Below are 57,671 nucleotides of genomic sequence, written 5' to 3'. Positions count from 1 at the left end.
TCGCGAACGACGAACTGGTGCCGGCCGAGCGGGGAGTTCAGCGCGATGCCCGCCGCCCGCAACTCGGTGACCGCGTCCGCGAGAGCCGTGGCGAAGGCGGGCGCCGCCGTGTTGAGGGTGTTCGGTGTGTGCACCGGGTCGGCGGCCGAGAACGGCACCTCCCAGAGCTGGGCCGCCGGGATCTTGCGCCACAGCCGGTCGAAGAGCAGCGCGCCCCGGCTGTCGGTGTTCACCGTACGGTCCCACGCGGCGAGCGACCCACAGGCCTCGCTGACATCAACGGCCTTGCCGTCACTGCCCGTTGCCGTACCTCCCGGCAGTGCCGCGCACGCCTTCGCCGCGTCGGCCGCGGCGAGGTCGCCCGCGGGCACCCGGTTGGCGAACTGCTGCTCCTGCAGATCCCGCACGGTCAGCCGACCGCGCTGTGCCATCGCCGACACGTCCTCGATCGCACCCCGGGTCCGCAGCGACCGCTGTGTGCCGATGGTGCCGAAGACCCGCTCGTACCCGGTCAGCGGCCGGTCGGCGTTGGCCAGCCAGGCGCTGTCGTTGGAGTTCTCCGCGTACGCGGCGTCCGTCAGGGTCGGCATCTTCGCCGGACCGAAGACGCCCGGCTGCACGGCGTCGGGATCGGAGCCGAGCGCGCAGTCGCCACGCGAGCTGTCGAGGATCGCCAGCCCGGCGGAGGGATAGGTGACCTTGCCCAGGGGCGTGGAGCAGCGCTGGGCCAGCTCGTCGGTGATGCGGGGGAGCACCTGGGACTGGGTGAACAGGGTGTGGCCGCCCGAGTCGGCGGCGACCGTGTTCACCCACGGCAGGCCCTGTGTGCGCTTCAGCGAGCCGAGGACCTCCGCCGTGGAGCGGGCCCTGCTGAAGCCGAGGGCGGTGTCGGAGGCGCGCAGGTTGGCGGAGTTGGGATCGTTGAGGGCGTACGCCGTCGTGCTGGACCAGGGCAGGGGCAGCGAGGCGCCGAACGAGGTGACCACGGGCCCGTACCGGGTCCACCACTGCGTCCGTGTCACCGGGGCGCCGTCCTTCACCTGGACGGTCACCGAGCGCTTGGTCATCCTCTCCGGCTTGCCGTCCACGAGGTAGGCCGTGGGGTCGGCCGGATCCAGCGTCAGCTGATGGAGGTTGAGGGGGACACCGGTCGCGACGGTGTGGCTCCAGGCCACCTTCGCGTTGTGGCCGATGGAGACCGTCGCGGAGCCGAGCAAGGAGCCGCCGGAGACGTTGAGTTCACCGGGGATCGTCTGCTGCGACTGCCAGAAGCGACGGCCGCCCTGCCAGGGGTAGTGGGGGTTGCCCAGCAGCAACCCGCGGCCGTCGGCGGTGGTCGTGCCGCTGAAGGCGACGGCGTTGGAGCCCATGTCGGCGGTGTCGGCGGCCAGCAGTTCCCGGGCCGCACGGGCGGTGTCCTGGGCGTCGGGCGCCGCCGTGGAGGTCGTCGTGGGCGGCTGGGCGGCGGTGATGCCGTCCACGCCGCGCCCCTGCCCGCCGAGGACGGCGAGCGCGAAGCCGCGCGCGGCCACGTCGAGGGCCGTCACCGGGCGGACCCAGGCGGCGCCCTTGCAGGCGGGGTCGGTGACGCGGTTCTGCTCGAGCCAGGCGTTGTAGCCGGCCGCGAAGCCCCGCATCAGGTCCTTCGCCCGGCGGCTCGGTCCCCGCGGCGCCGGTTCGGCGAGCAGCTTCTCTACCGTGCGCGCCTCCCGGACGCCCTGGAAGTAGAGGTCGCTGGAGAGGTTCCTGGCGGCCGAGGAGAGTGAGAAGTCGGGTGCCGCGTCGGGCCCGAAGAACCGGGAGCGTTCCCCTCGGACGGTCACGAAGCCGTCGGCGAGCGTGCACACCTGGTCGGAGGCCTGCGCCCAGCCGGTGCCGAAGCCGAGGTCCGTGTAGTTCTTCGCCAGGATGTGCGGGATGCCGTACTCGGTGTAGCGGATCGTGGCGGACAGGCCGCCGTGCGAGGGGTGGTGCTGACGGTTCTGGCCTTCGGCCGCGGCTGCCGGCAGCGCGGACGTGGCGGTGAGCAGGGCGACTGCCGCGACGAGTATTCGTCTGAGGCGGGTGCGCATCGTGCCTCCCAACGTCATTGAGGGAAGGAGCGGTTGAGCGTACCAACGGGTATGTGTCCTGGACCCGTGCTTGACCTCCCGCTGTGAGGGACCGAGGATCATGTGTCATGACGCCTGGACACGGCAGCACGGTTGACGGGGTGCTGCGGCGCAGCGCCCGGCGCACCCCGGCACGGGTCGCGGTCGAGTACGGCGACCGCTCATGGACGTACGAGGAACTCGACGAGGCCGTCTCGCGAGCGGCGAGCGTCCTGCTGGCCGAAGGCCTGACGCCGGGCGACCGGGTCGGCGCCTACGGCCGCAACTCCGACGCCTACCTCATCGCCTTCCTCGCCTGCGCCCGCGCGGGCCTGGTGCACGTCCCGGTGAACCAGAACCTGACCGGCGAGGACCTGGCGTACATCGTCGGCCAGTCGGGCAGCGCACTCGTCCTCGCGGATCCGGACCTGGCAGACCGCCTCCCGGATGCCGTACGCACCTTGCCTCTGCGTGACGCGGACGACGCGCTGCCGGCCCGGCTGGAGTCGGCCCCCGTGTACGACGGGCCCGAACCGCGCAGCGAGGACCTGGTCCAGCTGCTCTACACCTCGGGCACGACGGCGCTCCCGAAGGGCGCGATGATGACGCACCGCGCCCTGGTGCACGAGTACCTGAGCGCCATCACCGCGCTGGACCTGAGCGCGGGCGACCGTCCCGTGCACGCACTCCCGCTCTACCACTCGGCGCAGATGCATGTGTTCCTGCTGCCGTACCTGGCGGCCGGGGCGACCAACATCATCCTCGACGCGCCCGACGGCGACCGGATCCTCGACCTGATCGAGGCGGACCGCGCGGACAGCCTCTTCGCGCCGCCGACGGTGTGGATCGGCCTGTCGAACCGCCCCGACTTCACCACCCGCAATCTCGACGGACTGCGCAAGGCGTACTACGGCGCGTCGATCATGCCGGTGCCCGTGCTGGAGAGACTGCGCGAACGGCTCCCGAAGCTCGCCTTCTACAACTGCTTCGGGCAGAGCGAGATCGGCCCGCTGGCCACGGTCCTGGCCCCCGACGAGCACAAGGGCCGGATGGACTCCTGCGGCCGCCCGGTGCTCTTCGTCGACGCCCGCGTGGTCGACGAGGACGGCAAGGAGGTCCCCGACGGCACATCGGGCGAGATCGTCTACCGCTCGCCGCAGTTGTGCGAGGGCTACTGGGACAAGCCCGAGGAGACCGCCGACGCCTTCCGCGACGGCTGGTTCTACTCCGGCGACCTCGCGGTCCGCGACGCCCACGGCTACTTCACGATTGTCGACCGCGTGAAGGACGTCATCAACTCCGGCGGCGTACTGGTCGCTTCACGCCAGGTCGAGGACGCGCTCTACACCCACGACGCCGTCGCCGAGGTGGCGGTGATCGGCCTGCCGGACGAGCGCTGGATCGAGGCCGTGACGGCCGTCGTCGTCCCCCGCGAAGGGGAAGAGGTGGAGGAGGCCGAACTCATCGCTCACGCACGCGAGAAACTCGCCCACTTCAAGGCGCCGAAGCGGGTGCTGTTCGTGGACGAGCTGCCGCGGAACGCGAGCGGGAAGATCCTCAAGCGGGAGCTCAGGGACCGGTTCGCCTAGCGGGGGCGCAGGTCCACGATCCGTCGGATCTTGCCCACCGACCGTTCCAGCGACTCGGGTTCGACGATCTCGACGGCGACGGAGACGCCGATGCCGTCCTTGACGGCGGCGGTGATCGCCGAGGCGGCCGCCTCCCTCGCCTCGGGGGTGGCGCCGGGGCGGGCCTCGGCACGTACGGTGAGGGCGTCGAGGCGGCCTTCGCGGGTGAGGCGGAGCTGGAAGTGCGGTGCCACGCCGGGCGTCCGCAGGACGATCTCCTCGATCTGGGTGGGGAAGAGGTTCACGCCGCGCAGGATCACCATGTCGTCGCTGCGGCCGGTGACCTTCTCCATACGGCGGAACACGCGTGCCGTGCCCGGCAGCAGCCGCGTCAGGTCCCGGGTCCGGTACCGGATGACGGGCATCGCCTCCTTGGTGAGCGAGGTGAAGACCAGCTCGCCCTTCTCGCCGTCCGGCAGCACCTCGCCGGTGAACGGGTCGACGACCTCCGGGAAGAAGTGGTCCTCCCAGATGTGCAGCCCGTCCTTGGTCTCCACGCACTCCTGCGCCACACCCGGACCGATCACCTCGGACAGCCCGTATATGTCGACCGCGTCGATAGCGAACCGCTCCTCGATCTCCCGGCGCATCTGCTCCGTCCAGGGCTCGGCACCGAAGACGCCGACCCGGAGCGAGGTGCCGCGCGGGTCGACGCCCTGGCGCTCGAACTCGTCCAGGATCGTCAGCATGTACGACGGGGTCACCATGATGATGCCGGGCTTGAGGTCCTGGATCAGCTGGACTTGACGGGCCGTCATGCCGCCGGACGCGGGGATGACCGTACAGCCGAGCCGTTCGGCGCCGTAGTGGGCGCCGAGGCCGCCGGTGAACAGGCCGTAGCCGTAGGCGACATGGACGATGTCGCCCGGCCGGCCGCCCGCCGCCCGGAGGGAGCGGGCCACCATGTCGGACCACAGGGAGAGGTCGCCGTCCGTGTAGCCGACGACCGTCGGGCGTCCGGTGGTGCCGCTCGACGCGTGGATACGGCGGATGCGGTCCTGCGGCACGGCGAACATCCCGTACGGGTAGTTCTCGCGCAGGTCCGCCTTGGTGGTGAAGGGGAAGCGGGCGAGATCGCCGAGGGACCGGCAGTCCTCCGGACCGACCCCCGCCTTGTCGAAGGACTCCCGATAGAACGCCACATGGTCGTACGCGTGCCGCAGCGACTTCCGCAGCCGCTCCAGCTGCAGCGCCCTCAGCCCCTCCTCGTCGAGCCGTTCCCCCGCGTCCCACAGCTCCGTCGCGTCCGCCACCGGAACGTCTCCTTCACCAACCACAGCAATACGGGCGACCGATCATTCGGTCGAGTTGCTGAGGATCAGTAATCCAGGCCACTGGCGATCAAGCAAGGGGTCGGTCCGCACTTTCTCGACGCGTCGTTCCGCATCGACCTGGCTCCGGGAGGGAACTCCGTTGCGACGGGGGCGCAGGACGGTGAGGATCAGCGCCATGCCGACCTTCACCTCGTACGACGGGACCGAACTCGCCTACCACCTGAAGGGTGAGGGGCCGCCGCTCGTCGTCCTGCCCGGCGGACCCATGCGCGCCTCCGTCTACCTCGGGGACCTGGGCGGCCTCAGCATCCACCGTCGACTCGTCCTGCTCGATCTGCGGGGCACGGGGGCTTCCGCGGCTCCCGCTGATCCGGCGACGTACCGCTGCGACCGGCTCGTGGACGACGTGGAGGCGCTGCGGGTTCACCTGGGGCTGGCGGAGATGGATCTGCTCGCGCACTCGGCCGGTGGCAGTCTCGCCATGCTGTACGCCGCCCGGTATCCGACGCGGGTGCGGCGGCTGGCGCTGGTCACGGCCATTCCGTGGGCGCTGGGCATGCCGGTGACGGACGAGGACCGGCTGGCGGCGGCTGTGTTGCGGAAGGACGAGCCGTGGTTCGAGGAGGCGTTCCCCGCGTTCGCGGCCTCGCTCGACGGGACCGGCGGTTACGACCCCGTGTTCGCGCCCTTCTTCTACGGCCGCTGGGACGAGGCCGCCGCGGCGCACGACGCGCGCGGGGACGAGGAGTTCAACGACGAGGCGGGCGACGTGTACGGATCGACGGGCGCCTATGACCCGCCCGCGACCCGGGAGGCGCTCGGGCGGCTGGATCGTCCGGTGCTCGTGCTCGCGGGGGAGGTCGACAACGCCCCCCGGCCCGAGCTCGCCCGCCGCGCCGCGGACGTGTTCCCGCACGCCGAGCTCGTGGTGCAGCCCGGTGCCGGGCACTATCCGTGGCTGGACGACCCGGAGTGGTTCGTACGACGGATCATCACGTTCCTCGGGGCGCCGCTGCCCTCGGCAGGGTAGGGACGTTACTTCGCGTACGCCGTCATGAACCGGTCGCGGAACTTGTCCATGCCCCACTCGGGCGCGTTCCCGGCGGGCTTGAGCCCGTCCGTCCAGCCCCAGTCGGCGATCCGGTCGAGGACCTTCGGGTCGCGGGCCACGATGGTGATGGGCACGTCCTTGTTGGTGTCGCCCCCGGTGACGGTCGGGACGGGCTGGTGGTCGCCGAGGAAGACGAGGACCGTGTCGTCGTCGCCGTAGCGCTCGACCCACTCGGTCAGGCTCTGCAACGAGTACTCGACCGCCTTGCGGTACTCCGTGCGCACCGACTTGGAGCTCTTCCAGACCTCCCCGGGGTCCGTGCCCTCCTTCTTGATCTGCTCGAACACCGAGCCGTCACCGAGCTGGTCCCAGTCGACCATGCGGGCGATGGGGGACCAGGGGTTGTGGCTGGAGGCCAGGATGATCTCCGCCATGATCGGGTCGCGGTTCTCCTTGCCGTGCTCCAGGCGCTCGAAGGCCTCCAGGCTGAACTGGTCGGGCACCGGCGTCCAGCTGAAGTAGGGGCCGTTGTAGCCGAGGTGCGTGGAGTCGTAGATGTGGTCGAGGCCGAAGTACTTGCCCTCGGGCCAGGCCTTGCGGACCCCCGGCACGATGCCGACCGTGCGCCAGGCGCCGGTCTTCTGGAAGTAGCTGGTCAGGGTCGCGCGGTCGCCACCGGTCAGGCTCCGGTAGCGCTGCTGGTTCTTGACCCACAGGCCGGACAGGAACGTCGAGTGGGCGAGCCAGCTGCCGGCGCCCGTCACGGGCGACCGGAGCCAGGCGCTGCGCGAGGCGAAGCCGGCGGCCTTGAGCCTGCTGTTGCCCTCCTGGAGGGCCGCGTCGATCTGCGGGGCCATCGCCGGGTCGTCGATGGCCACCCGGCCGTAGCTCTCGATGAAGGTGAACAGGACGTCCTTGCCGCGCAGCCCGTTCAGCAGCTGGTCGGGCGGGGTCTTGGCGAAGGCGTCGACGGCGGCCTGCTTCTCGAACTCCTGGGCGTCGAAGATCCCGTCGCGCACCTGCTGCACCCGGTTGGCGACGAACTGCGTGTTGCCCTTGGTGGCGAAGGGGACCCCGCCGAACTGCACGCCCAGCGTGAAGCAGACGATCCACACGATGCCGAGGACGAGCGTGCTGCGCAGAGCCACGGGACGGTGCCGGACCAGGAGGTTCGTCAGCCGTACCACCGCGAGCGTGCACACCGCGAGGACGGCGACGGCCAGCACGATGGCCCCGGTCACCGCGAGCACCTGCCCGGAGCGGCCGAACGACTCCCTGACGAAATCGGTCGCGTCGTCCAGCAGGATCCAGTCGAAGACCAGGTCGAAGGGGCGGGCCAGGACCTGGCGGAAGCCCATGTCGAGGAACTTGACGATGGTGAACAGCCCGATGAGCACGCCCGAGACGACGGCCGTGATGCGCCGTCCCCGCCTCGGCAGCGCGAGGAGCAGGCCCGCGAGGAGGATCGCCTCCACGGGCAGGCGCAGGAACGCCTGGAGGTTCATCCGGTCGAGGCGGTTGGGCATGAGCAGCGCGCCGAGTACCAGGGCGGCGGCGAGGACGGTCGCGCCGATGGTCATGCCGCGTGCGGTACGGGGGAAGCGGGTCCGCCAGCCGAACCAGCCGGACTTCGTCCTGACCTCCTCGACCGTCTCCTGTCCCGTCTCCTGGTCGTCCGTCTCCGCACCGCCCTCGGCGGCTTCCGGCAGCTGACGAGAGCGAGGTGTGAAGAGCGACACCCGGCGGTCCTTCCGTACGGTCTTGCGATGGCATGCCAACAGGGCCCTGTGACCGAGCCTGCCACCACCAGTACGTCCGCACGTCACCTTCGGTTCAATCCCACGGGACCGAAACCGAGGAAAAGCCGAGGAAAAGCCGAGGAAGGGGCCGGGGAGTCACCCGTCCGCCCGCACCGCCACCTCCCGTGCCCACCGGTAGTCGGCCTTCCCACTGGGGGACCGCTGGATGGAGTCCTCGATCACCAGCTGACGCGGGATCTTGTAGCCCGCGAGCTGGGAGCGGCAGTGCGTCCGGATGTCGTCGAGGGACGGCCGGGGCGCGCCCTCCCGTAGCTGTACGACGGCTGCCACATGGTGGCCCCACTTGGTGTCCGGCACCCCGGCCACCAGTGCGTCGTACACGTCCGGATGGGACTTGAGCGCCTGCTCGACCTCTTCGGGGTACACCTTCTCGCCGCCGGTGTTGATGCACTGGGAGCCCCGGCCGAGGACGATGACGACGCCCTCCTCGTCCACGGTCGCCATGTCGCCGAGCAGCACCCAGCGCTCACCGTCCTTCTCGAAGAAGGTCTCGGCGGTTTTGCGCGGGTCGTTGTAGTAGCCCAGCGGTACATGGCCGCACTGCGCGACGCGGCCCACCTCGCCCACCGCGATCGGCTCGTGCGTGGCCGGATCGACCACCTGGGTACGGGAGTTGACCCGCACCCGGAAGCCGCGCTCGGGGCCGGCGTCATCGGTGGCCGTGCCGTTGAAGCCGGACTCCGAGGAGCCGAAGTTGTTGAGCAGCATCACGTTCGGGACGAGCTCCAGGAACTGCCGGCGTACGGTGTCCGACATGATCGCCCCCGACGAGGACACGCTGAACATCGACGAGGTGTCCGTGCCCTTCATGGGGCCCTTGAGGGCGTCGATCAGCGGCCGCAGCATCGCGTCCCCGACCAGGGACATGCTGGTGACCTTCTCCTGCTCGATCGTCCGCAGTACGTCCTCGGGTGAGAACTTGCGGTGCAGCACGACCCGTTGGCCGAAGTTGAAGCCGATGAACGCGGTGAGCGTGGAGGTGCCGTGCATCAGCGGGGGAGTGGGGAAGAAGGTGATCCCCGAACCGCCGGCCGCGACACGCTCGGCGAGCTCCTCGGGCTTCTTCACCGGCTCGCCGGTCGGCGCCCCGCCGCCCATCCCCGAGAAGAACAGGTCCTCCTGACGCCACATCACACCCTTGGGCATCCCGGTGGTGCCGCCGGTGTAGATGATGAACTGGTCGTCGCCGGAGCGCTGCGGGAACCCGCGTTCGGGGGACCCGGCGGCCTCGGCGTCCGTGAAGGCCACGGCGTCCACGCCGGGCACGGCGTCGCCCACGCGCACGAGGTGGCGCAGCTTCTGGGTCAGCGGCAGCGCGGCGGCCACCCGGTCGCTGAGCTCCGCGTCGAAGACCAGGCCCACCAGATCGGCGTCCCGGTAGAGATAGACCAACTCGTCCTCGACGTAGCGGTAGTTGACGTTCACCGGCACGGCCCGGGCCTTCAGACAGCCGAGCGCGACCTGCAGGTACTCGATGCCGTTGTACATGTGCAGCCCGACGTGCTCACCCGGTTGTATCCCGCTGTCGATCAGATGGTGACCGATGCGGTTGGCCGCCGCGTCCAGCTCCGCGTACGTCAGCCGGCGCTCCGCACCCGTGCCGGGGATGTCGATGTACACCAGCGCCTCGCGGTCCGGGACCACGTCGACGACCGACTCGAACAGGTCGGCAAGGTTGTACTCCACCGCTCCTCCTGACCTCGCTCCGCACCGGTTGCCGGTCATCAGAGCAAAGGGCGACCCAACTGTGAAGGCTCCGCGCGAAGAAATCTGACTGACTGTCAGAAAACTCTTGAAGAGCCCGGGCCGCTCCTGCAACCTGTTCTCGTTCTTTCAGAGGGGAGATGGGCTATGGGTGGGACGGAACACCTCACTGTGCAGCGCGAAGGCGCCACACTGGTGCTCACACTCAACAGGCCGGAGGCCAAGAACGCGCTCTCGCTGGCGATGCTCGTCGGCCTGTACGACGGCTGGGTCGAGGCCGACGCCGACGACTCGGTCCGCTCGATCGTGTTCACCGGCGCGGGCGGCTCGTTCTGCGCCGGCATGGACCTCAAGGCCCTGGCCGGCAAGGGCATGGAGGGAGAGCAGTACCGGGACCGGCTCAAGGCCGACCCCGACCTGCACTGGAAGGCGATGCTGCGCCACCATCGCCCCCGCAAGCCGGTGATCGCCGCCGTGGAGGGCCACTGCGTCGCCGGCGGCACCGAGATGCTTCAGGGCACCGACATCAGGGTCGCGGGTGAGTCGGCGACCTTCGGCCTGTTCGAGGTCAAACGCGGCCTGTTCCCGATCGGCGGCTCCACGGTCCGCCTCCAGCGCCAGATCCCGCGCACCCACGCCCTGGAGATGCTGCTCACCGGCCGCCCGTACAGCGCACGCGAGGCCCTGGACATCGGCCTGATCGGACACGTGGTCCCCGACGGCACGGCACTGACCAAGGCCCTGGAGATCGCCGAACAGATCAATGCCTGCGGCCCGTTGGCGGTCGAGGCCGTCAAGGCCTCGGTGTACGAGACCGCCGAGATGACCGAGACCGACGGCCTCGCCGCCGAACTCAAGCGCGGCTGGCCCGTCTTCGACACCGCCGACGCCAAGGAGGGGGCCCGCGCCTTCGCGGAGAAACGACCGCCCACCTACAAGCGAGCGTAGCGCTCGGCTGGGTGCGGCGGTTCGGACACCGCGGGCCGTCAGTGGCTGGTCGCGCAGTTCCTCGCGCCCCTTCCGGGCGCGATCCACCCACCTTGCTCCGAAGGAGGCAACCCCGATGCCCGCAGTCCTCAAAGCTCCCCTGATCGTCGAGTTCCCGTTCACCCGCTCCCTCGGCCCCGTCCAGAGCGCGTTCCTCACCGGCCTGCGCGACCGCGTCGTCCTCGGTGTGAAGACCGGCGACGGCCGCACCCTCGTACCCCCCGTCGAGTACGACCCCGTCACCGCCGGGGAGATCCGCGACCTCGTCGAGGTCGCCCCCACCGGCACGGTCACCACCTGGGCCTGGAACCACGAACCCCGCCGCGGCCAGCCCCTCTCCTCGCCCTTCGCCTGGGTCCTGGTCCGCCTCGACGGCGCCGACACCGCCCTCCTTCACGCCCTCGACGCACCCGGCCCCGACGCCGTGCACACCGGCATGCGCGTGCGCGTCCGCTGGGCCGAGGACCGCGTCGGCGCGATCACCGACATCGCCTGCTTCGAGCCGTACGACGGTGACCCGGCCGAACCGACCGGCCACAGCGGCGAGTTCGAGGACCCGGTCACCGGAATCGTCGCGGCCGCCCGCCTCGACTACGTCTACTCGCCCGGCCGTGCCCAGACCGCCTACATCAACGCCCTCTCCGAACGGCGCAACGTCGGCGAACGCTGCCCGTCCTGCCGCAAGGTGTACGTGCCGCCCAGGGGCGCGTGCCCCACCTGCGGCCTCGCCACCTCGGAACAGGTGGAGGTGGGGCCGGGCGGCACGGTCACCACGTTCTGCATCGTCAACATCAAGGCGAAGAACCTCGACATCGAAGTCCCCTACGTCTACGGCCACATCGCCCTCGACGGAGCCGGGCTCGCGCTGCACGGACGCATCGGCGGCATCCCGTACGACCAGGTGCGGATGGGCCTGCGCGTCGAACCGGTGTGGACGGAAGGGGGCCGCTTCCCCGACCACTACCGGCCCACGGGAGAACCCGACGCGGACTACGAGACGTACAAGGAGCTGCTGTGACCAGGGACATCGCCGTCGTCGCCTTCGCGCAGTCCGACGTCCTGCGCACCACCGAGGAACAGTCCGAGGTGGAGATGCTCATGCCGGTCCTGCACGACGTCCTCGACCGGACCGGCCTGAAGACCGCGGACATCGACTTCACCTGCTCCGGCTCCAGCGACTACCTCGCCGGCCGCGCCTTCTCCTTCACCCTCGCCCTCGACGGCGTCGGCGCCTGGCCGCCGATCTCCGAGTCGCACGTCGAGATGGACGGCGCGTGGGCGCTGTACGAGGCCTGGACCAAACTGCTCACCGGGGACGCGGACACCGCGCTCGTCTACTCCTACGGCAAGTCCTCACCCGGGTCGCTGCGCGATGTGCTGACCCGGCAGCTCGACCCGTACTACGTCGCGCCCCTGTGGCCCGACTCGGTCGCCCTCGCCGCCCTCCAGGCGCAGGCACTCATCGACACGGGCGCCACCGACGAACCGGCGCTGGCCGCGATCGGTGCCCGCAGCCGTGCGGTCGACAACCCGCGTGCCCAGCTCAAGGGATCCGTCCCGCAAGGGGACTACGTCGTAAGGCCGTTGCGCACCGGTGACTGCCCGCCGATCGGCGACGGGGCGGCCGCGGTGGTGCTCGCGGCAGGGAAGCGGGCCCGCGAACTGTGCACGCGCCCCGCCTGGATCCGCGGCATCGACCACCGCATCGAGGCACACGCCCTCGGCGTCCGCGACCTGACCGACTCGCCCTCCACCCGCCTCGCCGCCGAGAAGGCGGGCGCCTTCCGACAGCCCGTCGACACCGCCGAGTTGCACGCGCCGTTCAGCTCCCAGGAGGTCGTGCTGCGCAGGGCGCTGAGGCTCGACGACGACGTCCGGGTCAACCCGTCCGGCGGGGCGCTCGCCGCCAACCCGATGATGGCCGCAGGGCTGATCCGTATCGGTGAGGCCGCCGCCCGTATCCATCGCGGCGAGTCCGACCGGGCCCTCGCGCACGCCACCTCCGGTCCCTGTCTGCAACAGAACCTGGTCGCCGTACTGGAAGGGGATCCGCGATGAGCAAGGAGCCCGTGGCCGTCATAGGCGTCGGTCAGACCAAGCATGTCGCGGCCCGGCGGGACGTGTCGATCGCCGGGCTCGTACGGGAGGCGGCGCGACGGGCCCTCGACGACGCCGAGTTGGGCTGGGCCGACATCGACGCCGTCGTCATCGGCAAGGCGCCCGACTTCTTCGAGGGCGTCATGATGCCGGAGCTGTATCTCGCGGACGCGCTCGGCGCGGTGGGCAAGCCGATGCTGCGGGTGCACACGGCGGGCTCGGTGGGCGGTTCGACGGCGCTGGTCGCCGCGGGGCTCATCGCGGCCCGCGTGCACGGCACCGTCCTGACGCTGGCCTTCGAGAAGCAGTCCGAGTCCAACGCCATGTGGGGCCTGTCCCTGCCGATCCCCTTCCAACAGCCCCTGCTGGCCGGGGCGGGCGGCTTCTTCGCCCCGCACGTACGCGCGTACATGCGGCGCAGCGGCGCGCCCGACACGGTCGGCTCGCTGGTGGCGTACAAGGACCGGCGCAACGCGCTCAAGAACCCGTACGCGCATCTCCACGAGCACGACATCACCCTGGAGAAGGTCCAGGCCTCGCCCATGCTCTGGGACCCGATCCGCTACTCCGAGACCTGCCCCTCCTCCGACGGGGCCTGCGCGATGGTGCTCACCGACCGGGCGGGTGCGGCCCGCGCGCCGCGCCCGCCCGCCTGGATGCTCGGCGGCGCCATGCGCAGCGAGCCGACCCTCTTCGCGGGCAAGGACGCCGTCTCGCCGCAGGCCGGAAAGGATTGCGCCGCCGACGTGTACCGGCAGGCGGGCATCGCCGACCCGCGCCGGGACATCGACGCCGTGGAGATGTACGTCCCGTTCTCCTGGTACGAGCCCATGTGGCTGGAGAACCTCGGCTTCGCCGACGAGGGCGAGGGCTGGAAGCTCACCGAGGCAGGAGTGACGGAGCTGGACGGCGATCTGCCCGTCAACATGTCGGGCGGTGTCCTGTCCACCAATCCCATCGGTGCCTCCGGCATGATCCGCTTCGCGGAGGCGGCCCTGCAGGTGCGGGGGCAGGCCGGGGAACACCAGGTGGACGGGGCCCGCAGGGTGCTCGGGCACGCCTACGGCGGCGGATCCCAGTTCTTCTCGATGTGGCTCGTGGGGTCCGAACCCCCTGATGCGTGAATTGCCTCCCTGAAGGTCACCGAAAGGTCCCCCTCACGTGGCCTGTCGGCACTCGGAGTCGATCGCTAGGCTGACCGCGGACGACGCAATCGGGAGGAGCACGGACGTGGCCGAGACCACCATCCAGCAGCAGCCGCTCATGGGCTGGGACAAGCCCCAGCTGGACCTCAGCAGCGCCGACTGGCACTCCAGCAGCCGTGGCCTGGGGGATGTCCAGATCGCCTTTGTCGAGGGTTTCATCGCGATGCGCAACAGCGGCCGCCCGGAGAGCCCTTCCCTGATCTTCACACCTGCAGAGTGGGGCGCGTTCGTGTCGGGCGCGCGGGAAGGGGAGTTCGACCTCACGTGACGTGACGGGCCGATCCGGCGGTGTTTCACCTGTATTTCCGGACACGCGACCTTGAGCAGCCTGCCGGGGCCGGCGTCTGAGCGACGCTGGCGCCCGGGGGGAAGGTCGTACTCCGGAGGTGAGGAACCCATGAGCACCCTGCCGGTCATCGCGGCGGTCGACGGTTCGGACGACAGCCTGCGCGCCCTGGACTGGGCCCTCGACGCCGCCCGCAGGCGGCGGGCACCGTTGCGGGTGGTCCATGTACGGCAGTACGCCGCGTGGGCCCGGCCCGACGTCCTGACCGCCGGGCCGCCGGAGCCGGACCAGGATTCGGTGCTGGACCAGGTACGCACCCGGGTGGCGGAGATCGCCGGCCGGCGATGGAATATCTCGCGCTGGAGGGCGCACCGCCCGCGCTGCTGCCCGAACTGGGCTCGACCGCACAGCTGTTGGTGCTCGGCTCACGCGGGCGCGGCGGCTTCGCCAGCCTGCTGCTCGGCTCCAACGGTATGGCCGCCGCGCGCGATGCGGAGTGCCCGGTGGTCGTGGTGCCGCGGCCGGGTCGTGAGGTGGAGTCGGAGACGCCCGTCGAACCGGGGCCGCGTGTGGTCGTGGGCCTCCAGGCCGACAGCCCTGACGAGACCACGCTCGCCTTCGCCTTCACCGAGGCCGCCCTGCGGGGCGCCCGCCTCCAGGTCGTCACCGCCTACCAGTGGCCGCTCCAGTCGTGGGCGATGCCGGGCGAACTCGTCCCCGTGATGATCGACCAGGACGCCGTCGAGAGCGAGACCCGCACGCTGGCCGAAGGCTTCCTCGCCCCGCACCGCAAGCGGCATGCCGATGTGCGGCTCGAACTCTACGTGGCCCCGGGCGATGCGGCCGGCCACCTCGTCGGGGCGTCCAAGGACGCGGAGCTCGTCGTGGTCGGGCGCCATCGGCGCCGACTGCTGGCGCCTGCCCGCATGATGGGCTCGGTGACTCAGGCGGTGCTGCTGCATGCGGCGAGCCCGGTGGCCGTGGTGCCGCCGGAACCCGGGACCGCCTAATGGGTGAGAGTGCCGCCTATCATTAGGTCCATGCAGGACTCGACCCACAGGGACACCCGCCTCGCGCTCGACCTCGCCCTCACCATCCGCCATGACGGCCACGGGGGCGTGGCCGATGACCTGGGCGAGCCCGCCGGGCTCACCGCATGGGTGCGGGCCCACCCCGACGTCGTGCCGCAGGGCGCCGCGTACGTGGCCGGAGACACGGAGCTGACCGCCGTACGAGAGCTGCGCGCCGCCGTCCGAGCCCTGTTCGCCCGCGCGGTACGCCCCGGAGAGCCGAGCCCAGCCGATGCCGCACGGCTGCTGCCCGCACCGCAAGCCGTCGAACTGCTCAACACGGCTGCCGCCCGCACCCCCACCGTCCCCGTCCTGCGATGGTCCGACGGTGCCGAACCGGCCGTAGAGCGTCGGGCGATGCACGGTGAAGAGGAGCTGACATCAGTTCTCGCGCAGGCCGCGATCGGCTTCCTCACCGGCCCGGACCGGGAGCGGTTGCGCGCGTGCCACGCGCCGCGCTGCGTGCGGTACTTCATCAAGGAGCACCCGCGACAGGAGTGGTGCAAGCCGTCCTGCGGGAACCGGGCTCGGGTGGCTCGGCATCATGAGCGGCACAAAGGGAGCGCTTAGCCGCGCTCAGTGCCGAGCCTTACCGTTCAAGGTCGACGCGTTCGAGGCGAATGGAACAGGGGTCCGCCGACACGGGCCCGCACCGCCCGCCGGAAGCGTACGCTGAGGTGCCTGTAGGTCACGGTGCGCGTCCGCTCCCCGCGTGGGCGTATCACCGTGGCAGGGGGTGCACCATGGGCCGGCGCAGCACCAGGAACAGCAGGACGCTTTTCGAGCGTGAGAGTGAACTCGCCGCCGTGGACGAGGCGTTGGGCGAGCTCACCGGTTTGCGTGCGGACGGGTCGGAGTCGGCCGGTCGGCCTCGCGGCGCTCTGCTCGCCTTCGCCGGAAGGGCCGGGATCGGCAAGACGACCCTGCTGGCCGAGGTCCGTCGGCGTGCTGCCGCACGAGGCTGCACCGTGCTCTCCGCGCGCGGTGGTGACCAGGAGCAGCGCGTCGCCTTCCACGTGGCCCGGCAACTTCTGCAACCCCAGTTCGCCGGAGCGGCGGAGGACGATCTCCGTGCCCGGTTGGGCAGTTGGTACGACATCGTCGGCCCGGCCCTCGGGCTGTGCGCGCCCACCGATGGCGCCCCGCCCGATCAGCAGGGCCTGCGGGACGGACTGGACTGGGTACTCACCCATCTCGCCGTGCAGCGCGCCCCGATGGTCCTGGTCCTCGACGACGCCCACTGGGCGGATCCTGAATCCCTGCGCTGGCTGGCCGCGTTCGCACCGCGCGCCGAGGAACTCCCGCTGCTGCTCGTCGTCGGGTACCGGCCCGACGAACTCCCCGATCACGCCGAGTCGTTCCGGGGACTGCCCGGGCGCGCCGGTGGCCGGCCCATCGACCTCGAGCCGCTCAGCGCGGTCGCCGTCGCCGGTCTCGTCCGCGAAGCACTCGGCACATACGCCGACGACGCGTTCTGCCGCGAGTGCTGGGCCGTCACCGCAGGCAACCCCTTCGAGACCGTCGAGCTCACGGCCAAGGTGCGCGACCGCGGCCTGACCCCCACCGAGGCCGGTGCCCATCTGCTGCGCGACCTCGCCGCCGCGGTCAAGGGCAGCGGACTGATCGCCCGGCTCGAACGGCTCGGCACCTCCACCGTCCGCTTCGCCTGGGCCTGCGCCGTCCTCGGCACCGAGATCCATCCCCAGCTGGCCGCCGCCGTCGCGGGGCTCGGCCAGGAGGAGGCCGCGGACGCCGCGGACGCCCTGCGTGGCGCCCGTGTCCTCACCGGTGCCGACATCCTGGAGTTCGTCCACCCGCTCATCGCCACCGCCGTCTACCGGGCCATCCCCCCAGGGGTCCGCGTCGCCCTGCACGGCCAGGCCGCCTGGTGCGTCATCAACGACGGACAGGGCCCCTCGGTGGCCGCCCGCCACCTCCTGGAGACCCACCCCGACGGCGACACCTGGGTCGTACAGCAACTGCGAGCCGCCGCCGGCGAGACGGTCCGCTCCGGAGCCCCCGACGCCGCCCGCAGCTACCTCGCCCGCGCCCTGCGCGAACCCCCGCTCTTCGAGGACCGGGCAGCCGTGCTGTACGAACTGGGCAGCGCGTCCCTGCTCACCGAACCGGCCACCACGGTGAACCACCTGCGCGCCGCGCTGGAGGAGCCCATCGCCGACCGGCAGTTGCGGCACCACATCGTCTACCGGCTCTCCCAGGTCCTCGCCCACAGCGACCGGCTCGCCGAGGCCTCCGACACCCTCGCCCGCGAGATCCGCGTCACCGAGGACGCGCGCGTCAAGCTGCGCATGGTCGCCGAGCAGTTCATGTGGGACGCCTTCCGTGCCGACGAGCCCGACCACCCCTCCCGCTCCCGCCGGCTCACCAAACTCGCCGACCGCCTCAAGGGCCGCGACCTCACCGAGCGGTACATCATCGGCCTGCGCGCCTGGGACGCGACGCTGCGCGGCGAACCCGCCCATGTCGCCCTCCATCACGCCGAACGCGCCCTCGCCGGCGGCCTCGGCTGGGCCGAACCCGACCGCGGTTTCGAGGTGCCCGTGCTGGTGGCGCTGGCCTTCATGTACGCGGACCGCCCCGGCCGTGCCGAAGAGCTCTTCGCCGCCGGGATCGCCGACTTCGAACGGCAGGGCTGGCGCGGCGCCCACCTCTCCTTCGGCTACACCCTCCTCGCCTACCTCCGCTTCCGCCGCGGCCGGCTCGCCGAGGCCGAGGACTTCGTGCGCGCGGGACTCAGGCTGGCCGAACGCGTCGGGCCGGGCACACCCGCCCACTGGTACGCCGTCGGCATCCTCATCGAGGTCCTGCTCGCCCGCGGGCGCGTCACGGAGGCTGCGCAGACCGCCGAGGACTACTCCTTCAACGAACCTTTCCCGGCCGCCGTGATCTTCCCCGACGTCCAGACCGTCCACGGCGAACTGCTGCTCGCCCGCGGCCTCACCAAGGACGCGGCCGCCGAGCTGGCGGCAGCGGGCCGCCGTCTCGACCCCCGTGGCATCCGCAACCCCGCCTGGTGCCCCTGGCAGCTCCACCTCGCCCGCGCCGAGAGCCACGACGCCCCTGAACGCGCGGTCACCACCGCCCTCGAAGCAGTGGCCCGCGCCCGCCAGTTCGGCGCCCCCTCCGCCATCGGCCAGGCCCTGCGCACGGCCGCCGAGGTGTCCTCGGGCACGGTCCGGGTGAAGTACCTGGAGGAGTCGGTCGCCCACCTGGAGTGCTCCCCGGCCGCTTACGAGCTGGCATGTGCGCTGGTGGCGCTGGGCACGGAGCTACGGCGCACGGGGCGCCCCACGGAGGCGGCGGAGCACCTCTACCGGGGCCTGGACGCGGCGGTGCAGTGCGGTGCGGATGGCCTGGTGGAGGCGGCCCGCGACGAACTGGCGGCGGCGGGTTTGCGCCCGCGGCGGCTGCACAGCACGGACACGGACACGCTGACGACTCGCGAACGCACGGCAGCCACCATGACGGCCGAGGGCCTCACCAAGCGTGAGATCGCCGACGGGCTGGGCATCGACGAGCCGGCGGTCACCCGCCTGCTCTCGGCGGTCTACCGAAAGCTGGGCACCGACCACAGTGGACTGGCAGCGGCTCTCAAACCAACGTAGCCCCCCACCCACCAAGGGGCGCGGGGCCGTGTCGATGTGCGGCTCCGCCGCGTGGGCGCGACCAGCCCCCACCCACCCGCACCCGGATATCGACCGAAGCACCCCAGGACCGCACGTGCCCATCGCCGAACGGCACCCCGTACCATTGGCGCATGTCGTTCCTCCGCCGCCGCAGCGCAACTCCCGCCGGCCCCGACTTCGACGTCCTGGCCATGGACCCGGGCGACTGGCCCGGCAACCTCGGCGCCGGTCTGCTGCCCGCCCCCGACGGCACCTGCCAGGGTGTCTTCCTGCGCTACGACCTGTTCGGCGGCCGCGGCCCCGCGATGATCATCGGTAACCTCCCCGAGGGCTCCCCGGCTCGGGAGCTCACCGAGGGCGAGGTCCCCTTCGAGGTGGCCCAGCTGCTGATCGCGCTGGAGAACGAGGAGGAGGTGACCGTCGTCGGCGCCGAGGACATGCCGGTGATGCAGGGCGACAACCTTCTGATCGTGCGGCGCCTGAAGCTCTCCGAGAGCCGGATCTCCTGCGTGCAGTTCGACCGCAGCGACAATGTCCTGGTGACCATCGCCGCGTGGGACCGTCCGATCACCGACGATCTGTACGCCCTCCTGAAGCCGCTGCCGGCGGAGCTCTTCCAGCAGGGCTGACCCCGACCCGCCCCTGTTCGGGATTCCGCACGCCTTGTGATGACCCTTGTCGCCAAGTCATCGGACCTCTAGCGTCAAGGTCATGTCGTATGAGATCACTCGAAGAACGACGTTAAAGGCTGCGGCAAGCGGTGCTGGTGCGCTCGCCTTAGGGGTCGATGTCAGCGAGGCGGCTGCCGATTCCTCCGATGTATCGGGGCAACCCTTGGTGCTCTGGTACGCCACCCCCGCCGCCGACTGGGAACGCGAAGCCCTCCCCATCGGCAACGGCGCACTCGGCGCCATGATCTTCGGGACCCTCGCCTCCGAACGGCTCCAGTTCAACGAGAAGACTCTGTGGACCGGCGGCCCCGGCTCGGCCCAGGGCTACGACCACGGCAACTGGCGCGACGCCCGCCCCGGCGCCGTCACCGCCGTCCAGGACGATCTCGACGCCTGGACCACCCTCGACCCCGACGCGGTCGCCGCCCGCCTCGGCCAGCGCCGCGTCGGCTACGGCGCCCACCAGACCTTCGGCGACCTCCACCTCGACGTCCCCGGCGCACCGGCCACCACCCCGGACGACTACCGCCGCGAGCTCGACCTCGACAAGGCCGTCGCGTCCGTCACGTACACCCATCAAGGGGTGCGCCACCGAAGGGAGTTCTTCGCCTCCCACCCCGACGGCGCGATCGTGGGGCGGCTGACCGCCGACCGGCCCGGCAGCGTCACCTTCACCCTCCGGTACACCTCACCGCGCGCCGACTTCACCACCACCGCGGCCGACGGAACCCTGACGGTGCGGGGCGCGCTCGCCGACAACGGTCTGCGCTTCGAGGCGCAGATCCGGGTCCGCAGCAAGGGCGGCACCCTCAGCTCCCACACCGACGGCACCATCACCGTGACCGGCGCCGACAGCGCCTGGTTCGTCCTGGCCGCGGGCACCGACTACGCCGACACCTACCCCGGCTACCGAGGCGCGGACCCGCACGCCGCCATCACCCGGACCGTCGAGCGGACGGGCACGGACCACCAGGCGCTCCTGCGCCGTCATCTGCGCGACCACCGTGGCCTGTTCCGCCGGGTCGCCCTCGACATCGGCCAGGAACTGCCCGCGGACGTCCCCACGGACCGGCTGCTGTCCACCTACACCGCAGGCCCGACCGCGGCCGAACGCGCCCTGGAAGCCCTCTTCTTCCAGTACGGCCGCTATCTCCTCATCGCCTCCTCACGCCCCGGCTCGCTGCCCGCCAACCTCCAGGGTGTCTGGAACCAGAGCACCTCGCCCCCGTGGTCCGCCGACTACCACGTCAACATCAACCTGCAGATGAACTACTGGCTCGCCGAGGCCGCGAACCTCGCCGAGACGACGGAGCCCTACGACCGCTTCGTCGAGGCGCTGCGCGCTCCGGGACGCGTCAGCGCCCAGGAGATGTTCGGCTCGCGCGGCTGGGTCGTGCACAACGAGACCAATCCGTACGGCTTCACCGGTGTGCACGACTGGGCGACCGCGTTCTGGTTCCCCGAGGCGGCGGCCTGGCTCACCCAACAGCTGTACGAGCACTACCGGTTCGGCGGCTCCACGGCCTATCTCCGCACCACCGCGTACCCGGTGCTGAAGGAGGCCACCGAGTTCTGGCTGGACAACCTGCGCACCGACCCGCGCGACGGCACCCTCGTCGTCACGCCCAGTTACTCGCCGGAGCACGGGGACTTCACGGCCGGTGCGGCCATGTCGCAGCAGATCGTCCACGACCTGTTCACCAACACCCTCGAAGCGGCCCGGATCCTCGGTGACTCGCCCGGCTTCCGCACCCGTCTGGAAGAGACGCTCGGGCGGCTCGACCCCGGCCTGCGCATCGGCTCCTGGGGGCAACTCCAGGAGTGGAAGGCCGACCTGGACGACCCCACCGACGAACACCGGCATGTCTCCCACCTGTTCGCCCTCCACCCGGGACGCCAGATCGAGCCCGGCAGCCGGTGGGCCGAGGCGGCCAAGGTCTCCCTCACCGCGCGCGGCGACGGCGGCACCGGCTGGTCCAAGGCGTGGAAGGTCAACTTCTGGGCCCGGCTGCGCGACGGCGACCACGCCCACCTCATGCTCGGCGAACAACTCAAGCTCTCCACCCTGCCCAACCTCTGGGACACCCACCCGCCGTTCCAGATCGACGGCAACTTCGGTGCCACGTCCGGGATCGTGGAGATGCTCCTGCAGAGCCAGCACGACGTGATCGAGATACTGCCCGCCCTGCCCGCCGCCTGGCCCGACGGCTCGGTGCGGGGACTGCGTGCCCGCGGTGGTGCCACCGTCGACGTCGAGTGGGCCGGCGGCCGGGCGGCCCGGATCGCGCTGACGGCGTCACGGACACGTGAACTGACCGTACGCAGCGACCTGTTCAGAAGCGGGGAGCTGACGTTCAAGGCGGTCGCGGGCCGTCGCCACACCTGGGAGGCCTGAACCTCGTGGACTCCGGAGGGCCGTAGCCCCCCGTGCTCGGCCCTCCGGAGCCCGCCCGCGGCACGGTCGTCCCACCCACCACGGCGGCACCCGGGGTTCCCCCGTACCGTCCGCCGCGACGGCCGTCCCGGGGTGCCGTGAGCTCAGTTTTCCGGCGCGGGGAGTTGTCCGGCAGCCCCCTTTCGCCACTCCGGACAATTACCCGGACAGGCAGGCCTCGCCGCCTTGCCCCGCCATGGCCCGGCTCCGTAACGTGCGATGTCGAGGGGGTGCCATGGGGCGACGAGAGCGACCGCTGGACCCGACCGAGGGTGCCGTCGCCCGATTCGCCTACGAGCTGCGGAAGTTGCGACAGGAGGCCGATGGCCTCACCTACCGCGCCATGGCCGCGCGGGCCCACTACTCCACCGCCACGCTCGCCCAGGCCGCGGCCGGCGACCGCCTCCCGTCCCTACAGGTCACCCTCGCCTACGTCGCCGCGTGCGGCGGCGACCCGGACGAGTGGGAGCGGCGCTGGCACCGGGCGGCCGAGGAGGAGACGGCGGACCGGCGCGCCATGGACGACCCGGGCCAGGCCCCGTACCTGGGTCTGGCCCGCTTCGAGGTCGGGGACCACCAGCGGTTCTTCGGCCGCGACCGACTCGTCGAGCGGCTGGTGGGGATGGTGGGCCGCGAGCCCGTCGTCGTCCTGGTCGGTCCCTCGGGCAGTGGAAAGTCCTCACTCCTGCGCGCCGGGCTCGTCCCCCGGCTCCCGAAGGGGCTCCGTGTCCATGTCCTCGCCCCCGGCCCGCACCCCGCAGCCACCCACGCAGACGTCCTGGCATCGGGCGCGCCCGTCGTCCTGGTCGATCAGTTCGAGGAACTCTTCACCCTCTGCACGGACCCGGACGAGCGCGCCCGCTTCCTGGACCTGCTGTTCGACGGCTCACGGCAGCGGGTCGTTCTCGCCGTACGCGCCGACTTCTACGGCCATCTGACCCGCCACCCACGCCTCGCCGAAGCCGCCCAGGACGCCACCCTGCTCGTCGCTCCCATGGGCCCCGACGAGCTGCGCGAGACCATCGTCCGGCCCGCCGCCCTCGGCGGCCTGGTCGTGGAACGCACACTGACCGCACGCCTGTTGGACGACGTGTCCGACGAACCGGGCGCCCTGCCGCTGATGTCCCACGCCCTGCTGGAGACCTGGCGCCGTCGCCGGGGACGGAACCTGACGGAAGCGGCGTACGAAGCGGCCGGCGGTATCCATGGAGCCATCGCCCACACCGCGGAGGAGCTCTACGCGGGCCTCACCCCCGCACAGGCCGTGACCGCCCGCCGTATTCTGCTCCGGCTGGTCACCCCGGGTCAGGGCACCCCGGACACCCGGCGCCCGGCCGACCGCGCCGAACTGGCCGTCGGGGACGAGGCTGGTGGCGCCGAAGCCGTCGGGGGAGACGCTGCCGGGGATGACGCCGTCAAGGAGGACGCCGACACCGTCCTCGTCCTCGAACGCCTCGCCCGCGCACGGCTGATCACCCTCGACGACGGAACCGTCGACCTGGCCCACGAGGCACTCCTCACCGCCTGGCCCCGGCTGCGCACCTGGATCGACGAGGACCGTGAACGCCTCCGCGCCCAGCGCCACCTCACCGAGGCCGCCCACACCTGGGCGTCACTCCACCGCGACCCGGACTCCCTGTACCGGGGCGTCCGGCTGGCCGGCGCCGAGGAGCACTTCGCGAGACGTGAGTCCGAACTCACGCCATTGGAACGGGAGTTCCTGGACGGGAGTACAGGAGCCCGCCACCGTGAGCGACGACGGGCCCGGACGCGGTTCACCCTGCTGTCCGTCCTGGTGGTGCTCAGCCTCGTCGCGGGCCTCGTGGCCTGGCAGCAGAACCGGTCGAGCGAGCAGCGCCACGCCGAGGCCGAGGCCCGTCGGATCGCCGGCGTGGCGGAGAGTCTGCGGATGTCCGACCCGGTCACTTCGATGCGCCTCGGCCTCGCCGCCTGGCGGGTCGCCGACCTGCCGGAGACCAGGTCCGCGCTGCTCGCGGCCGCCGCCCAGCACGAACAGCACGTCTTCACCGACCCGGACCGCGGCAAGCAGACCATGCGCCGGCTCAGCGCCGACGGACGCACCCTGCTCAGCCTGGGCACGGACCGGGTGACCCGCTGGGACGTCGACGACGACCGCCGCACCGCCGGACTGCCCGGCCTGGGCGCCACCATGACGCAGGCGGGCTTCCCCCGGACGGACGCGGACTGGCTCCCCGTCTTCGAGGGCACCGAGGTCGCGGTCCACGACCTCGCCACCGGACGCGCCGGAGCGCCCCTGACCGACGCCGACGACGGCGTGGAGATGGGCCCCAGCGGCCGCACCCTCGTCGCCTACGACGGGACGCGCATCGAGCTCTGGGACGCACGGTCCCGACACAAGCTGCTGGAGATCGAGAACCCCGGGACCCTCAGCGAGGGCGGCACCCCCTGGGCCCGGCTGACAGCGGTGCGCAAGCAGTTGCAGCGAGAGCGCCGTACCGCGGTGCTGTCCGGCGAGGGCATGCCCGACGCGACGGTGAGCCCCGACGACCGTCACCTCGCCCTCTGCGCACCCGGCCGCCGCCTCCAGCTGTGGGACGTCGGGCGACAGCGCCGGATCAGTGCCCTCTGGCTGCCCGAGGTCTCCGTGGGCACCTGCCTCCAGGAACAGATCACCTTCAGCCCCGACGGCCGTCTGCTGGGGATCATCGACACCAGTGGCTTCCGCGCCTGGCGGATCGACACCGGCCGGCAGGTCGCCGCCGTGGAGTACAGCGGCCTGAAACTGGCCCAGTTCAGCGCGGACGGCACCTTCATGGCGGCCTCGGACGGCGACGAGATCCTGGTCTGGCGCCTGACCACCCCCGTCTTCCCGGTCTTCCGCCACCGGCTCTCCGGCGAGGTCGTCAAGGAGATCCGGCTCGACAGGAACACCCTGCGCTACCTCGGCGGCGCCGAAGGAGTGTGGGGTCCCACCGTGCACACGGTCGCCCTGGGCAGAGCGACGACCTCCGACTGGAGCACCACCCGGACCTCCGCGGAACGGTTCAGCCCGGACGGCACCACCCTCGCCACGGTCCGACCGGACCCCGACGGCAAGCACCTGCGCTTCCGCCTCCTGGACGCCCGCACGGGCCGCGGTCTCGCCGACCTCGGCCGTATGCCGTGCGAGGTCCCCGAGGGCGACACACCGCTCATCCACTGCACCGTCACCCTGTCCTACGACTCGACGGGCAAGACGCTCGCCTACGGGGTGGCGCACTACGTCACCGCCAGGACGCCGGAACGCATCCGGCTCTACGACACCCAGGACCGCCGGGTCACCACGACCCTGACCCCCGACGAACTCGGCCCGACCCCACTCGCCCACATCGCCTTCGGCCCTGACGACCGCTCCCTGTTGCTCACCGAGGAACCCACCCCCGACACGGCCGAGACCCGGGTCTGGGACATCGGACGCCGCACGACGACCGACACCCTGTCCGGCACGTCCGGCGGCACCCTCCTGCATCCCGAGGGCGATCTCGTCGTCACCACCGGCGGCGAGGCCTACCGGCTTCCCGCCGGCACACGGCTGCCTTCGACAGGTCTCCCCGGCGGCGGGACCGCCATGGCCTTCAGCCCGGACGGCAGGTACTTCGCGGTCGGAGAGGGGTCCGGCCGGGTCGAGCTCTGGGACGGCCGGCTGAAAGGCCGACTCGGCGTCCTCGCCGACCCCGACACCACCACGTACCAGTACGTCTCCGCGGTGGCGTTCTCCCCGGACGGACGCACCCTGGCGGTCGTCGGCGACGAGGGCACGCTCCGTCTCTGGGACGTCGCCTCCCGTCGCCGTATCGGATCACCGCTGCCCACCCCGGGCGACACCGTCGGAGCCCTGGCCTTCAGCCCCGACGGCACTCTCCTCCACGCCGCGGGGGACCACACCCCCGTGCAGACGTACGAGATCACACCGGAGGCCGCCGCCGACACCGTCTGCCGACGGGTCCGCGACGGCCTCTCACCCGAGGAGTGGCACCGCCAACTGCCGGACGTCCCCTACCGGGAGACCTGCACGTCGACGTCCGCCGCCCGCACGAACGCCACCCGGTGACCGAACTGGATCTCGTAGTAGAGATCCTTGCCGACCACGACCTTGTGCGAGTCCGTGGTGAACGTGACCGCGTAGTAGTACTCCCCCGGCACCTTGTCGCCGACCACGTACTTCTGGCCCTTGGGCAGTTTGTACGGCAGCGGCGACACCGCCTGTGCGGGCACTCCCGTCGGGTACGCGGAGGCCTCGGGGTACGCGCGCCCGTACACCGGGACGCTCTCCACGCCGGCCTTCGGCGTCACCACTTGGCCCTTGGTGCTCACCGCGGCCGGGTCCTTCTCCGAGTTCTCGAACCAGGCCTTCTGACCCAGGTACCAGATCGCCGTCCAGTCGCCGTCGCGCCCGGCGACCGCGTACTGCTGACCGGTGGAGACCCGCGAGGAGATGTCGTTCACCCCGGTGCCCGGCACCGTGCCCAGACCGATGTCCTTGATCAGGGGGTAGCTCTTGCCCGGCCCGGAGTACAGCCGCACCTCGCTGGAGCCGTGCGCCGCGCACGGCTCGCCCTTGGTGACGCAGCCCGTGTACTCCGGCTGGTTGGTCGCGTAGTCGGGGCGGATCGTCACCAGCCCGGCCTGCTTGGCGCCGGTGGCCTTGAAGGGGCGGCCGAGCAGCTCGAAGTAGTGCCGCCAGTCCCAGTACGGCCCGGGGTCGGTGTGCATGCCGCCGACGGTGGCCGTGGTCGGGCCCGGCACATTGTCGTGGCCGAGGATGTGCTGCCGGTCCAGCGGGATGTCGTACTTCTTGGCGAGGTACTTCACCAGCCGCGCCGAGGAGCGGTACATCGCCTCCGTGTACCAGGCGTCCGGATTGGCCAGGAAGCCCTCGTGCTCCAGACCGATCGACTTGGCGTTGACGTACCAGTTGCCCGCGTGCCAGGCCACGTCCTTGGCCTTCACATGCTGGGCGATATGGCCGTCGGTGGAGCGCAGCGTGTACTGCCAGGAGACGTAGGTGGGGTCCTGGACGAGGTTGAGGACGCCTTCCCAGGCGCCTTCGGTGTCGTGGATGACGATGTACTTGATGCTCTGTGCCTTCGGCCGGTCGCCCAGGTCGTGGTTGCCGTAGTCGTTGTCGCCGAACTCCTCGTACGGCGCCGGGATCCACTCGCAGGAGACCGACTTCGGGCACTGCGTGTCCCCGGTGTCGAGCGTGCGGAGACCGGCCCGCCGCATGCCGGAGGTGTCGGGGGTGACGTCCGGCTGGGCCGCCAGGGCGACCAGTTGACCGGCGTCCGTGGCGCGTTCCTCGCCGGTGCGGATCACGTCGTACACGTCATTGGCGTATGCCGCCGCCGTCGCGGTGTCGTCGGCGCCCGAGAAGCGGGCCACCGCCGCGTACCAGTCGGCCGGGTCCTCGCTGAGCGGTTCGCCCAGGCCCTTCTGCGTGTTCGCCAGGAGCGCGGCGCCGCCGGCGATGTTCGCCGCGGGATCGGTCCGCAGCTCCTCGGCGCTCAGTCCGGTCAGTCCCGCCGCCTTCGGCAACGTCGTGAGCCGGGCCGGGAACTCGGTCGGTGCCGGCACCTCCGTCTCGGGCAGCAGGGGCGCCCGGGCGCTGTCGCCGCGCGCGTCCTCCGTGCCCTCGCTGTGGTGCGGGGCCTCGGCCAGCGCGGTCCGGGCGTCGGTGAGGTGCATCGGGCCGTAGCCGCCGGTCACACTCGGCGCCCCCGCGTGCGCGTCCCAACGGGACTGCAGGTAGGAGACGCCGAGGAGGACGCTCTGCGGGACCTCGTATCTGGCGGCCGCCGAGGCGAACGCCAGTTGGAGGCTGTTCGCCGAGGCCTGTGCGCCGGAGGGGGTCGCGCCGAGCAGGGGCAGCAGCAGCGCCGCGATGGCGACCGCGCCGACGGCGGCTCGCGTATGTCTGTGCCCGGAGGCGCTGGTCGGGTCGGATCCTCGCATTGCAGCCTCCTGGGACGGTCGGTTGCGATGAGCCGTGCGGGGCCGGGCGTGCGTCAGTGGTACCGGCTGGCCGACGATCCGTCAATCATGCCCAGGGCAAGGAGAAATGCCTTGTCAACCGGGGGTCCCGGGAGTTTCGTGGCGGCACCTTTCGGGCCTGCGGGGCGTCAGTGGCTTACACCAATGGGCCGTTTGCGAGGGACCGTGCGAGGGCGGACATACGAAGGTCCGCGGTGCGCCGCTGTCTCTCAGGCGCACCGCGGACCTTCGTCCCCGTCAGCGAGTGCCGACCGCCGCGCGTACGGCCCGTCGGGCCAGCTGGCAGTCGTCGTGCAGCCGCCTCAGCAGTAGGCGCTGCTCCTCGCCGGACGGCGCAGCACCTGGGTGGGCCACTCCTGGTGCCGCCGGGGTCGTGTCGTGCATCGAACGCTGCACGGCCGTTTCATAGGTACGGATCTCACGGGTCAGTACGAGCATCAGGTTCACCAGGAACGCGTCGCGCGAGGCCGGGCCCGCCGACTGCGCGATCTGGCTGATCTGACGACGGGCCACCGGTGCGTCCCCGAGCACCGACCACAGCGTCGCCAGGTCGTACCCCGGCAGATACCAGCCCGCGTGCTCCCAGTCCACCAGCACTGGACCGGCCGGTGACAGAAGGATGTTCGAGAGCAGTGCATCGCCGTGGCAGAACTGTCCCATGCCGTGCCGGCCCGAGGTCGCCGCGATGCCGTGGAGCAGCTTCTGCAGGTCACCCATGTCGCGGTCGGTGAGCAGCCCCAGCTCGTGGTACCGGGAGATACGGGCCGCGTAGTCCAGCGGAGCGTCGAAGGTGCCCGCCGGCGGCCGCCAGGCGTTCAGCCGGCAGATCGCACCGAGCGCCGCCCGGATGTCCGCCCGCGGCGGGGCCTCCGCCGGGTGCCGGTGCAGCGCCGCCACCCGTCCCGGCATCCGCTCGATCACCAGGGTGCAGTTGTCCGGGTCCGCCGCGATCAACCGGGGCACCCGCACGGGCGGGCGGTGCCGGACGAACGAGCGGTATGCCGCTATCTCGTGGCGGATCCGCTCGGCCCATGCGGGGGAGTGGTCCAGTAAACACTTCGCGACGGCCGTACTGCGCCCGGTCGTCCCCACCAGGAGGACGGAGCGGCCGCTGCGGCGCAGCACCTGGACCGGAGCGAACTCCGGACAGATCCGGTGCACCGACGCGATCGCCGTACGCAGCTGCGCGCCCTGTGGGCCGGACAAGTCGAGTCTCCCGCTGAGCGGTTGTGTGCCGAGCCCCGGAGCGCGCCGCGTCCTGCCGGCACCGAGCACGGGGGCCGCCGGGCGAGCGGGGTCGAGGTAGGGGCCGCTGCCCGCCGGGCGGGGGTGCAGCGGCCGGGGCGGGGCGGACACGGAGGACGATGCTGCGTACATGGGCGAAACAGATCCCTTCGTGTGCCTGCAGTGCATGTCTGCGCAGTGCGCTACCCGGCCCGACCGCCCGAGGTGCACCCTGGGGAATGCTCCCGTCATATGGCAGCGGCCGGGTCGGGGTGGCGCGTTCCTACCTGACACCCATCGCCCAGTAGCACACCATCTGGCGCACCCTGGCGAACCCTGGCGAATAGTCGCTCGGCACCTCCCACCGGGCTACTGTCAACTCAGCCGAGAACCTGGGGGCTTGACGTGAGCGGACAACCCAACACCCGACTTTCGGACCTGTTCGGCCTGGCCGGCTGGTCCAAGGGTGAACTCGCGAGGCTGGTCAACCGGCAGGCGGCGGCCATGGGCCACCCCCAGCTGTCGACCGACACCTCACGGGTGCGGCGTTGGATCGACACGGGAGAGATCCCGCGCGATCCGGTGCCCCGTGTGTTGGCTGCTCTGTTCACCGAGCGTCTCGGCCGTGTCGTGACCATCGAGGACCTCGGTCTGGTCCGGCACGGGCGTGCGGGGAAACGGCAGGACGCCGGGAGTGTGGAACATCCCGACGGTGTGCCGTGGGCGCCCGAGCGGACCGCGGCGGTCCTCACCGAATTCACGGGAATGGACCTCATGCTCAACCGACGCGGCTTGGTGGGTGCGGGCGTCGCGCTCACCGCAGGATCCGCCCTCAGCAGCGCCATGCACGACTGGCTGCACTCCGATCCGGCCCTGACGGCCGACGCTCCCAGGCTCGACGATCCCCTGCACGCCGACCCCGCTGGGTTCGACCGCTACGAGGCCGCCCCCATCGGATCGCAGGAGATCGAGGAACTGGAGCGTTCCGTCGAGGTGTTCCGGGCGTGGGACGCGGCTCGCGGCGGCGGGCTGCAGCGCAAGGCGGTCGTAGGCCAACTCAACGAGGTGGGCGGCATGCTCGCCTACCGACACCCCGAACATCTGCAGCGGCGCCTGTGGGGCGTCGCCGCCAACCTCGCCGTCCTCGCGGGCTGGATGTCGCACGACGTCGGCCTGGAGCCCACGGCCCAGAAGTACTTCGTCATCGCCGCCCATGCGGCCCGTGAGGGCGGCGACCGGCCCCGCGCCGGGGAGGCGCTCTCCCGAGCGGCTCGCCAGATGGTGCACCTGGGCCGGCCCGACGACGCACTCGACCTGATGAAGCTCGCCCAGTCCGGCTCCGGAGAACAGGCGCTGCCGCGCACCAGGGCGATGCTCTACACCATCGAGGCCTGGGCACAGGCGTCGATGGGCAAGGGGCAGGCGATGCGCCGCACCCTCGGACAGGCGGAGGACCTCTTCGTCTCGGACCAGGGCGACGTGCCACCGCCGAGCTGGATGCAGACCTTCAAGGAGGAGGATCTGTACGGCATGCAGGCCCTGGCCTACCGCACGCTGGCGGAGCACGAGCCGACCGCGGCCGTACATGCGCAGCACTACGCGGAGAAGGCCCTGGCCCTGCGGGTCGACGGGCGGCAGCGGTCGAAGATCTTCGACTTCCTGTCGATGGCCTCGGCCTGCTTCATCGCGGACGACCCGGAACAGGCGGACCGGTACGCCCGGCTGGCGCTGGTGTCGATGGGATCCAACTCCTCGCACCGCACCTGGGACCGGCTGCGCCAGATGTACCGGCTCACCGCCGAGTACTCCAGCTACCCGAAGATCTACGAGCTGAGGGAGGAGATCAAGCTGTCCCTGCCGAGGACGGCCAAGGGCGGCAACAGCGCACGGGCATAGGGGGTTTGTGCGCTGAAGCCCTGAATTCTCAGGCTGTCGCTTTCCTTTCAGCCAGTCACCTTGGCGATGAGCACGCAGGCGTCGTCCTCGCGCTCGGTCTCGCCGAACTCCTCCACGACCATCCGTGCACAGTCCTGTGCGGTGCGCGCCTCGTCGAAGCGCGGGGCCAGGTCGAGGAGAAGGTTCACGGCCGCCATGCTGTCGTGCCCGGGCACCAGCCCGTCGGTGTGCAGCAGGATCAGGTCGCCGGCTTCGAGGGGCTCTTCGGCCTGCTCGTAGGAGGCACCTGAGGTCGCGCCGAGCAGGACGCCGTCCGGTGCGCTCAGCCTGCGCCCCGTCCCGTCGCGGAACAGCAGCGGGGCGGGGTGTCCGGCCTGTGCCCAGGCAAGTGTGCGGGTCTCGGGCCGGTAGCGGCAGCAGATGGCGCTGCCGAGCGCGGGTTGCACGGTGGCGTCGAGTAACTGGTTGAGCCAGGACAGCAGTTGTCCCGGCTGGGTGCCCGCCATGGCCATGCCGCGCACGGCACCCAGCAGGGTCGCCATGCCCGAGGCCACGGCGACACCGTGGCCGGTGAGGTCGCCGACGCTGAGCAGCATGTCGCCGTCGGCGAGTTCGAGCGCGTCGTACCAGTCGCCGCCGATCAACGCGCTCGTCGAGGACGGCAGATAGTGCGTCGCCAGATCGAGGGTCTCGGGGCTGCGTTGCGGGAGCCGCAGGGAGCCGCGCCACGGCGGCAGCACAGCCTCCTGCAGCTCGACCGCGAGCCGGTGCTCGGTCTGCGCGCGGTGCGCGTGGTGCTCGTGGTGCTCGTGGTGCTCGTGGTGCTGCAGCGAGTCACGGGTCTCGCTCACCACCCGTTGGCTGCGGCGCAGTTCGCTGACGTCCCGCAGCACGGCCCACATGGACGTGGTGCTGCCGTCGGCGTCGAGCACGGGCTCGCCCATCATGTGCACGGTGCGCACGGCACCGTCCGGGCGCAGGATACGGAACTCCCCGTCGATGGGCTTGGCGTCGACGAGGCAGTCCGTGACCATCGACGTCAGCTTCGGCCGGTCGTCGTCGAGCACCAGGGACGGCAGTTCGTCGAGGGTGAGCGGGGGAGCGGCCGGGTCGCGGCCCAGGATCTGGTAGAGCTCGCCGGACCAACTGGCCTCGTCCGTCAGCAGGTTCCACTCCGCGCTGCCGACCCTGCTGAGCAGGGAGTCGCGCCGGGGAGCGGTCGGGGTGGCGGGTGCCGGCTCGACCGCTGCGGGCGCGGGTGGGCCCTCCCGCAGCTGTGCCAAGTGCTCGTCGAGGTCGTTGAGTTGGTGCAGCGCCAGGTCGTACAGCGCGCGCTGCCAGCGTCCCTGCGGGTCCGATCCGTCGTCCTGGGCGTCCCGTCGTACGGCGTCCACGTCGCCCTTGAGCCGTCGCGTCTGCGATATGAGCGCGTCGACCGAGCCGCCGCCCGGCGGCTGGGCGGCTGGGCGGTCCGCAGAGAGATGGGACGGCATGACGCGCTCCGATACGGGGAGATACGACCAAGGCTGAGGGAGGGACCGTTACGACTGTGGCACAGCCCGCGACGCCCTGTAAGGGATTCGGCAACACACGATACGGTGGTGCTTCTGGCATATGCCACAGTCTTCACGGAGGGGTTTCCCCGTGCGATTGGCGTACGTCGCCCGATGGGGCAAGTCGTAGTCAGAGTACGTGAGTTGACGGATCGCCCGGGCCTCCGGGTCGGCATTCATTTATGTGTTCGACGGCCCCGTGTTCTATGAGGTGCAGCAGGCGTGGATCGGGCCGCGCCAGGGCTCGTGCGCAGGGGGCTCGACGGTGGCTTCGGTGGGCGAGGAGCCGCTCGGACCGCTTAGTTAGTGACGCAGGTCACATCAATTGATTCGGGCTTCGGCGTAATGCAAACGGCACCTGCGAGGTCGTACAGACATCGGCACATTCGGCCGACCTCCGACCCGCAGTGGAGACCGACCATGGACATCGACCTCGACCAGCCCGCCCACGGACGCCTGATCACCGCCGACGAGCAGGAGCTGCCCGTCCCCACGACGCTCCGCTACACCTCCGCGGACCCGCTCGCGGTGCACCTCGACTTCCCGCCCGAGGTCGCGCTCGACGGTGAGGTGGTCCGCTGGACCTTCGCCCGCTCCCTCCTGGAGGCGGGGCTGCGCGGCCCGGCGGGCGGCGGGGACGTGCACCTGTGGCCGTGCGGCCGTGCCCGTACGGTCGTGGAGCTCCACTCGCCGTACGGGCTGGCCCTGCTGCAGTTCGACACCTCGGCGCTGCGCCGCTTCCTGCTGCGGACGTACGCGGTGGTCGCGGCCGGTCAGGAGGACGTGAGCGCTGAGGTGGACCGCGGTCTGAGCGCCCTCTTCGGAAATGTCTGAGGGCGCCCCGGTGTCAGTACCGCAGAACTCCCGCGATCCCGCTCGCGTCGCCCAGCATGCCGTCCGGTACGAAGCGGACGTCGGCGCCGGTCTCCAGGCACTGCTCGACGATCTCGTCCACGATGTCCTCGCGGGCGTCGAGATCGCCGCTCATGGCGGGGACCAGGTGGTCGCCGCCCTCGTCGCGGACGGTCACCCGGTAGTTCTCCTCGACGGCCAGCAGGCGTACGCGGCCCTCCCGGGCGCTCTGCCACACCTCGTCGACGCCGGCCGCGAACGCCCGTCGACCACGCGCCGTCTCCAGCTCACGGGCCACGGCGGCGGTGTTCTTGCGGGTCTCGGCCTCCTGCAGGGGTCGTACGGTCTGCCACACCGCGTCCGGGGTGCCGTGCGCGAGACCGCCGTGCGGGACGTGGACGGCGTCCTTGGTGGCGCTTCCGACCTCGTCCAGCGCGGACAGCGCCGCGGTCTCACCCGTGATGTAGAGCGGCCGCGGGTCCTCCCGCAGGAGTCTGCCCATCGCGGTGTCGGCATCCCGTAGGAAGTGACGGGTGCCTTCGTCGCGGAAGGTGCTCGGCAGATCGCCGATCCGCTCCTGGCGCTCGGCGTCGAAGTTCTCCCGGCTCCTGGTCAGCGGGAAGCCGCCGGTGCGGTGCTCGGTGACCCGGTCCGTGCCGCCGTTCCACAGCGTGACCTGGTCCGCGGAGACCGAGAGCACCCAGAACGGCCGCTCGGAGGCCTGCGCGGAGACGAGATTGCGGGTCAGGAAGGTGTCCGAGAGGACCACCCGTTCGGGTACGGCGCGGGCCAGCGACCACACCTGGTGCTCGCCCGGAGCGGCGAAGATCACCAGGCCGTCCTCGGCATGGGCCAGGTCGACCTCGGAGAGGGCCTGGTCGAGCTGTCGTTCGACATCAGCGCGCCGCTCCCGGCTGACCGCGGGATCGGCCTCCAACTGCTTCTTGGCCTCGGCCACGACATTGCGCAGCCGGACCGGGTCCTGGGTGTTCTCGGGCTCCCGGCGATGTGTCGGCGTCAGCACGGACACGGCCGGATAGGGGCGCGGGCGCCGCAGCTCTGTGAGGGTCGTGGGACTGAGTGCGTGCTCCATATCAGCACGATAGGACTGATTGCCGGATAGGGCATTAGGGGCAACCAAGTCGGGCATTCAGGGTAATTCGCTGCTAGCGTCGCCAGAGTCGCCGGATGACGTTCTCCGCGCCATCGAGGGACGGCCCCGTGCCGCGCACGACGGTGGTGCCCTCACCGTCGTAGGACGCACATGACCCAGGTCGACACACAGACCCAGGCTCCCCCCCGCCGCGAAACTCTCCCTCCCGACGCTCACCACCATGGTGGTCGGCTCGATGGTCGGTGCCGGCGTCTTCTCCCTGCCGCGCAGGTTCGCGCAGGAGACCGGGGTCGCCGGTGCTCTGATCGCGTGGGCCGTGGCCGGTACCGGCATGCTGATGCTGGCCTTCGTCTTCCAGACGCTCGCGGTGCGCAGACCCGACCTCGACGCGGGCGTGTACGCCTACGCCAAGGCGGGCTTCGGCGAATACCTCGGCTTCTTCTCGGCGTTCGGCTACTGGGCGAGCGCCTGCGTCGGCAACGTGACGTACTGGGTGCTGATCATGTCGACGGTCGGTGCGATCGCACCCGCGCTCGGCGACGGCGACACCGTGCTCGCGGTGGTGCTCTCCTCCGTGGGGCTGTGGCTGTTCTTCGCGCTCATCAGCCGGGGAGTGAAGGAGGCGGCGGCGATCAACCGGATCGTCACGGTCGCCAAGGTCGTGCCGATCATCGTCTTCGTCATCCTCGCGCTCTTCTATCTCGAGCCGAGCGTGTTCGCCGACAACTTCGGCGGCGCCGACTACGCCGGTTCGCTGTTCAACCAGGTCAAGGGCACGATGCTGGCCACCGTCTTCGTGTTCCTCGGCGTCGAGGGCGCCAGCGTCTACTCCCGGCACGCCAAACGCCGTGCGGACGTCGGCCGGGCCACGATCCTCGGTTTCCTCAGCGTCTTCGCGGTCTTCGCGTCGGTGACGATCGTGTCGTACGGACTGATGCCGATGGAGGAGATCGCCGAACTGCGTCAGCCCTCCATGGCGGAGGTGCTGGAGCACGCCGTCGGCACCTGGGGCAAGGTCTTCGTCAGCGTCGGCCTGATCGTCTCCGTCCTCGGCGCCTATCTCGCCTGGACCCTGATGGCCGCCGAGGTGCTGTACGTGGCCGCCAAGGACGACGACATGCCGCGGTTCCTGAAGCGCGCCACGCCGGCCGACGTGCCCGTGTCCGCCCTCGTGATGTCCACGCTGCTCAGTCAGATCTTCCTCGTCATCACGCTGTTCTCGGACGACGCGTTCAACTTCGCCCTCGATCTGACCAGTGCGCTGACGCTGATCCCGTTCCTGCTGGCGGCCGCCTTCGCGGTGAAGATCGGCTGGGGCGGGCAGCGGGGGCAGCTGGCGATCGCGGCCCTCGCCACGGTCTACACCGCGTTCCTCATCTACGCGGCCGGCCTGAAGTTCGTCCTCGTCTCCTTCATCATCTACGCCCCCGCCACCGTGCTGTTCGTGATGGCACGCAGGGAGCAGGGCAGACAGCTGTTCTCGCCGCGCGAGTACGTCATCCTCGCCGTCTCGGTCGCCGGCGCGGTCCTCGGGATCGTCGCGCTGGCCCTGGGCTGGATCAGCCTCTGACCTCCCAGTCGTCCGGAAAGGTGCTCCACCGTGACCAGTCAAGACCCCCGTCCCGCCTACGGCGTCCACTCCGAGGTCGGCAGACTGCGCAAGGTGCTGGTCTGCGCCCCCGGGCTCGCCCACCGCAGACTCACCCCCACCAACTCCGACGATCTGCTCTTCGACGACGTCATGTGGGTGGAGAACGCCCAGCGCGACCACGCCGACTTCGTCAACAAGCTGCGTGAACGCGACGTCGACGTGGTCGAGTTGCACGACCTGCTCGCCCAGACCATGGCGGTCCCCGGCGCCCGGGACTGGCTCCTGGACCGGAAGATCGTCGCCAACGAGGTCGGCCTCGGCCTCGTCGACACCACGCGCGCCTTCCTCGAGTCCCTCGAACCGGAGCGCCTGGCCAAGTACCTGATCGGCGGTCTCGCGACGACCGACCTGCCCGACGACTTCCGCACGCCCTACCTCGAACTCGCCCGGGAGTCGACGGGCGTACGCGAGTACCTGATGCCCCCGCTGCCCAACACCCTCTACACCAGGGACACCACGTGCTGGCTCTACGGCGGCCTCACGCTCAACCCGCTGTACTGGCCCGCCCGGCACGACGAGACCCTGCTGATGAAGGCGGTCTACAGCTTCCACCCCGACTTCGCGGGCTCCACCGTCTGGTGGGGCGACCCCGAACTCGACTGGGGGCAGGCGACGTTCGAGGGCGGCGACATCATGCCCGTCGGCAACGGCGTCGTCCTGATGGGCATGAGTGAGCGCACCTCACGCCAGGCCATCACCCAGGTGGCCGCGGCGCTGTTCAGGAACGGTGCCGCCGAGCACGTGATCGTCGCCGGCATGCCGAAGCTGCGCTCCGCCATGCACCTCGACACGGTCTTCACCTTCGCCGACCACGACCTGGTCACCCTCTACCCGACCATCATGGACGGCGTCCACACGTTCTCCCTGCGGCCCAGCGACAAGGCGTCCGGCATCGAACTCGTCGACGAGGGCTCGACGCCCTTCGTGGACGTCGTCGCCAAGGCGCTCGGTCTGCCCGGCCTGCGGGTCGTGGAGACCGGGGGAGACGTGTACGCCTCCGAACGGCAGCAGTGGGACAGCGGCAACAACGCGGTCGCGCTGGAGCCCGGCGTGGTGTTCACCTACGACCGCAACACGCAGACCAACACGCTGCTGCGCAAGGCGGGCATCGAGGTCATCACCATCGTCGGCGCCGAGTTGGGACGCGGTCGCGGCGGCGGACACTGCATGACGTGCCCGATCGTGCGGGACCCGGTGGAGTTCTGAACCTAGCTCTTCGCGTCGATCACCGCGATGTTCCCCTGGGCCACCGCGCACAGCGTCTGCTTTCCGTCGGCGTCGACCGTGCTCACGTCGCAGCGGCTCACGACACGGGTGCGGCCCGCCCGCACCACCTGGGCGTGCGCGCGCAGGATCTCGCCCGTCGCCGGGCGCAGATAGTCGATGGTGAAGCCGGAGGTGATCAGACCCGGCCCCACCACGGTTGCCGCGGCCAGCGTCAGCGTGTTGTCGGCCGCATAGGAGACCACTCCGCCGTGGACGAAGCCGTACTGCTGGAGCAGCTCCTGCCGGATGTCCAGTTCGAGGGTTGCCTCGCCGTCCCCGAACGCCGTCACGCGGGCGCCCAGCAGTCTGCTGAAGGGCTGCTCCGCGAGGACCTTCTGTGCGAGTTCCAGATCCATCGTCAGGCCCGTCCCACTCTCACTTCACTAGTGAAGTGAGAGTGGCGTGGCTCGGTGTCGTCTGTCAAGATCGGCCCATGGTCGAGCCGGATCAGCGTCTGTACTACCTGCTCCAGCGGGCGGCACACCGTCTGCGCACCACGCTGGACCGGCGCTGCCTCGCCGTCGCCGGCGTCACCACCGCACAGCTCGGTGCGCTGTTCGCCGTACAGGAAGCGCCGGGCATCACCCAGCAGGGGCTCGCACATACCCTCGGTCTGCGCGAGTCCGCCGTCACCGGACTCGTCGGACGTCTCACCACGGCGGGGCTGCTCTCGCGGCAGACGCACCCGAGGCAGCACCGGGCCGTGGTGCTGGAGCTGACGGAAGCCGGGGAGGCGGCGCTGAAGGCGGCCCAGCCCGAGATCGACCGCTTCAACGCCGAAGTGCGCGCCCTGCTCGGCGACGACGGCTTCGGGCAGACCGCGGCCGCCATGAACCGCCTCGCGCACTGGGAAGAGTGAGTCCCGGACGAGGGGAACGCAGGCGACGGGAAACGGAGAAGGGTGCACGGCGGACGGGTTCACCCGATGCCCAGTGCCCTGTCCGCGGCGGCTGCCGAGGGTTGCCACCGGCTCGTCACCGGCTCCCAGACCCGGATCGCGTCACCCGCCCCGAGCTCGGCCGCCGTGAAGGCGCGGCCCCAGTGGGACGGGTCGGCGGCGACGGCGAGTGCGTCCACACGGCGGGCCTCGGGATCGGTGAGGTCGGCGATGGTGCGGACGGTCGCGTAGGCGGTGTCGCCCGGGTCCAGGCGGTAGCGCCCCGTCGTGCCCTGCGGCACCGGGAGGGCGGAGCCGTCGAGGTTCTCGAAGGTCACGGTGGGTGCCCGGCCCACTGTGCAGGTTCGCCCGCCGTGCTGGGTCACGCTGACGCGCACCACGTCCGGACCGGTCGACGAGGCCCGCAGAGTGAGCGCCCGCTCCGGGCAGACGGGGGAGGAGACGGTGGCCTGGCTCGGCGGGGCGGCCAGGAAGAGGGCGGCGGCGGTGACGGCGGCGGCGGCGGATTTCACTGGTCGTCCTCCTCCGAACCGCAGGAGCTGCCGGTGGGCGGCAAGGTCCCGTACAGGAGGAAGGTGTCGACCTTGCGCTGGACGCACTTGGAGGAGCCGTACCCGGTGTGGCCGTCGCCCTTGTTGTCGAGCACGACCGCCGAGCCGCCGAGCCGCTTCGCCGTCTCCACGGTCCAGCGGTACGGCGTCGCCGGGTCGCCGCGGGTGCCCACGAGGAGCATCTTCGGGGTGTGGACGTCCCGGACCTCGTCCCGGATGAAGTCGGTGCCCTTGGGGCGGCCGTAGCACGTCAGCACCTCGGTGAGACGGTAGCGGCCGAAGACGGGGGAGGCGTCCTCGTACTCGGCGCGCAGTCGGCCGAGGTCGCGGGTGATCTCGTCGGCGGTGGGCCGGTCGGGGTCGTCCGCGCAGTTGATCGCCATCAGCGCCGCCGGCAGGTTGTCCAGCGGGACCTCGTCCTCGTCGGCCAGATCGCCGTCGTGCCTCGCGCGGCCGGGGAGCGCGATCCCGCCCGACGCGAACGCCTCGATGCCCCGGGTGTCCCCGTCCTCGACGAGCTGGGCGAGGGCCCGCTCCAGGAGGGGCCACAGTTCCCTGCTGTAGAGGGCCTGGCTGATGGCGCCCACGAGGTCCTGGCCGGTGAAGTCGTAGCCCCAGTCGGACGGCAGCGGATCCTGGTCGAGCGAGTCGACGAGCCGGACGACCTGCTCCCGGGCCTTGCGCGGATCCTGGCCGAAGGGGCAGGCGATGTCCTCGGTGCACCAGTCGATGAAGTCCTCCAGCGCGGTCTGCTGGCCCTCCGCACCCACCCTGCTCTGCTCGGTGAGCGGCTCCGTCAGTGTGTCCACACCGTCGAGCACCAACCGGCCGACCTTCTTGGGGAATTGAGCGGCGTAGACCGCGCCGAGCCGGGTTCCGTAGGAGAAGCCCAGGTAGTTGAGCTTCTTGTCGCCGAGGGCCGCGCGCATCACGTCCATGTCGCGGGAGGCGTTGACCGTGCCGATGTGCGGGAGGACGGGGCCGGAGTGCTCGGCGCAGGCGGTGGCGACCCGTTTCAACTGCCGCAGCAGCGCCCGCGGGTCGTCGCCGTCCTCGGCCGCCGCGAGCGCCTCGTCGGTGCCGTCTCCGCAGCTGACCGGCGAGGACCGGCCGACGCCGCGCGGATCGAAGGACACGACGTCGTACCCCTTGGCCAGACCCATGAACTCGTTGCCGCTCGAGGCGAGTTCACTCACACCGGCGCCGCCGGGGCCGCCGAAGTTCAGCAGCACCGAACCTCTCGACTTCCCGGTCGCCCGATAGCGGGCCAGGGCCAGTTGGAGCGTTCCCGAAGCGGGCTTGGCGTAGTTGAGGGGGACCGTGACCTTGCCGCACTGGAGATCCTTGGGCGCCTCCATGCCCTCGCACTTCGACCACCTGACCTTCTGGTCGTAGAAACGTGAAAGGTCGGGCCCGTCGCGGTGGGTGGTCGCCGTCGGCAGACCCACGCCCAGCAGGGCGAGGCCGACCGCTCCGGTCATCACGCAGCTCCGCGTGGACAGCTTGGCCAGCATCGATGCCTCCAGGGGCGCCCGCTGCGGACCGCGAGAACGGCGCCCTCGATCACGATAAGCGGCCCCCGGAAACGTCGCCTCCGGACGGGCGGGCCGGTGCGGAGGGCCTTATCCTGCGCCCCTCCATATGCATTCGACGGTTTTACGACTAGTTCGACAACCGTGACGCTCGATGGGGTGAAAGGCCGATAAGCCATAACTCGGATGGTTCACCTGCGTTTTATGCCATGCGGGTGAGTGCCCGCGAACCATGTTCTGGAAGGCAGGGAACCTATGAAACGGGTTACCCGAAACGGTGTGATCGCCGTCGCCGCCGTGTCCGGCGCGATGGCTGTGGCGATGCCCGCTTACGCCGATTCCGCGGCGGACAGTGAGGCGGCCGGCTCGCCCGGGGTCGTCTCCGGCAACGCGATCCAGCTCCCGGTGCATGTCCCGGTGAACGTCTGCGGCAACACCGTGAACGTGGTGGGGCTCCTCGACCCCGCCGCGGGCAACACCTGTGTGAACGAGGGCGGCGAGGACGGCCCGGCGCCCGCGGGCGCCGCCGCGCAGAGCAGCGGAAAGGATTCGCCGGGGGTGGTCTCCGGCAACGGTGTCCAGCTTCCGGTCCACCTCCCCGTGAACGTCAGCGGGAACGGTGTGAGCGTGGTCGGAGCCGGCAACGCGGCCGCCGGCAACGAGTCCGTCAACACCTCCGGCGACCAGCCCGCCGAGACCCCGGTGAAGCCGGCACCCGAGCCGGAAGCCGCCCCTCCGAAGCCGCACCCGGGTCCGAGGGCCGACGGGCCCGGGCAGCCCGTGGCCTCCCTGGCCCATACGGGAGCGGACCAGACCCTCCCCGCCGTCGCGGGCAGCGCCGCGCTGATGCTGGGCGGTGTCGCCCTGTACCGCCGCTTCCGCCCGCAGTCGGAGCGCTGACCGCTCCCCGCGGAGACGGAAGGCCCCACCGGGCGATGACCGGTGGGGCCTCCGCCGACACCGGCCGAGCACACCCGGGCTCTTTCCGTCAGCACGCCGGATCTCTCCCGTCGGCCACCGTGGAGAGCAGGACCATCCCCGTCCCGTCCCGCCCCGTACGCCGGTAGCAGGCCGAGAGCGCGGGCGTCACCCCTGGTGGAAGCGCCGGTGGAGTGCGTGCACCTCCTCGGCGAGCGCCGGCACCGGGCCCTCCACGGTCACCCCGGGCGCCACCTCGTGCACCGGCAGGGTTCGCACGGGTGGTGCCGGAACCCCCAACTGGCTCAACCACTGGGCCAGTTGTTCCGAGGAGGCGACGTAGACGATGCGGCCGAGGCCCACCCAGGCGTGGGCGGCCGCGCACATCGGACAGTGCTCGCCGGAGGTGTAGACGGTCGCCGCCGCCCGCGCCTCGGGCGACATGTGGGCCGCGGACCAGCGCGCCAGCTCGAACTCGGGGTGGCGGGTGCGGTCCCCGGAGGCCACCCGGTTGTGGTCCTCGGCGAGCACCTCGCCGTCCGCCCCCACCAGCACCGAACCGAACGGCTCGTCCCCCGCCTCCAGGGCCTCGGCCGCCAGCTCCACACAGCGGCGCAGATACGGCAGCTCGGCGTCCTTCACGACCATGACGTACGACCCTTCCGGCGGTGTGATCTTCGATCAGGCACCCTAATGCCCGCGCGCGGGCGCGGCGCCCGCACCTCCTGGTGATGGCCCGTAAACGTGTTGCCGCACGGGCTCTCTGATGCTGGAGTGAATCCATGGATCACGCCGCGGTACTCGCCCTGTACGACCGGGACATGCGCGAAGGCGCACAGCCGGACAGCCCCGAGTCCCGGATCGAGCGGGTCGGCAAGGTGGTCCGCCAGGTCTCCTCCGAGCAGGGCTGGAACGGTGTGGTCTGGTCCGACCTGGACGCCGGCGGCGCGGACGCGGCGATCGCCGAGCAGATCTCGTACTTCTCCGGGCTCGGTCGCGAGTTCGAGTGGAAGCTCTACGGGCACGACCTGCCGGTCGACCTCGGACATCGGCTCAGGACGGCAAAGTTCACCGCGCAGCCGGAGGAGACCCTGATGATCGGCGAGGTCGCCGACCTGACCCTCGACGCCGAGCCGCCCGAGGGTGTGCGCATCCTGCCCGTCACCGACCGGGCGGGCGTCGACCTCGTGGCGGACGTGCACGAGGCGGCCTTCGGCACCGACAGCACCCGGCTGCGCCACCAGCTGCTCGCCCAGCTCACCGCCGACCCGGACACCGTGGTCGCCGTCGTCGCCCTGGCCGGGGACACCCCGGTCAGCGCGGCCCGGATGGAGCTCGTGCCGGGCACCCGGTTCGCCGGTCTGTGGGGCGGCGGCACCGTCGAGGCCTGGCGCGGCCGTGGCATCTACCGGGCCCTGGTCGCCGTGCGCGCCCGCGAGGCGGTGGAGCGCGGCTACCGCTATCTTCAGGTGGATGCCATGCCGACCAGCCGCCCCATCCTGGAGCGGCTCGGCTTCGAGCCGCTGACCACGACCACTCCGTACCTGTACACACCGTGACGCGGACAGCACTCCGGGGGCATGTCACCTCCGCGGCCACCCGATCCGGCGCAAGGGCATGACGATGAACCGGAGCATCCTCCTCGCAGGCGCCGGCGGAGCCCTCGGCGGCCGGATCGGCCGAGCCCTCACCGAGGCGGGCCGTCCATCGCGAAGGCCGAGCCGGAACTGGGCTGCACGCCGGTGTACCCGTCCTGCCGCGAAGGCGTGGCCGCGCTGCGTGCCTCACAGGTCCAGCTGGTACTCCACCGCCTTGTGGGTGGGCACGTAGCCGAGGGCCTCGTTGACGGCGAGCATGGGCGCGTTGCTGTTCGCGGTGTCGGTGAGCAACCCGGCGAGTTCCGGGTGCCGTTCACGGGCCCGGCGGATCGACGCCGCCTTCATCCAGCGGGCGAGGCCACGGCCGCGGTGCTCCGGCAGCACCGCCGTACCGTAGTGCTGTCCGTCGCCCCGGCCGTCACCCGGCACGACGAGTTCGGAGAACCCGACGACCGTTCCGTTCGCCGTGTCCACCGCGGCGACGGTGTGCAGCAGTTCACCGCGCCCCGCGACCGCCTCGGCCGCGGCGACCACCCGCTCCACGTCCCAGACGACCGTGCCGTAGTCGGTGCCCTCCATCGGCATGTCGTCCATGGCGCGCCGTGAGTCGGCGTAGGACTGGGCGAGTTCGTCCGGCACGATGCCGTCCCACTCGGTCAACTCGTAGCCGGGGCGGGGCTGTTCCCTCACCGCGGTGACATCCGCTTCGGCCAGCGCGAGCCTGGCGTACGTCAGGGACAGCACCGGGCGGAAGTCCCGGGCCGCCAGGAACCGGTCGGCGGGGGAGCCCTGTTCGGCCTGCGCGACGACGGTCCGCCGCCCCTCCGCCCGCGCCGTGGCCACGGCGGCCTCCAGCAGGAGGGTGCCGACGCCCCGCCGCCGCTCGGCGCCGTGCACGGCGATCTCCAGTTCCCCGAGATGCTCCTGCCCGGCCTTCGTGAACAGCCGCAGGAAGGCGGACCCGGCCGGTGCTCCGTCGGCCGCCGAGGCCAGCCAGGCCAGACGGCGGCTGGAAGCGCCGGGTTCGGGGTCGGCCAGCGGGATGATGCGCAGGGTCAACGGGGCTCCGTCAGGGTCGGGTCGGGCGGTGAGCCGCAGAAGCAAACCACCGCCGGACCACGCTCGCAACGGGATTTCGGTGCCACCGATCGCACCCGCCGCACCGGTCGGACTCGTCGCGTGACCCGTACTCGCCGCACCGTCGTGTCCGCCCTGCTCGCCGCGTCCGTCTACTTGCCGAACCCGTCGCACACAGTCAGCGGCGCGCCCTCGGCCTCGACCGGTCCAGCGCGGCGACGCCGAGCGCGGCGAGACCGATCTGGATGAGCCACTCGGCCCAGTCGATGCCCTTGGTGTCGGCCACGTCGAACCCCGCGGCGATCGCCGAGCCGAGCAGTGCGGCCACGATGCCGACGACGATGGTCAGCAGGATCCCGATGCGCTGCCGGCCCGGGATCACGAGTCGGCCCAGCACACCGATGACGATGCCGATCACGATCGCGCTGATGATGCCCGAGATCTCCATCTCCGCCCCTCTTCTCATGACCCCCGCAGTAGTTCGGATGCCCCCGAGTGGCGCGTACAGTCCCGCCGGTTTCAACCACCGGTCAACACGGGGTCAAGCTCTGGCCCGGTGTTCGAAGTGATATCTGTTCGGTTCCCGGATTGCCATGTACCGTTCAATTCACCGTCGCCCGGCACTCGTACGACCGAAGTTCTACGCGCGCAGAGCGGTCTCCGTTTTCTACGCGCGTAGCCCCCGACTCTTCACGGAGGTACGCCGGATGCCCGGACCCACCAGACCCCGCCACCGACTCACCACCTCACTCGCGGTACTCGGCCTGCTCGTCACGGGCGCCGCCGTCCACACCGCGGCCACCGCCACGCCCGCCGAGGCGGCCACCCCGCACCGCATCCTCTTCGACAACGCCCACGCCGAGACGGCCGGCAACGCCGACTGGATCATCTCCACCAGCCAGCCCGACCCGTTGGGCCAGGACTCCTCGCCCTCCTCGGAGACCGACTGGACCGGCGCCATCTCCTCCTGGGGCGTCGCCCTGCAGAAGACCGGCGACTACAGCCTGAAGACGCTCCCGTCGGGCGGCAGCCTCACCTACGGTGGGTCCGGCGCTCAGGATCTCGCGAACTTCGACACGCTGGTCCTGCCGGAGCCCAACACGCTGTTCACGACCGCCGAGAAGACGGCGATCATGAACTTCGTGAAGAACGGCGGCGGCCTGTTCATGATCTCCGACCACACCGGCGCCGACCGCAACAACGACGGCGAGGACGCGGTCGAGATCCTCAACGATCTGATGACCAACAACAGTGTCGACTCCACCGACCCGTTCGGTTTCTCCGTCGACTCGCTCAGCATCGGCTCGGACTACCCGTCGGCGATCAGCGACAGCTCGAATCCGGTGCTGCACGGCTCCTTCGGCACCGTCACCAAGAGCCTGATCGCCAGCGGTACGACGGCCACCCTCAAGCCCGCGGACAACTCGTCGGTCAAGGGCCTGCTCTACCGCACCGGATACTCCGGCAACACCGGAGCCTTCTTCGCCACCAGCACCTTCGGCAGCGGCCGGGTCGCCTTCTGGGGCGACAGCTCACCCATCGACGACGACACCGGCCAGTCCGGCAACACGCTCTACGACGGCTGGAACGACACCGGCGCCACCAACGCGGCGCTCGCGCTGAACGCCACCGAGTGGCTGGCGGGCGGCAGCGACGACGACGGGGGAGACGACGGCGGCACCTGCACCGCAGCCCAGCTCCTCGGCAACAACGGCTTCGAGTCCGGCAGCACCACCTGGACCGCCACCAGCGGTGTCATCACGAACTCCAGCAGTCAGTCCGCCCGCACCGGCTCCTACTACGCCTGGCTCGACGGCTACGGCTCCGCGCACACCGACACCCTGTCCCAGGCGGTGACCGTCCCGTCGGCCTGCACCACCGCCACCCTCAGCTTCTACCTGCACATCGACACCGCCGAGACCACCACCAGCACCGCCTACGACACCCTCAAGGTGCAGGTGCTCAACAGCTCGGGCACGGTGCTCGGCACATTGGCCACGTACTCCAACCTCAACGCGGCCAGTGGCTACACCCAGCGCAGCCTCAGCCTGGCGAGCTACGCCGGACAGACCGTCACCCTCAAGTTCACCGGCACGGAAGGGTCCACCCTCCAGACGTCGTTCGTCATCGACGACGCGGCGCTGAACGTCAGCTGATCCTCGCCGGAGCCCATCCGGTGGCGGCCACCACCTCGGCCGCGATGTCGATCACGGTGCGCCCGTCGGTCCCCACCCGCAGGGTGCCGGCGGGCGCACGCTCGTCCAGCAGCCGTGCCTTGCGTGCGCCGCTGCGGAGTTCCGCGTCCAGCTCGGAGCCCAACTCCCGTCCGGTCAGCCGGCGTTGGGCTGTCGCGTCGGTCGCGGTGAGCAGGACCCTGACGATCCGGACGGCGTCACCCATGGCCCGGCGGAACACCCCCGTCGACGCTCACCGTGTTCACGTACACGAGGCGCCGGTAGCCGAGTTCGGCGTAGTTGCGCCACACGGCGGTCAGGTTGCGCTCGCCGATCGCCGCCCGGTGCGGATCCCCCTCGGGGGCGGGATGCACCTGCCCCATGAAGTCCCCGTCGATCACGGCATGAGCGACCCGCCCGCTCCGCAGCCGCGCCGAGACCTCCCAGCCCACGCTCGTCTTGCCGACGCCGGCGCGACCGCCGATGAGCAACACCTCGCAGTGATCCATGGGAGGAGCGTGGCAGCCGCCCCTTGCCCCCGGACACCTCTTTTCGTGCCGCGTTGACATGCAGGCAAATGCCTGCATAACGTGGAGTGTGCGATCAGGAGGTGACTCGGGAATGGACAAGGTCTTCAAGGCGCTGGCCGACGACACGCGCAGACGGCTGCTGGACCGGCTGCACGAGCACAACGGTCAGACGCTCGGAGAGCTGTGCGAGCGCATCGCCATGACACGTCAGTCGGTGACCCAGCACCTGGCCCTCCTGGAGGCGGCCAACCTGGTCAGCACGGTGCGGCGGGGGCGGGAGAAGCTGCACTACCTCAATCCGGTCCCGCTCCATGAGATCCAGGAGCGGTGGATCGACAAGTTCGAGCGCCCGCGCCTGAGCGCGCTCGGTGCCGTGAAGCGACGAGCCGAGGATGCCATGACCGACAAGCCCACGTTCGTGTACGTGACCTACATCGAGAGCACACCCGAGAAGGTCTGGGACGCCCTCACCGACGCCGACCTCACCGCTGCCTACTGGGGACACAGCAATGTCTCCGACTGGAAGCAGGGGTCCCGCTGGGAGCATGTGCGGACCGACGGCTCCGGCGTCGCCGACGTCGTCGGCACCGTCGTGGAGAGTGAGCGTCCCACGCGCCTCGTCACCAGCTGGGCCGCACCCGAGGACGAGGGGCAGGACGACAAGTACTCCCGGGTCACCTTCGACATCCGGCAGCACGGCGACATCGTCCGGCTCACCGTCACCCACGAGAACCTGGCCGACGACAGCGAGCGCGCCGCGGCGGCCTCCGGCTGGGCGGCGGTGCTGTCCAACCTCAAGTCGCTGCTGGAGACCGGCAGTCCGCTCCCGCAGGAGCCGTGGCTGGTGCCGTGACACGGAGCGGCCGGCCCGCGGGGCGCGGACCGGCCGGGGTCGCTTCCTCTCCGGGCGTTCCTACGCCTTGGGGGCGCTCTTCGCCGCGGTGACGGTGCACATCAGCCCCAGGATGACGGCCATGGCGCCGATGATGACGTTGTTCAGGATGACGCCGGCGTCCGGGCTGTCGCCGACGATCCATGCCGAGACGATCATCCACAGACCTACCGCGCAGAAGGCCCAGCTGAGGCCGTACATGCGTTCCGGGGTCTGGGTGAACCCGAGGGCCAGCAGTCCGATCGCGATGCCCACGATCAGGTTGTGGGGCACGAGGGCGGGCTGGCTCGTCGTGTAGTGGAGTATCCAGGGGGATACGGCGCAGTACAGACCGAGCAGGAACACCGGTCCGTCCACGAGCGCCACATCGCGACCGCCGAGCATGCGGGCGTACCGTGCCCGCATTTCGGAAGCATCAGGGTGGCTGGTGATGTCACCTCGGGTGGGCGAGACGTTGGCCATGACTCGTCTCCTTTGACTCGCAGGCCGGACCGCGTTTTGTGCGGTGTGCGGTAAGCGCCGCGCAGGTACATTCTGCGCTTATTTTCCCCTTATGTGTAGAGGTGGCGACAGCCTCCGGGGAGCACCGACTCTCCCCGGAGGCTGTCCTGTCCCCTTTTCGGGAGTGGTCCCGGCGGCGGATGCAGGGGCGGGGCCGGAGATGTGCCGGTCGACTGCCGTGTGCTTCATGCACGCAACGTTTCTGCGCCGAAAGGGTGTGCGCCCCGTCGCGGGGGCACCTAGCCGAACGCCTCGCCGCGCATGCGCCGGTGCAGCAGGTGAAGTCCGCGCCGCGCGTGGCTCTTGACCGTGCCCAGCGGCCAGCCGGTGCACTCCGCGATCTGTGCCTGGGTCAGGTCCTCGTAGAAGGTCAGCCTCAGGACCTTCTGCTGGGCCGAGGGCAGCTTCGCCAGCTCCTGACGGACGATGACCCGGTCCAGGACCGACTCGGGCTGCCGAGCGGAAGGATCCGTGAGCGGCAGGGAGGAGCCGGCGGCGGCGAGGAGGTCGGTGCGGCGGGTCCGGGCGGTCAGCGCGTCGGCGATCTTCCGCCTGGTGATGCCGACGATCCAGCCGCCGAACGCGCCCCGCTCGGGGCGGAATCCGCCACGGCCCCGCCACACTCCCAGGAACACCTGCTGGGTCACGTCCTCGGCCTCCCTGGGGTCCCCCAGGGAACGCCAGGCGAGTGTGTGCACCAGTGCCGACCAGCGTCGGTAGGCCGCTTCCAGACATGCCTCGTCGCCGGCCGCCAGGCCCCGGGCGAGCTCCTCGTCGGCGTACGACTCCTCCACCGGTGCCCACAGGGGGGCGGCGGAGGGGAGCGTGGCGTTCCGCTGCTGGCTCATGGCGACCGCTCCTCACACGTCGGGCGTCTTCCGGACGCGTCCTGTGAGCCATCGTGGAAGCGGTCGAGCAAGGTCATCAACTTGCATCGATTCTGCGTCGTATAGTCGCCCCATGGCTGAGCCGCCGGTCGAACCGGGGATCCAGGACCCACCGGGACCGCCCTCGGAGACCGCCGACGTGCCCCTGACGACCGGTGCGCTGGCCCGGCGTCTGGGGGTCTCGCCCACCACCCTGCGCTCCTGGGACCGCCGGTACGGCATCGGGCCCGCCGTGCGCGCGGACGGACGTCACCGTCGCTGGAGTCCCGGGGATGTCGAGGTGCTGGAGAGGATGTGCCGGTTGACCTCGTCGGGGGTGCCGCCGGCCGAGGCCGCCCGCCTCGCCGGGCGGGCGACGGGCTCCCCACCGTCCGTCGTCGAGGCCCCTGAACAGTCCCGTCCGCGTTCGCGGGCGGCGGGCACACTGCCGCTCGGCGATGTACGCCAGGAGTGCCGGGGGCTCGCGCGAGCTGCCGTGCGGCTCGACGCCCCTGCCGTCGAGCGACAGCTCGAGGCCGCTGTGGAGCAGTACGGAGTCACCGGCGCCTGGCAGGAGGTGATGGTGCCCACGCTGCACGCGGTGGGGCGCAAGTGGGCGTCCTCCGGCGACCGTTACGTGGAGGTCGAGCATCTGCTGTCCTGGCATGTGTCGACCGCACTGCGCCGGTGCACACCGTCCGCCGCACCGCAGGGCAAGGCCCCGGCCGCCGGGCCGGTCGTCCTGGCCTGCGCGCCCGGCGAACAGCACTCGCTGGCGATCGAGGCGCTCAACGCCGCGCTGTGCGAAGTCGGGCTGCCCACCAGGATGTTCGGTGCGGCAGTGCCCGGAGAGGCGCTCACTGCCGCGGTACAGCGCCTTGGACCCGTGGCGGTGTTTTTGTGGGCGCAGGCACGGTCCACGGCCAGCCTGCCCCTGGCCCGGCATGTCGCCGACACCTCGTGGGGCGTCAAGGGCGCCCGGCGGCAGCCCATGGTGGTGGTGGGCGGACCCGGCTGGTCAGGACCGGCGGCGCGTGAACTGCCGCGGCCACCGACCCTGAAGGACGCGGTCGCGATCCTGTCCGGAGCGTTCGCGGGCGCCGGCGAAGGGCACTGACGCTCACGTGACGGTGCGGGCTCGCTTCAGTCGAGTCCGCGGGCCCGCCTGAACCGGGCCAGGCCGTCGGACAGCTCGACCACCGGGTCCGGATAGTCGTCGATCGCCGCCCGGTCCAGGCCACACAGCTTCCACGGCTCGTGCACCGAAGGGGCGTCGAGGCCCGCCAGTTCGGGCACCCAGCGCCGGATGTACGCGCCGTCCGGGTCGTACCTCTTGGCCTGAGTGACCGGGTTGAGCACCCGGTTGGGACGGGAGTCGGTGCCGGTGCCCGCCATCCACTGCCAGTTGAGCTGGTTGTTCGCCAGGTCACCGTCGACCAGGAGCTCCAGGAAGTACCGGGCGCCGACGTGCCAGTCGGCGTACAGCGTCTTGGTGAGGAAGCTCGCGGTGAGCAGCCGGCCGCGGTTGTGCATCCAGCCCTCGTGCCGCAGTTGGCGCATCGCTGCGTCGACGACCGGGAAGCCGGTGCGCCCGTTCTTCCAGGCCTCGATGTCCTCGCGTGCCGACTCCTCGGACCGCCAACGGTCGTGCTTTGTGCGGTAGTCGGCGGTGGCGGCGGCCGGGCGTGCCGCGAGGACCTGCCGGTGGAAGTCCCGCCAGGCGAGCTGTCGTACGAAGGCCTCGGCGCCCGGTCCTCCCACCTTGCGAGCCCGGTGGACCAGCTCGACCGGGGACAGGGTGCCGAAGTGCAGATGCGGCGAGAAGCGCGAGGTGGCATCGCCGGCCAGGTCGTCGTGACGGTCCTCGTACGAGGCGATGCCGGTGCGCAGCCAGGACGTCACACGGGCCCGGGCCGCCTCCTCCCCACCGGTCGCCAGGCCTTCCGAGAGGCCCGACAGCCCGCCGCGGTCGGGCAGTCGTTCCGAGCCGACGCCGTCCGGGACCCGTACCGTGCGCGGGGCCGCGACGGGCTCGCGCAGCCGTACGCCGGTCCAGTGCCGGAAGTACGGGGTGAAGGCGGCGAAGTGGTCCGAGGAGGCCGGGGCCACCGCGCCCGGCGGGACCGCCGAGGTGACCGTCTCGTGGACGTGGAGCCGTCGGCCCTCCGTTTCCAACGCGCGTCTGAGCCGCTGTTCGCGCCGGTGCGCGTAGGCGCTGACGTCGGCCGCCATGTGCACCTCGTCGGCGTCCGTCTCGGCGGCCACCTTGCACACCTCCTCGACGACGTCACCGGAGCGGATCACCAGGCGGCCGCCCCGTCGGCGCAGCCCCGCGTCGAGGTCCCGCAGACAGTCGGCGAGGAAGCCCAGCCGGTTCGGTGCGGCGAACCCGGCGTCGGTCACTCCCCGGTCGCGCACGAACAGGGGGATCACCTGAGCGGCCTCGTGCGCGGCCCGCAGCGGCGGATGGTCGTGGAGGCGCAGGTCGGCGGTGAACAGGACGATCGAGACGGTCATGGTGCGAGCTCCGGGGAGGGAGGGGTGAGGGTCGGTGGGGCGCGGGGTGGTCAGCCGGTGGGGGAGGGATGGCGCGTGGCGGCGGCCGGAGTGCGGGCCGCGGTCCGTGCGATGTTGCGGGCCATCCCGCCGAACACCAGGGCGTGGAAGGGCGAGACGCTCCACCAGTACGCGTGGCCGAGCAGACCGTGGGGATGGAACAGGGCCCGCTGGCGGTAGCGGGTGCGGCCGTCGTCGTCGGTCTCCACGCACATCTCCAGCCAGGCGAGGCCGGGCAGCCGCATCTCGGCCCGCAGCCGCAGCAGATGCCCCGGCTCGATCTCCTCCACCCGCCAGAAGTCCAGGGAGTCGCCGACCCGCAGCCGCGCCGCGTCACGGCGGCCCCGGCGCAGACCGACGCCGCCCACCAGCCGGTCCAGGCGGCCGCGCACGGCCCAGGCCGGCGGGAAGGAGTACCAGCCGTTGTCCCCGCCGATCCCCTCGATGACCCGCCACAGGTCCAGACTCGAGGCGTCCACGGGCAGCTCCCGCACATCCGTGTACAGGCTGCCTCCGGCCCAGTCGGGGTCGGTGGGCAGCGGGTCGCTGGGGGCACCGGGGACCGATGCCGAGGACCAGCGGGTCGTCACCCCTGCGTCGCGGACCCGCTGGAGGGCCAGACGTACGGCCTCGTCGAAGCCGAGGGGATGACCGGGTGGATCGGGCACGTACCGGGCGATGTCGTGCTCGTGGCAGACGACCTCGTGACGCAGGGACTCGGCGAGCGGTCGCGCGATGGCGGCCGGTACGGGCGTCACCAGTCCGACCCAGTGACTGGACAGGCCAGGGGTGAGGACGGGCACGGGGAGGATGATCCGCCGCGGAAGCTCCGCGACGGCCGCGTACCCGGTCATCATCTCCCGGTACGTGAGGACGTCCGGCCCGCCGATGTCGAACGCGCGGTTGACCTCGGCCGGCATACGGGCGCTCCCGACGAGCGCGCGCAGCACGTCCCGCACCGCCACGGGCTGGATCCGGGTGCGCACCCAGCTCGGAGTCACCATCACCGGCAGCCGCTCGGTGAGATAGCGCAGCATCTCGAAGGACGCCGAGCCCGAGCCGATGACGACCGCCGCCCGCAGGACGGTGGTGGGCACGCCGGAGGCCAGCAGGATGCGGCCCACCTCGGCCCGCGACCGCAGATGCGGCGACAGCTCCCGCTCCGGCACGCCCTCGGGGGTGAGCCCGCCCAGGTAGACGATCCGCCGTACTCCCGCGGCGCGGGCCTGCTCGCCGAAGATCCGGGCCGCGCGCCGGTCGGTCTCCTCGAAGGTGTCGCCGGTGCCGAGCGCGTGGACCAGGTAGTAGGCGACGTCGATCCCGCGCATGGCCTCGGCGACCGCGGCCCCGTCCAGGACGTCCCCGCGCACCACGTCCGCCTCGCCCGCCCAGGGATGGTCGCGCAGTTTGCCGGGGGACCGGGCCAGACAGCGCACCCGATGCCCCTCGGCCAGCAGCTCGGGGACGAGCCGGCCTCCGATGTATCCCGTAGCGCCGGTCACCAGGCAGCTCAGGCCGGGTCCGGTGTTCTCGGCGTTCATCAGTCCTCGGTCCTCCCTGTCGACGTCCCCCTGTGATCACTTCCACCGGCGGGGCCGTAACGGATGCGGTCGTTTCCCTAGGCTGCTCGCGTGGCCACAGCAGAAGACCCGGACCAGCGCACGGCGACGGCCGGACCTCCCACGGTTCCCACGGGAACCGATCTTCAATCGCTCGCCGTGCAGCTGCGGCGGATGAACGGCGAGATCAACCGTCCGGTCCACGGGTTCGCCGGGGAACACGGACTGCACGCCACCGATGTGCAGGCGCTGGCGGCGATCCTCGACGCCGACGGACCGATGACGCCGGGGCGGCTGCGCGTGCACATCGGGCTCACCTCCGGAGCGGTCACCGCCTGTCTGGACCGGCTGGAGGTCGCCGGCCACATCCGCCGTGTCAGGGAAAGCAGCGACCGGCGGGTGGTGCACCTGTACTACGCGTCCGACGCCAAGGTCGCGGCCCGCACCTACTTCCGCCCTCTCGCCAGGGCCGCCGAGCAGGCTCGCGCGCGTCTCACGGAGGAGGAACTCGCGGGTGTTGCGCGGTCTGGTGGGCACGGGGGTGTGATCACCTCGGCCGGCGTGGTGCTCGCGGCGACGTTCGCGGCGCTCGGGGTGATCCCGCCGGCGTTCCTGGCGCAGATCGCGTTCATCGTCGCCTTCGGGGTGCTCCTCGACACCCTGGTCGTGCGCTCGCTGCTCGTACCCGCCCTGGCCCGCGATCTCGGGGCCGTCGCGTGGTGGCCCGGGGCCGGCGTGTTCCCCGCGTCCGAAGGGAGCCCGGCGGCAGCCTCCAAGTGACCGGATCCGTCATACCGGTTCGGTCCAGTGGGACATGAACACGTCGGATACGGGCAGGCGAACGGCTACGACGCTCGCTCGTCGTCCCGAGTCGAAGCTCGATGCTGGAGGTGTCTGCCGTTATGGGCGCGAAGGTGTTGGAGCGGTTCCCTGCGGGAGCTCCGCGCGGATCGTGGCCCGCGGAGGAGTACGCGGCCGCGTGCCGCGAGCAGGGTGAACCGGCGACGGTCGTGATGGACCTCAAGTCGGACGCGTTCCTGGTGGTGGTCCCGGCGGAGGGGGACTGAACCCGGCGTACCGCCCGACTCCGGGGTCTCGGGTGCGGTGTTCCTGTGGCCGCTACGGCTGAGCGGGTTCGGCGTGCCCGGTCCGGCGGTCCTCCTGCCGATCCGGCTCGGCGCCGGTTCCCTGCTCCGGCCCGTCCTGGTCGGCCTCGGCAGGACCGTCGCTGGGGCTGCCCTCACTGCGGTTCAGTCCCTGCGCTGACACGCCCGAGCCGAGCGTTGCACGTGACGGACGCCATAGCATCGCCCCGGAACTCGGCTCTCAGCCACTCCGACTCCTGAACCGTGGACGAGTCACGGCAATCTCCCTCCGGTGCGGGCGCGGTGCTACGGAAGCTGGCGCCGCCGCCCGCGCTCTGCGGCTTCCTTCTGCTTCTGGCCCTGATCTTCGCGGCGTCGTACGGCGTCGGCGTCTCCGCAGGTCCCGTCGCGCCAGGCATGCACGGCACCGGCTCGAGTTCCGGCGGCGGCACCGACGGCGGTGGGGGCGGGGACGACATGGGCGACATGGGGAACATGCGCGGGGGAGACCACTGATGGCCACGGAACCCGCGATCGCCCTCATGACCACCGACCTCACCGTCGCCGGTATGACCTGCGCCGCCTGTGTGAAGCGCGTCGAGAAGAAGCTCGGCAAGCTGGACGGGGTCACGGCGACCGTCAATCTGGCCACCGGACGGGCCCGGGTGAGCCATCCGCCGCAGATCAGCGCCGAGGAACTGGTCACCACGGTGGAGAAGGCCGGATACACGGCCGCGCTGCCCGAGCCGCCGAAGAAGCAACAGGCGCAGGACGACGGCGAGTTCGACGGCTCCCAGCAGGAGCGTGACCGCCTGCTGATCACCGCGCTGCTCTCGCTGCCCGTCCTCGTGCTGTCGATGGTGCCCGCACTGCAGTTCCGCAACTGGCAGTGGCTGTGCTTCGTGCTCGCCGCGCCCGTCGCCGTGTGGGGCGCGTGGCCGTTCCACACGCGGGCCGTACGAGGGCTGCGGCACTCCGCGGCCACCATGGACACGCTGGTCTCGCTGGGCGTGGCGGCGTCGTTCTCCTGGTCGGCGTACGCGCTCTTCCTCGGGGGAGCCGGTGATCCCGGCATGCGGATGCCCTTCACGCTCGTACCCTCGGCCTCGGACGGCGTCGCGCACATCTACCTCGAAGCGGCTGTAGGCGTACCGCTCTTCGTTCTCGCCGGGCGCTTTCTGGAGGCGCGCGCCAGGCGCGGAACCGGGGCGGCGCTGCGGTCGCTGGCCCAACTCGCCGCCAAGGAGGTGGCGGTGCGGGAAGGGGGTTCGGAACGGCTCATTGCCATCGAGGAGTTGAGGACGGGCCAGGCCTTCGTCGTGCGGCCCGGCGAGCGCGTGGCCACCGACGGGCAGGTGACGGAGGGCAGTTCGGCCGTGGACCTGTCCCTGGTCACCGGGGAGAGCGAGCCGGTCGAGGTCGGGCCTGGCTCGGCGGTGGTCGGCGGGGCCGTCAACGCCGGTGGGCTGCTGCTCGTCCGGGCCACGGCCGTCGGGGCGGACACGCAGCTCGCGCGGATCACCCGGCTGGTGACCGAGGCCCAGGCCGGGAAGGCGAGGGCGCAGCGGCTGGCCGACTCGGTCGCCGGGGTCTTCGTCCCCGTCGTCCTCGCACTGGCCGTCACCGTGCTCGGGTTCTGGCTCGGCGCCGGGGCCGATCCGCAGGCCGCGATCACCGCGTGCGTGGCCGTGCTGGTCGTGGCCTGCCCGTGCGCGCTGGGGCTGGCGACGCCGACCGCGCTGATGGCCGCCACCGGGCGCGGCGCCCAACTCGGCGTCCTCGTCAGCGGCCCGCAGGCCCTGGAGGGGCTTCAACACCTCGACGTCGTTGTACTCGACAAGACCGGCACCCTCACCTCCGGACACATGAGCGTCGCCCGGGTCACCGCCGTACCGGACGGGCTGGGCAAGGACGAGGTACTGCGCCTGGCGGGGGCGGTCGAGCAGGGCTCGGAGCATCCGCTGGGGCGGGCGATCTCGGCGTACGCGCGGCGGGCGGTGGGGGAGCTGCCGGAGGTCGGTGACTTCCGCGCCTTGCCGGGCAGGGGAGTTCGTGGCCGCGTCGAGGGGCGACTGGTCGAAGTCCTGGCGCCGGAAGGCGAGTCGCCCACCGAGCCGGCCGAAGCGCACACGCCGGTCGTGGTCCGCGTGGACGGCGTCACCGAGGCGCTCATCGAGGTCGGGGACGTCGTACGGCCGGGCAGTTACCGAGCCGTCGACCAGCTGCGGTGTCTCGGCCTGCGACCCGTGCTCGCCACCGGCGACCACGAGGCGCCCGCCCGGTCCGTCGCGCGGGAGCTGCGCATCGAGGAGGTGCACGCCCGCTGCACCCCCGAGGACAAGGCCGATCTCGTCAAGGACCTTCAGGAGCAGGGCTGTCGGGTCGCCGTCATCGGGGACGGCGTCAACGACGCCGCGGCCCTGGCGGGCGCCGACCTCGGCATCGCCATGGGCAGCGGCACCGACGTGGCCATCGGGGCCGCCGACGTGACGCTCGTGCGCGGCGACATCGAGGCCCTCGCGGACGCGGTACGGCTGGCCCGGCGCACCCTGGGCACCATCCGCGCCAACCTCGTCTGGGCCTTCGGCTACAACGTCGTCACCGTGCCGCTCGCCATGGTCGGCCTGCTCAACCCCATGCTCGCCGCCGCCGCGATGTCGGTGAGCTCGCTGCTGGTGGTCGGCAACAGCCTGCGGCTGCGGGGATGGCAATCCTCGGCCACGGCTGTCAGGAGGCACACCGTATGAACCAGGGCTCTCTGTGGCGGCCCACCCGGCGCCGGCTCACCGACACCCTGCTCGCCGCGCTCGCGCCCGTCGCCGTGTGCGGCATCGCCCTCGGCGGGCTGACCACCTGGGTCGGCAGCGGAAACGCGGGCAGCCCGGCGCGGGTCGCCGTCACGAACGGGCGGGTCTTCCTGCCGTACGGCGACAGCACGGAGACCGCCGCGTTCTTCGACCTCACCAACACGGGCGGGGCGGACGACCGGCTGGTCGAGGTGACGTCCTCCGCCACGGACGCGGAGATCACCCTCAGCCGGCACCGCATGATCGATGACAGCGCCGCCACCAAGACCGAGGTGGCTTCGGCTCCTGTCCCCGCGGGCCGCGAGCTGGCCATGTCGCCGGACGGTCTGGACGTCGTCCTGACCGCCGGCGAGCGCTGGAAGACGGGCGATCTCGTGCCGTTCACGCTGCACTTCGAGCGCACCGGAGCCGTCGAAACCCTCGCGGTGGTGGTCCGGCCGAGCTCGTGACCGGGCATGTCGGCCGCGTGGGGGGCCATTCCGTGTGAGCGAAGTGGGGACGATTTCCGTACCCCCGGGTGATGACCCGTGTCCGGATGCGAGGATGAGGCGCCATGACTGCAGGGTGGTGTTCTCGCACAGTACGGGCCGCGGTG

47 protein-coding genes and 3 pseudogenes (2 of these 50 only partly in view) are annotated in these 57,671 nt (G+C 71.2%); 29 read left to right on the top strand and 21 right to left on the bottom strand.

The genetic code is table 11. From position 1 onward, the window contains the following. Nucleotides 1-2,072, bottom strand: partial view of a penicillin acylase family protein gene (locus OHU89_RS06670; protein ID WP_405640813.1) — the 5' portion only. Its footprint begins 322 nt before the window's first position; 2,072 of the gene's 2,394 nt are visible here — the first part of the coding sequence; its start codon is at nt 2,070-2,072; its stop codon lies off the left edge, out of view. Nucleotides 2,073-2,179: 107 nt separating this feature from the next. Between OHU89_RS06670 and OHU89_RS06665 the strand changes: the two genes are divergently transcribed. Next, a complete protein-coding gene (locus OHU89_RS06665) occupies nt 2,180-3,679 on the top strand; it encodes an acyl-CoA synthetase (RefSeq protein ID WP_405640811.1) in 1,500 nt (499 codons plus the stop codon). Here the strand turns inward: OHU89_RS06665 and paaK are convergent. Together paaK and OHU89_RS06655 are read right to left on the bottom strand one after the other, a co-directional pair. Beyond that, the gene (paaK, locus tag OHU89_RS06660; RefSeq protein ID WP_405640809.1) at nt 3,676-4,971 is read right to left on the bottom strand and encodes a phenylacetate--CoA ligase PaaK; all 1,296 of its coding nucleotides are present in this window, start codon (nt 4,969-4,971) and stop codon (nt 3,676-3,678) included. The genes OHU89_RS06665 and paaK overlap by 4 nt on opposite strands. A gap of 42 nt (nt 4,972-5,013) precedes the next feature. Further along, nucleotides 5,014-5,169, bottom strand: coding sequence for a hypothetical protein (locus OHU89_RS06655; protein WP_405640808.1), 156 nt, complete (start codon nt 5,167-5,169; stop codon nt 5,014-5,016). Here OHU89_RS06655 and OHU89_RS06650 point away from each other — a divergent pair. Beyond that, the gene (locus OHU89_RS06650) at nt 5,168-6,022 is read left to right on the top strand and encodes an alpha/beta fold hydrolase (RefSeq protein WP_405640806.1); all 855 of its coding nucleotides are present in this window, start codon (nt 5,168-5,170) and stop codon (nt 6,020-6,022) included. The two genes, OHU89_RS06655 and OHU89_RS06650, sit on opposite strands and share 2 nt — an antisense overlap. 5 nt (nt 6,023-6,027) lie before the next feature. On the opposite strand, the gene OHU89_RS06645 is transcribed toward OHU89_RS06650, so the two are convergent. Both OHU89_RS06645 and OHU89_RS06640 read right to left on the bottom strand, forming a co-directional pair. Beyond that, nucleotides 6,028-7,782, bottom strand: coding sequence for a sulfatase (locus tag OHU89_RS06645; RefSeq protein ID WP_405640804.1), 1,755 nt, complete (start codon nt 7,780-7,782; stop codon nt 6,028-6,030). 156 nt (nt 7,783-7,938) lie between these two features. After that, complete coding sequence (locus tag OHU89_RS06640) at nt 7,939-9,549, bottom strand: acyl-CoA synthetase (RefSeq protein ID WP_405640802.1); 1,611 nt, start codon at nt 9,547-9,549, stop codon at nt 7,939-7,941. 165 nt (nt 9,550-9,714) lie between these two features. On the opposite strand from OHU89_RS06640, the gene OHU89_RS06635 reads away from it, so the two are divergent. The 11 genes and pseudogenes from OHU89_RS06635 (at nt 9,715) to OHU89_RS06585 (ending at nt 26,036) form a co-directional block, all read left to right on the top strand. Beyond that, nucleotides 9,715-10,515 (top strand): crotonase/enoyl-CoA hydratase family protein, encoded by an 801-nt coding sequence (locus tag OHU89_RS06635; protein WP_351688121.1) that lies wholly within the window; start codon nt 9,715-9,717, stop codon nt 10,513-10,515. A gap of 115 nt (nt 10,516-10,630) precedes the next feature. Then, nucleotides 10,631-11,572, top strand: a complete 942-nt coding sequence (locus tag OHU89_RS06630; RefSeq protein WP_405640800.1) for a Zn-ribbon domain-containing OB-fold protein — start codon at nt 10,631-10,633, stop codon at nt 11,570-11,572. Further along, on the top strand, nt 11,569-12,612 hold the full coding sequence (locus OHU89_RS06625; RefSeq protein WP_405640798.1) for a thiolase domain-containing protein: 1,044 nt from the start codon (nt 11,569-11,571) through the stop codon (nt 12,610-12,612). The genes OHU89_RS06630 and OHU89_RS06625 overlap by 4 nt, the downstream gene beginning before the upstream one ends. After that, nucleotides 12,609-13,775, top strand: a complete 1,167-nt coding sequence (locus OHU89_RS06620) for a thiolase domain-containing protein (protein ID WP_405640796.1) — start codon at nt 12,609-12,611, stop codon at nt 13,773-13,775. The genes OHU89_RS06625 and OHU89_RS06620 overlap by 4 nt, the downstream gene beginning before the upstream one ends. A gap of 106 nt (nt 13,776-13,881) precedes the next feature. Beyond that, entirely contained in the window at nt 13,882-14,124 is a 243-nt protein-coding gene (locus OHU89_RS06615) for a DUF397 domain-containing protein (RefSeq protein WP_266896638.1), read from the top strand. A 129-nt stretch (nt 14,125-14,253) separates the two neighbouring features. Further along, nucleotides 14,254-15,152: pseudogene (locus OHU89_RS06610) on the top strand (universal stress protein). A gap of 30 nt (nt 15,153-15,182) precedes the next feature. Beyond that, nucleotides 15,183-15,782 (top strand): CGNR zinc finger domain-containing protein, encoded by a 600-nt coding sequence (locus OHU89_RS06605; protein WP_405640794.1) that lies wholly within the window; start codon nt 15,183-15,185, stop codon nt 15,780-15,782. Between the two features lie 173 nt (nt 15,783-15,955). Further along, nucleotides 15,956-18,838, top strand: a complete 2,883-nt coding sequence (locus tag OHU89_RS06600) for an AAA family ATPase (RefSeq protein WP_405640792.1) — start codon at nt 15,956-15,958, stop codon at nt 18,836-18,838. A gap of 152 nt (nt 18,839-18,990) precedes the next feature. Further along, the gene (locus tag OHU89_RS06595; protein WP_405640789.1) at nt 18,991-19,488 is read left to right on the top strand and encodes a hypothetical protein; all 498 of its coding nucleotides are present in this window, start codon (nt 18,991-18,993) and stop codon (nt 19,486-19,488) included. 208 nt (nt 19,489-19,696) lie between these two features. After that, nucleotides 19,697-21,925 carry a glycosyl hydrolase family 95 catalytic domain-containing protein gene (locus OHU89_RS06590; protein WP_405654351.1) on the top strand — a complete coding sequence of 743 codons (2,229 nt, stop codon included), beginning with the start codon at nt 19,697-19,699 and terminating at the stop codon, nt 21,923-21,925. A gap of 274 nt (nt 21,926-22,199) precedes the next feature. Further along, on the top strand, nt 22,200-26,036 hold the full coding sequence (locus OHU89_RS06585) for a hypothetical protein (RefSeq protein ID WP_405640787.1): 3,837 nt from the start codon (nt 22,200-22,202) through the stop codon (nt 26,034-26,036). Here OHU89_RS06585 and OHU89_RS06580 read toward each other — a convergent pair. Both OHU89_RS06580 and OHU89_RS06575 read right to left on the bottom strand, forming a co-directional pair. Continuing rightward, nucleotides 25,982-27,937 (bottom strand): N-acetylmuramoyl-L-alanine amidase, encoded by a 1,956-nt coding sequence (locus tag OHU89_RS06580; protein ID WP_405640784.1) that lies wholly within the window; start codon nt 27,935-27,937, stop codon nt 25,982-25,984. The genes OHU89_RS06585 and OHU89_RS06580 overlap by 55 nt on opposite strands. A 276-nt stretch (nt 27,938-28,213) precedes the next feature. Further along, nucleotides 28,214-29,353, bottom strand: a complete 1,140-nt coding sequence (locus tag OHU89_RS06575; protein WP_405640781.1) for an aminoglycoside phosphotransferase family protein — start codon at nt 29,351-29,353, stop codon at nt 28,214-28,216. 252 nt (nt 29,354-29,605) lie between these two features. Here OHU89_RS06575 and OHU89_RS06570 point away from each other — a divergent pair, with 252 nt between their 5' ends. Continuing rightward, nucleotides 29,606-31,096 carry a hypothetical protein gene (locus OHU89_RS06570; protein WP_405640778.1) on the top strand — a complete coding sequence of 497 codons (1,491 nt, stop codon included), beginning with the start codon at nt 29,606-29,608 and terminating at the stop codon, nt 31,094-31,096. Nucleotides 31,097-31,143: 47 nt separating this feature from the next. Here the strand turns inward: OHU89_RS06570 and OHU89_RS06565 are convergent, their stop codons facing one another. Continuing rightward, nucleotides 31,144-32,589 (bottom strand): PP2C family protein-serine/threonine phosphatase, encoded by a 1,446-nt coding sequence (locus OHU89_RS06565; RefSeq protein ID WP_405640775.1) that lies wholly within the window; start codon nt 32,587-32,589, stop codon nt 31,144-31,146. 480 nt (nt 32,590-33,069) lie between these two features. Here OHU89_RS06565 and OHU89_RS06560 point away from each other — a divergent pair, with 480 nt between their 5' ends. Continuing rightward, nucleotides 33,070-33,483, top strand: a complete 414-nt coding sequence (locus tag OHU89_RS06560; protein ID WP_405640772.1) for an SsgA family sporulation/cell division regulator — start codon at nt 33,070-33,072, stop codon at nt 33,481-33,483. Nucleotides 33,484-33,496: 13 nt separating this feature from the next. Here the strand turns inward: OHU89_RS06560 and OHU89_RS06555 are convergent, their stop codons facing one another. Then, nucleotides 33,497-34,594 carry a chemotaxis protein gene (locus OHU89_RS06555; protein WP_405640770.1) on the bottom strand — a complete coding sequence of 366 codons (1,098 nt, stop codon included), beginning with the start codon at nt 34,592-34,594 and terminating at the stop codon, nt 33,497-33,499. Nucleotides 34,595-34,796: 202 nt separating this feature from the next. Here OHU89_RS06555 and OHU89_RS06550 point away from each other — a divergent pair. After that, nucleotides 34,797-36,185: pseudogene (locus OHU89_RS06550) on the top strand (basic amino acid/polyamine antiporter); the annotation flags it as partial. 30 nt (nt 36,186-36,215) lie between these two features. Beyond that, nucleotides 36,216-37,472 (top strand): arginine deiminase, encoded by a 1,257-nt coding sequence (locus tag OHU89_RS06545; RefSeq protein WP_405640767.1) that lies wholly within the window; start codon nt 36,216-36,218, stop codon nt 37,470-37,472. 2 nt (nt 37,473-37,474) lie between these two features. Here OHU89_RS06545 and OHU89_RS06540 read toward each other — a convergent pair whose 3' ends face one another. Next, nucleotides 37,475-37,888 (bottom strand): PaaI family thioesterase, encoded by a 414-nt coding sequence (locus OHU89_RS06540; protein WP_405640764.1) that lies wholly within the window; start codon nt 37,886-37,888, stop codon nt 37,475-37,477. A gap of 77 nt (nt 37,889-37,965) precedes the next feature. Here OHU89_RS06540 and OHU89_RS06535 point away from each other — a divergent pair, with 77 nt between their 5' ends. After that, nucleotides 37,966-38,391 (top strand): MarR family winged helix-turn-helix transcriptional regulator, encoded by a 426-nt coding sequence (locus OHU89_RS06535; protein ID WP_405640761.1) that lies wholly within the window; start codon nt 37,966-37,968, stop codon nt 38,389-38,391. Nucleotides 38,392-38,450: 59 nt separating this feature from the next. Here the strand turns inward: OHU89_RS06535 and OHU89_RS06530 are convergent, their stop codons facing one another. After that, nucleotides 38,451-38,942 carry a DUF4232 domain-containing protein gene (locus tag OHU89_RS06530; RefSeq protein WP_405640758.1) on the bottom strand — a complete coding sequence of 164 codons (492 nt, stop codon included), beginning with the start codon at nt 38,940-38,942 and terminating at the stop codon, nt 38,451-38,453. Continuing rightward, complete coding sequence (locus OHU89_RS06525; protein WP_405640756.1) at nt 38,939-40,495, bottom strand: alpha/beta hydrolase; 1,557 nt, start codon at nt 40,493-40,495, stop codon at nt 38,939-38,941. The genes OHU89_RS06530 and OHU89_RS06525 overlap by 4 nt, the downstream gene beginning before the upstream one ends. A 273-nt stretch (nt 40,496-40,768) precedes the next feature. On the opposite strand from OHU89_RS06525, the gene OHU89_RS06520 reads away from it, so the two are divergent. After that, nucleotides 40,769-41,413, top strand: coding sequence for a chaplin (locus OHU89_RS06520; RefSeq protein WP_405640754.1), 645 nt, complete (start codon nt 40,769-40,771; stop codon nt 41,411-41,413). A gap of 186 nt (nt 41,414-41,599) precedes the next feature. On the opposite strand, the gene OHU89_RS06515 is transcribed toward OHU89_RS06520, so the two are convergent. Next, nucleotides 41,600-42,079, bottom strand: coding sequence for a nucleoside deaminase (locus OHU89_RS06515; RefSeq protein WP_267017588.1), 480 nt, complete (start codon nt 42,077-42,079; stop codon nt 41,600-41,602). A gap of 134 nt (nt 42,080-42,213) precedes the next feature. Here OHU89_RS06515 and OHU89_RS06510 point away from each other — a divergent pair, with 134 nt between their 5' ends. Then, nucleotides 42,214-42,990, top strand: coding sequence for a GNAT family N-acetyltransferase (locus OHU89_RS06510; protein WP_405640752.1), 777 nt, complete (start codon nt 42,214-42,216; stop codon nt 42,988-42,990). Nucleotides 42,991-43,215: 225 nt separating this feature from the next. Here the strand turns inward: OHU89_RS06510 and OHU89_RS06505 are convergent, their stop codons facing one another. Then, nucleotides 43,216-44,088, bottom strand: coding sequence for a GNAT family N-acetyltransferase (locus OHU89_RS06505; RefSeq protein WP_405640749.1), 873 nt, complete (start codon nt 44,086-44,088; stop codon nt 43,216-43,218). Between the two features lie 196 nt (nt 44,089-44,284). Continuing rightward, the gene (locus OHU89_RS06500) at nt 44,285-44,554 is read right to left on the bottom strand and encodes a GlsB/YeaQ/YmgE family stress response membrane protein (RefSeq protein ID WP_266896702.1); all 270 of its coding nucleotides are present in this window, start codon (nt 44,552-44,554) and stop codon (nt 44,285-44,287) included. A 259-nt stretch (nt 44,555-44,813) separates the two neighbouring features. Between OHU89_RS06500 and OHU89_RS06495 the strand changes: the two genes are divergently transcribed. Continuing rightward, nucleotides 44,814-46,262 carry a hydrolase gene (locus OHU89_RS06495; RefSeq protein ID WP_405640747.1) on the top strand — a complete coding sequence of 483 codons (1,449 nt, stop codon included), beginning with the start codon at nt 44,814-44,816 and terminating at the stop codon, nt 46,260-46,262. Here the strand turns inward: OHU89_RS06495 and OHU89_RS06490 are convergent. After that, a pseudogene (locus tag OHU89_RS06490) lies at nt 46,255-46,789 on the bottom strand (hypothetical protein). The gene OHU89_RS06495 and the pseudogene OHU89_RS06490 sit on opposite strands and share 8 nt — an antisense overlap. Before the next feature lie 112 nt (nt 46,790-46,901). Here OHU89_RS06490 and OHU89_RS06485 point away from each other — a divergent pair. Next, entirely contained in the window at nt 46,902-47,663 is a 762-nt protein-coding gene (locus OHU89_RS06485; protein WP_405640744.1) for an ArsR/SmtB family transcription factor, read from the top strand. A 60-nt stretch (nt 47,664-47,723) separates the two neighbouring features. On the opposite strand, the gene OHU89_RS06480 is transcribed toward OHU89_RS06485, so the two are convergent. Together OHU89_RS06480 and OHU89_RS06475 are read right to left on the bottom strand one after the other, a co-directional pair. After that, nucleotides 47,724-48,164 carry an SPW repeat protein gene (locus tag OHU89_RS06480; protein WP_405640742.1) on the bottom strand — a complete coding sequence of 147 codons (441 nt, stop codon included), beginning with the start codon at nt 48,162-48,164 and terminating at the stop codon, nt 47,724-47,726. Between the two features lie 278 nt (nt 48,165-48,442). Then, nucleotides 48,443-49,051, bottom strand: coding sequence for a sigma-70 family RNA polymerase sigma factor (locus OHU89_RS06475; RefSeq protein WP_405640739.1), 609 nt, complete (start codon nt 49,049-49,051; stop codon nt 48,443-48,445). A 112-nt stretch (nt 49,052-49,163) separates the two neighbouring features. On the opposite strand from OHU89_RS06475, the gene OHU89_RS06470 reads away from it, so the two are divergent. Beyond that, on the top strand, nt 49,164-50,186 hold the full coding sequence (locus OHU89_RS06470; protein WP_405640736.1) for a MerR family transcriptional regulator: 1,023 nt from the start codon (nt 49,164-49,166) through the stop codon (nt 50,184-50,186). Nucleotides 50,187-50,212: 26 nt separating this feature from the next. Here OHU89_RS06470 and OHU89_RS06465 read toward each other — a convergent pair whose 3' ends face one another. Both OHU89_RS06465 and OHU89_RS06460 read right to left on the bottom strand, forming a co-directional pair. Next, nucleotides 50,213-51,586 (bottom strand): cryptochrome/photolyase family protein, encoded by a 1,374-nt coding sequence (locus tag OHU89_RS06465; RefSeq protein ID WP_405640732.1) that lies wholly within the window; start codon nt 51,584-51,586, stop codon nt 50,213-50,215. Between the two features lie 50 nt (nt 51,587-51,636). Continuing rightward, on the bottom strand, nt 51,637-53,166 hold the full coding sequence (locus OHU89_RS06460; RefSeq protein WP_405640729.1) for an SDR family oxidoreductase: 1,530 nt from the start codon (nt 53,164-53,166) through the stop codon (nt 51,637-51,639). Nucleotides 53,167-53,256: 90 nt separating this feature from the next. Between OHU89_RS06460 and OHU89_RS06455 the strand changes: the two genes are divergently transcribed. Both OHU89_RS06455 and OHU89_RS06450 read left to right on the top strand, forming a co-directional pair. Further along, nucleotides 53,257-53,964 (top strand): MMPL family transporter, encoded by a 708-nt coding sequence (locus tag OHU89_RS06455; RefSeq protein ID WP_405640726.1) that lies wholly within the window; start codon nt 53,257-53,259, stop codon nt 53,962-53,964. Between the two features lie 101 nt (nt 53,965-54,065). Further along, nucleotides 54,066-54,251, top strand: coding sequence for a hypothetical protein (locus OHU89_RS06450; protein WP_405640724.1), 186 nt, complete (start codon nt 54,066-54,068; stop codon nt 54,249-54,251). A gap of 52 nt (nt 54,252-54,303) precedes the next feature. On the opposite strand, the gene OHU89_RS06445 is transcribed toward OHU89_RS06450, so the two are convergent. Next, nucleotides 54,304-54,453 (bottom strand): hypothetical protein, encoded by a 150-nt coding sequence (locus OHU89_RS06445; RefSeq protein WP_405640722.1) that lies wholly within the window; start codon nt 54,451-54,453, stop codon nt 54,304-54,306. A gap of 80 nt (nt 54,454-54,533) precedes the next feature. Here OHU89_RS06445 and OHU89_RS06440 point away from each other — a divergent pair, with 80 nt between their 5' ends. From OHU89_RS06440 to OHU89_RS06425, 4 genes are all read left to right on the top strand, one after another. After that, nucleotides 54,534-54,785: a hypothetical protein gene (locus OHU89_RS06440; protein ID WP_405640719.1), complete on the top strand. Its 252-nt coding sequence runs from the start codon at nt 54,534-54,536 to the stop codon at nt 54,783-54,785. Then, on the top strand, nt 54,785-57,016 hold the full coding sequence (locus OHU89_RS06435) for a heavy metal translocating P-type ATPase (protein WP_405640716.1): 2,232 nt from the start codon (nt 54,785-54,787) through the stop codon (nt 57,014-57,016). The genes OHU89_RS06440 and OHU89_RS06435 overlap by 1 nt, the downstream gene beginning before the upstream one ends. Then, on the top strand, nt 57,013-57,525 hold the full coding sequence (locus OHU89_RS06430; RefSeq protein ID WP_405640714.1) for a copper chaperone PCu(A)C: 513 nt from the start codon (nt 57,013-57,015) through the stop codon (nt 57,523-57,525). Before OHU89_RS06435 ends, OHU89_RS06430 begins: the two co-directional genes overlap by 4 nt. A gap of 104 nt (nt 57,526-57,629) precedes the next feature. Next, a protein-coding gene (locus OHU89_RS06425; protein WP_405640712.1) for a hypothetical protein crosses the window boundary here: on the top strand, nt 57,630-57,671 show its start. Its footprint extends 624 nt past the window's final position; 42 of the gene's 666 nt are visible here — the first part of the coding sequence; its start codon is at nt 57,630-57,632; its stop codon lies off the right edge, out of view.

The organism is Streptomyces sp. NBC_00019 (genome assembly GCF_045041015.1).
Taxonomy (GTDB): domain Bacteria; phylum Actinomycetota; class Actinomycetes; order Streptomycetales; family Streptomycetaceae; genus Streptomyces.
The sequence above is the reverse complement of the archived record's forward strand: the minus strand, read 5'-3'. Positions and strand labels throughout refer to the sequence as shown.

Coding starts and splice junctions, on each gene's coding strand:
- OHU89_RS06665 (WP_405640811.1), top strand. CDS start 2,180: ATGACGCCTGGACACGGCAGCACGGTTGACGGGGTGCTGCGGCGCAGC.
- OHU89_RS06650 (WP_405640806.1), top strand. CDS start 5,168: ATGCCGACCTTCACCTCGTACGACGGGACCGAACTCGCCTACCACCTG.
- OHU89_RS06655 (WP_405640808.1), bottom strand. CDS start 5,169: ATGGCGCTGATCCTCACCGTCCTGCGCCCCCGTCGCAACGGAGTTCCC.
- OHU89_RS06635 (WP_351688121.1), top strand. CDS start 9,715: ATGGGTGGGACGGAACACCTCACTGTGCAGCGCGAAGGCGCCACACTG.
- OHU89_RS06630 (WP_405640800.1), top strand. CDS start 10,631: ATGCCCGCAGTCCTCAAAGCTCCCCTGATCGTCGAGTTCCCGTTCACC.
- OHU89_RS06620 (WP_405640796.1), top strand. CDS start 12,609: ATGAGCAAGGAGCCCGTGGCCGTCATAGGCGTCGGTCAGACCAAGCAT.
- OHU89_RS06605 (WP_405640794.1), top strand. CDS start 15,183: ATGCAGGACTCGACCCACAGGGACACCCGCCTCGCGCTCGACCTCGCC.
- OHU89_RS06600 (WP_405640792.1), top strand. CDS start 15,956: ATGGGCCGGCGCAGCACCAGGAACAGCAGGACGCTTTTCGAGCGTGAG.
- OHU89_RS06595 (WP_405640789.1), top strand. CDS start 18,991: ATGTCGTTCCTCCGCCGCCGCAGCGCAACTCCCGCCGGCCCCGACTTC.
- OHU89_RS06585 (WP_405640787.1), top strand. CDS start 22,200: ATGGGGCGACGAGAGCGACCGCTGGACCCGACCGAGGGTGCCGTCGCC.
- OHU89_RS06580 (WP_405640784.1), bottom strand. CDS start 27,937: ATGCGAGGATCCGACCCGACCAGCGCCTCCGGGCACAGACATACGCGA.
- OHU89_RS06575 (WP_405640781.1), bottom strand. CDS start 29,353: ATGTACGCAGCATCGTCCTCCGTGTCCGCCCCGCCCCGGCCGCTGCAC.
- OHU89_RS06565 (WP_405640775.1), bottom strand. CDS start 32,589: ATGCCGTCCCATCTCTCTGCGGACCGCCCAGCCGCCCAGCCGCCGGGC.
- OHU89_RS06560 (WP_405640772.1), top strand. CDS start 33,070: ATGGACATCGACCTCGACCAGCCCGCCCACGGACGCCTGATCACCGCC.
- OHU89_RS06555 (WP_405640770.1), bottom strand. CDS start 34,594: ATGGAGCACGCACTCAGTCCCACGACCCTCACAGAGCTGCGGCGCCCG.
- OHU89_RS06540 (WP_405640764.1), bottom strand. CDS start 37,888: ATGGATCTGGAACTCGCACAGAAGGTCCTCGCGGAGCAGCCCTTCAGC.
- OHU89_RS06535 (WP_405640761.1), top strand. CDS start 37,966: ATGGTCGAGCCGGATCAGCGTCTGTACTACCTGCTCCAGCGGGCGGCA.
- OHU89_RS06525 (WP_405640756.1), bottom strand. CDS start 40,495: ATGCTGGCCAAGCTGTCCACGCGGAGCTGCGTGATGACCGGAGCGGTC.
- OHU89_RS06520 (WP_405640754.1), top strand. CDS start 40,769: ATGAAACGGGTTACCCGAAACGGTGTGATCGCCGTCGCCGCCGTGTCC.
- OHU89_RS06515 (WP_267017588.1), bottom strand. CDS start 42,079: ATGGTCGTGAAGGACGCCGAGCTGCCGTATCTGCGCCGCTGTGTGGAG.
- OHU89_RS06510 (WP_405640752.1), top strand. CDS start 42,214: ATGGATCACGCCGCGGTACTCGCCCTGTACGACCGGGACATGCGCGAA.
- OHU89_RS06500 (WP_266896702.1), bottom strand. CDS start 44,554: ATGGAGATCTCGGGCATCATCAGCGCGATCGTGATCGGCATCGTCATC.
- OHU89_RS06495 (WP_405640747.1), top strand. CDS start 44,814: ATGCCCGGACCCACCAGACCCCGCCACCGACTCACCACCTCACTCGCG.
- OHU89_RS06485 (WP_405640744.1), top strand. CDS start 46,902: ATGGACAAGGTCTTCAAGGCGCTGGCCGACGACACGCGCAGACGGCTG.
- OHU89_RS06480 (WP_405640742.1), bottom strand. CDS start 48,164: ATGGCCAACGTCTCGCCCACCCGAGGTGACATCACCAGCCACCCTGAT.
- OHU89_RS06475 (WP_405640739.1), bottom strand. CDS start 49,051: ATGAGCCAGCAGCGGAACGCCACGCTCCCCTCCGCCGCCCCCCTGTGG.
- OHU89_RS06470 (WP_405640736.1), top strand. CDS start 49,164: ATGGCTGAGCCGCCGGTCGAACCGGGGATCCAGGACCCACCGGGACCG.
- OHU89_RS06465 (WP_405640732.1), bottom strand. CDS start 51,586: ATGACCGTCTCGATCGTCCTGTTCACCGCCGACCTGCGCCTCCACGAC.
- OHU89_RS06460 (WP_405640729.1), bottom strand. CDS start 53,166: ATGAACGCCGAGAACACCGGACCCGGCCTGAGCTGCCTGGTGACCGGC.
- OHU89_RS06450 (WP_405640724.1), top strand. CDS start 54,066: ATGCTGGAGGTGTCTGCCGTTATGGGCGCGAAGGTGTTGGAGCGGTTC.
- OHU89_RS06435 (WP_405640716.1), top strand. CDS start 54,785: ATGGCCACGGAACCCGCGATCGCCCTCATGACCACCGACCTCACCGTC.
- OHU89_RS06430 (WP_405640714.1), top strand. CDS start 57,013: ATGAACCAGGGCTCTCTGTGGCGGCCCACCCGGCGCCGGCTCACCGAC.